Source organism: Cellulosimicrobium composti, assembly GCF_010287905.1.
Lineage (GTDB): Bacteria > Actinomycetota > Actinomycetes > Actinomycetales > Cellulomonadaceae > Cellulosimicrobium > Cellulosimicrobium composti.
In genome coordinates, this window is sequence record NZ_JAAFAN010000007.1 from 1 (window position 1) to 57,074 (window position 57,074).

The following is a 57,074-nucleotide window of genomic DNA, read 5'->3' on the forward strand; positions in this document are numbered from 1 at the left end:
CGGCGGGCCGCGGGGGGTCCTCCGCCCCCCGCGGCGGGGGGGGGGGGGGGGCCCGGGCCCCCCCCCCCCCGGGCCCCCCCGGCCGCCCCCCCCCGCCCCCCGCCCCGCGCCTCCCACCGCACCGAAGGACGTTCTCCGTGACCGCCACCACCGCCCCGCCGCGACGGGGACCCGCCTCGCACGCGCGGGCCGACCGGACCGGCCGACGCCGCAGCCCCGTGACGTGGTTCCGCGGCGGCGGCCTGAGCAACCTCGTGTTCATGCTGCCGCTGATCCTGATCTTCGGCGTCTTCTCGTGGTTCCCGATCGTGCGCGCGGTGATCATGAGCGTCCAGGAGACGAACCTGGTGAGCGACCCGACGTTCGTCGGGCTCGACAACTTCCGCCAGGTGCTCGCCGACCCGCTCCTGGGCAAGGCCGTGAGGAACACGCTGTACTTCGCGTTCCTCGCCCTGCTGTTCGGGTACCCGATCCCGCTCGTCGCGGCCGTGCTCATGCGCGAGGTCCGCCGGGCGCGCGGCCTGTACTCGGCCCTCGCGTACCTGCCGGTCGTCGTGCCGCCGGTCGTGGCCGTGCTGCTGTGGAAGTTCTTCTACAACGGCAGCCCCACGGGCGTGTTCAACACGATCCTCGGCTGGGTGGGCCTCGGCCCGTACCCGTGGCTCCAGGACGCGTCGACCGCGATGCCGTCGCTCGTCCTCGCGGCCACGTGGGCCGGGGCGGGCGGCACGATCATCATCTACCTCGCCGCGCTCACCAGCGTCCCGCCCGAGCTCTACGACGCGTCCGAGGTGGACGGAGCGGGCCTGTGGCGCAAGATCTGGCACGTCACGCTGCCCGCGCTGCGCGGCGTCCTGTTCATCACGCTCATCCTCCAGGTGATCGGCACGGCGCAGGTCTTCCTCGAGCCGTACCTGTTCACCGGCGGCGGGCCGAACAACGCGACGCTCACCGTGCTGCTGCTCATCTACCGCTACGCCTTCCAGAACAGCCTCGGCGGCGACTACGGGGCGGCGACCGCGCTGTCGCTCATGCTCGCGGCCGTCCTCGCGGTGTTCTCGCTCGTCTACTTCCGGCTCACCCGGTCCTGGAGCACGTCATGACTCTCTCGCCCACCGACAACCCGAGCGAGATCGGCGTCGTCTCGCAGGACTCCGCCGCCACGACGGACGTCGCCGACGACGCGGCCGGGACCGCGCGGCGCGCCGCCGAGGCGAGCCGGCGCCGCCGCGAGGCCGAGCGCCGCACCGCCCGCGCACGGCGCCGCAAGGCGCTCGACGGCGTCGAGGACCGCGGTGCGCTCTCCGAGGCCGACTGGCGGCGCCCGTCCGTCCGGTGGGGGATGGGCACGACCCACGTGCTGCTGCTCGTGGTCCTCGTCGTCGCGGGACTCGGCCCCATGCTGCTGCTCGCGAAGTACGCGGTGACCCCGACGCAGGACATCCTGCGCACGCCCATGGCCGTGTTCCCGAACGGCATCGCGTGGGACAACCTCGACCGGGCGTGGAACGACGTGCAGGTGAGCCGGTACTTCCTCAACACGATCTGGCTCGCCGTCGGGTCGTGGGCGTCGCAGATCCTCGTCGCGACGACGGGCGGCTACGCGCTGTCGGTGCTGCGCCCGCGGTACGGGAAGGTCGTGCAGGCGCTCGTGCTGTCGACGATGTTCGTCCCGGCGATCGTGCTGCTCGTCCCGCTGTACCTGACGATCCTCGACCCGCCGCTGCTCGGGCGGTCGCTCATCAACAGCTTCTGGGCCGTGTGGCTGCCGGCGGGCGCGAGCGCGTTCAACGTGCTGCTCGTCCAGCGGTTCTTCGACAGCCTCCCGCGCGAGGTGTTCGAGGCCGCGCGCATGGACGGGGCGGGGCCCTACCGGCTGTTCTGGTCGGTCGTGCTGCCGATGTCGAGGCCGATCGTCGGCGTCGTCTCGGTGTTCGCGGTCATCGCGGCGTGGAAGGACTTCCTCTGGCCGCTCCTCGTGCTCAAGGACCCGGCGATCCAGCCGCTGTCCGTGCGCCTGCCGTCCATCGAGGCGTCGACCGACCTCGGCGTGTTCCTCGCGGCGCTCGCGATCTCCACGCTCATCCCCGTCGGGCTGTTCCTCGTGTTCCAGCGCATGTTCCTCCAGGGCGCGGGCCTCGGGGGTGCGGTCAAGGGCTGACCGGACCTCCCGCCGAGCACGAGGTTGGTGTCGTCATCCGCCCGATGACGACACCAACCTCGTGCTGGACCGCGAGCATGGTCGTGCTCGGCGGTGTCCCGTACCGGGCCCGACCGCCCGACGACGTCGCGCGCGCCGGGCGATCGGGTCGCCTCAGCCGCGGCCCCGGCCCTGCATGGCGCGCAGGACGGCGTCGTGGACGTCGGTGTTGCGCTGCGCCCCGGCGAGGCGCTCGGCCCCCGGTCCCTGCGCGGTGATCGGCGTGGCCTCGCCCGTGTGGCCGCCCGTCGTCCAGTCGACCGTGAAGTGCAGGTCGGAGCCGGCGAGGTCGAACGGGCCGTCCTCGGCCGTGGCGCCCTCGCCGCCCTCGTCCTCGGGGTCGACGTTCTCGATCGCGAGACCGCCGGTCGCGTGGTCGCCCACGACGAGCACGAGCGTGCCGCGGTTCCTCTTCGCGAAGTCGAGCGCGAGCGCGACGGTCTCGTCGAGCGCCTGACCCGCCTGGATCGTGCGCGTCGCGTTGCTGCGGTGCGCGAACTCGTCCACGGCCTCCTCCTCGACGAGCAGGAAGAACCCGTCGCGGTCGCGCGACAGCACGTCGAGCGCCTTCGCCGTCATGTCGACCAGCGGCACCTCGGGCTCGTAGAGGTCGCCCTCGCCCTCGTTGCGCTGCTCGAACATCTCCTCGTTCGCGAACAGGCCGAGCAGCTTGCGCCCGCGCGCGTCCGCGAGACCGTCGGCGTCGCTCACGTACGTGTACCCGAGGTCCTGCGCGCGCTCGACGAGGTTGCCCGCCGTGCCCTTGCTCTCCTCGGTCGGGTCCTTCGCCGGGTTGTCCTCCCACGCGCCCGGCTCGCCCGCCGGGAACCACCAGTCCTCGCCGCCGCCGAGGATGACGTCGGGGCGCGAGCTCTCGAGGAACTGGCGCGCGATCTCGCTCTGGTCGCCGCGGTCGGGCACGTGCGCGCCGAACGCGGCGGGCGTCGCGTCGGTGACCTGCGCCGTCGTGACGAGCCCCGTCGCCTTGCCCAGGCCGCGCGCGGCCTCGAGCAGGGTCGGCACGGGGTTGCCGTCGGCGTCCACGCCGACCGCGCCGTTGTACGTGCGCACGCCGGACGCGAACGCCGTCGCGCCCGCCGCGGAGTCCGTGACGGCCTCCTCCGGGTCCGCCGAGTCGGTCGTGGTCCAGCCCGCGTGCTCGAGCGTGTTCATGGCGAGCTGGCCGTCCTTGCCGACCGTGGCGAGCCGGATGAGCTCGCGGTGCGACAGGCCGAGCCCGTCGCCCTGGATGAAGATGACGTTCCGCGCGCGGTCGTTGCCGTGCCCGTGGCCGCCGCCGCGGTCACCGCCACGGTCGCCCCCGCCGAACGGCAGGAGCATCACGAGCGCCGCGGCGGCCGCGACCCCCGTGGTGCCTGCGCCGAACCGTCCTCGTCGTGCGTGCATGAGCCTCTCCTTCCCACCGGCGTCGCTGCCGGTGACGGCGCGGCCGCCCAGGACGGGGTCGCCGTCGTGCACGGGCCGCGCCCGGCAGCGTCGGTGCCGCCGGAACGTCCCACGCTAGGCAGGGGCCCGGCACTGGCAACCGGGGGTCGGGGGTTCGCGCGCGGGACGTCACCAGCGGTTGTGGACCTCCTCGGCCCAGCCGTCCAGACCGGCGAACCGCACGGGTCTCGCGCCCGTCCCGCCGGGCGGGGTGAACGTGCCCGACCACGTGCCGAAGCACTGGTCCGTCGACGACGACACGACGCCGAGGTTCGTGCGCGTGACCTTCGTGCGGAAGGGCTCGAACGTCGCGTCGAGCCCGCCGCCGGTGACGCGCCACGGCCGGTCCGGGTCCGCGAGGTCGTAGTCCCACACGAGCTCGTCGGGGAGGTGGTGGAGGCGCCCGTCGACGAGGACCGCGTTCTCCGTCGACCCCGTGCCGACCGTCCACCTGCCCCCGACCTGGAGGCCGACGACGTGGCCGTGGCTCTCGCCCGACCCCGCGCCCCAGTTCCAGCGGACGTCGTACGGCCAGCGCCCGCGACCGTGGTCGAGCACGGCCCACGACGACCCGGCGGGCACGTCGACCGTCCGGCCGTCGACCCACAGCGTCCCGCGCGCCGGGCGCGCCACGTCCTTCACCGTGTACTGGAACCGGGTGTCGCTCCACGGCACGACGACGGCGAGCCGCTCGTGCCCGTGCGGGAGCTCGGCGACGACGTCGAACGAGACGTCGCGCGTGCGCGCCCTCAGGCGGGTGCCGCCCTCGACCTCGTCGAGGTCGATCGCGAGGGCCTTCGCGCGGGCGCGCGCCGGTCCGTCGCCGAGGGTGCCGGGAAGTACGACGCCCCGGGACGGCACGACGGTCGCGGCGGCGCCCCACGTGCGCCCCGACGCCCGGTCGAGCACCCACACCTCGTGCACCGCGGCGTAGTCGATCGACGAGACCGTGAGCGCGAGGACGTGGGTCGGCGTCATGACGCCCCAGTACTCCCAGCGCTTGGTCCGCCCGCGGCCCCGCAGACCGCGGCCCACGCCGTCGGTGTCGACGAGCGGCCGGCGCGCCCAGCCGACGGCGCGCCGGTCGAGGCGGCCGTCGGGCAGGGTGAGCGGCACGCGCTCGGTGATCTCCGGGAGCGGCACTGCTCCACCTCCACGCGGTCCGGCTCGGGCGACGTGTGCACGGGCGTCGGTGCCCGGCGCGCCCGAGGAGCGAGCGGCCCGAGTCTAGGCACGCCGCGGCGGGGGAGGAGGTGACACTCTGTCCCGTCAATGTCACGTCCGAGCCGTCCCGTTCCGGACGGGCGAGCCCCGGGCCGGGTGCCATGATCAGGAGCATGCCCCCGTTCTCCCCCCAGGACGTCGCTGCCACCGAGCGGGCCGCCGTGCCCGCCACCCCGGCGGCCGCCGTCGACACCGCGCCCGAGACCCCCGACCTGCGCCCCTACGACGCGCTGCTGCTCTACTCGTTCGGCGGGCCCAACAAGCCCGAGGACGTCGTGCCGTTCCTGCGCAACGTCACCGCGGGCAAGGGCATCCCGGACTCGCGCCTCGAGGAGGTCGGCGAGCACTACTACGGGTTCGGCGGCAAGAGCCCCATCAACGAGCAGAACCTCGCGCTCAAGGCGGCGCTCGAGGCCGAGCTCGCCCGGCGCGGGATCGAGCTGCCCGTCGTGTGGGGCAACCGCAACTGGGAGCCGTACACCGACGACGCGATCACCGAGCTCGAGGCACTGGGCGCGCGCAACGCCGTGGCGCTCGTGACGTCCGCCTACTCGTCGTACTCCGGCTGCCGCCAGTACCGCGAGGATCTCGCCGTGGTGCTCGACCGGCGCGGCCAGCTCGGTCCCGAGGGCTCGACGGGCGTGCAGTTCGACAAGGTGCGCTCGTACTTCAACCACCCGGGCTTCGCGCAGGCGAACGTCGACGCGGTCCTCGACGGCTATGCGGCGCTCGTGGAGAAGGGCGGCGACACGGCCGCCGCACGCCTCGTCTTCGTCACGCACTCCATCCCCGACACCATGGAGGCCGCGTCGCGCATCGCGTACGCGACGTACTCCGAGCAGCACCTCGACCTCGCGCGCGTCGTCGCCGCCGCGGTGTCCGAGCGCCTCGGGCACGAGGTCTCGTGGGACCTCGCGTACTGCTCGCGCTCGGGCCCGCCGAGCCAGCCGTGGCTCGAGCCCGACGTCAACGACCACCTCGAGGCCATCGCGCAGGACGGCGTCCGCGACGTCGTGCTCTCGCCGATCGGGTTCGTCTCGGACCACATGGAGGTCGCGTACGACCTCGACACCGAGGCGGTCCAGACCGCGACGGAGCTCGGGATGACGGCCGTCCGCGCCGGTACCGTGGGCACGCGCGAGCCGTTCGTGCGCGGGCTCGTCGACCTGCTCGTCGAGCGCGCCGCGATCGCGCGCGGCGAGGCCGTCGCCGAGGCCACGGTCGGCGACCTCCCCGCGTTCCGCTCGGTGTGCGCGCCCGGCTGCTGCCTGCGCCGCGACGGCGAGCCGAGCGGCGTGCCCGCGCTGTGCAGCACCGACGTCCACAGCTGACCCGAGAGGAACCCCCGATGAACGACGCCTCGCGCGTGCCCGCGGACCACGACCAGATCAACTCCACCATCCGCTACGCGATGTGGTCCGTGTTCGCGACGGCCGCGCCCCTGCCCGCCGACGCGGACGAGCGGGCGGGCCTCATGAGCGACGCGCTGGCCGCCGTCGGCGGCGGGGACGACCCGGCCGCGACGGAAGGCGACCTCGTGGTGCGCGGCTGGTACGACGTCGCGGGCCTGCGCTCGGACGCCGACCTCATGGTGTGGTGGCACGGACCCACGGTCGAGTCGGTGCAGCGCGCCTACCAGCACCTGCGCGCGAGCGGCCTCGGGGCGCACCTCGAGCCGGTGTGGTCGAACGTGGCGCTGCACCGCCCGGCGGAGTTCAACCGCGGCCACGTGCCCGCGTTCCTCGCGGGCGAGGCGCCGCGCGACTACCTGTCGGTGTACCCGTTCGTGCGGTCGTACGACTGGTACCTGCTGCCCGACGCCGAGCGCCGCACGATGCTGCGCGACCACGGCCTCGCGGCGAGGGACTACCCGGACGTGCGCGCCAACACCGTCGCGTCGTTCGCGCTCGGCGACTACGAGTGGATCCTCGCGTTCGAGGCGGACGAGCTGCACCGCATCGTCGACCTCATGCGCGAGCTGCGCGCGACGGAGGCGCGCCGCCACGTCCGCGAGGAGGTCCCGTTCTTCACCGGGCCGCGCACGACCCTCACCGCCTGGGCGGACCGCCAGCCCCTGGCCTGACCCCGCACCGCCCCGCGCCGCCCGGCGCCCGCGCCGCGGGGCCGGGGGCGCCGGCGGGGGGCGAGGCCGCCGGGGGGGGTCGCCGGGGCGGGGGCGGGCCCGGGCGACGGGGGCGCGGTGGTCGACGGCGCGGTCGGGCCGGCGGCGGTGCGCAGCGCGGCCGGGGCGGCGACGGCGGCCGACACCGCGAGGGCGGCGCCGAGCGCCGCGGCGAGCACCGCGACCGGGACCCCGCGGCGGCGCGCCGTCCCGGGGTCCTCCGCCGCATCGGCGTCGTCGCCACGAGGGGAGGGGTGCGCGTCGTCGTCCACGGTCGCGACGGTACCGGGCGGTCCGGTCCGCGGCCGGGTCGGCGGCAGCCCTCCGCAGGGCCCGCGCGGGCTCTTCACGGGCGGGCGGCGAGCGCGGGCCGGGAGCGCTCCCGAACCGGTCTTTCGGCGCATCGAGGGAGCGTCCGGGCGTCCGACCCGGCGCACTCCATACCAGGACTCCTGGATACCGGCAACATCTGGCATGATCCGGCCATGACTGTGAGGACGGCCGCGGAGCTCGCCGCGGTCGAGGACCCTGCGTGGCCGACGCTCTCCCGCATGCTCGGGCGCGCCGGCGTGGAGGTCGTCCCGCCTCCCGCGTGGTCGCTCGAGGTCCTCTACCGCCTCCAGGTCACGGTCCGCTCCACGCTCGGGGCGCTCGCGCTGCACACGGGCGGGGTGCTCGTCGACGGCGGGTGGCTCCGGATCATCGGCGGGGGCGGCGCCGGGCTGCCCGACCTCGCGACCGTCAACGGGCTGGGCGAGCCCGGTCCCGACAGCGTCGCCCCGGCCGTCCTCGTCGTCGCGTACGACGTGCTCGGCGGCACGTTCGCGATCAACGGCGGCGGGCTGCCGGGACCGCTCGGCAACGTCCACTACTTCGCGCCGGACTCGCTCTCGTGGGTCGACCTCGGGTTCGGCCAGGCCGCGTTCCTCGAATGGGCGGTGAGCGGCGGGACCACCGAGTTCTACGCACCCGTCCGCTGGCCGGGGTGGTACGAGGAGGTCGGCGGCGTCCGTCTCGACGAGGGCCTGAGCCTCTACCCGCCGCTGTGGTCGGAGGAGGGGCGCGACGTCGCGCGGTCGTCGCGCACGACGGTGCCCCTCGGCGAGCTCGTGGACTGGCACTTCGAGATGGCCGAGCGCATGGCGCCCGTCGACGACTACGTGCGCGACGCCGACGAGCACCTCGACGGGTACGGCACGTGGCCCGCCGAGGGCTACCGCCCGTAGGCCGCGGTCACGCGCCGCCCGCGTCGAGCAGGTCCCGCGGCACCGCCCCGAGCTTGTCGGGGTTGCGCACGATGTCGAGCGCGGTGACGCGCCCGGCCGCGACCGTGAACGACATGACCGTGAGCACGCCCGACACGTCGCGCACGAGCAGGCCCGGCGTACCGTTGACGTCCACCACGCGCAGCGTCTCGGGCGGCTTGCGCAGGTAGGTGAGGAGCACGCGGCCCGCGGGCTCCGCGCCGTGGATCGTGCGCCGCAGGGTGCGGACCTTGCCGCCGCCGTCGCCGCGCAGCACGACGTCGGGGTCGAGCAGGCCGAGCAGCGCGGGCAGGTCCTGGCCCGCGCACGCGGCGACGAACGCCTCGACGACCTGCTGCTGCTCGGCGCGCGTCGCCCGGCGGCGCGGGCGCCCGGCCTCGACGTCCTTGCGGGCGCGCGCGGCGAGCTGGCGCACCGCCGCGGGCGAGCGTCCGACGACGTCGCCCACCTCCTCGAACGGGAGCCCGAAGACGTCGTGCAGGACGAACGCGACGCGCTGCGCGGGGGAGAGGCGCTCGAGCACGACGAGGAGCGCCATGCTCACCTCCTCGTCGAGCGTCACGCGGTCCGCCGGGTCGGCCGCGACGGTCGACGTCGCGGCGGTCGCCACGGGGGACGCCGCTCCGGGCGGGGTGACGACGGGCTCGGGGAGCCAGGTCCCGACGTACCGCTCGCGCCGCACGCGCGCGCTGCCGAGCACGTCGAGCGCGAGGCGGCCGACCGTCGTGGTGAGCCACGCTGCGAGGTCGCGGATCGACGCGGGGTCCTGCGTGCGCAGCCGCAGCCATGCGTCCTGGACGCAGTCCTCGGCGTCCGACCACGACCCGGTGGTCGCGTAGGCGAGGCGCAGGAGCCGGGGCCGCTCGGCCTGGAACGCGCGCGCGACCTCCTCCGGCCCGGTCGTCGCGCCCGGCCCGGTCGTCGCGTCCGGCCGGGTCATCGCGCGGACGCGCGCAGCGTGCGCTGCACGGCCAGCCAGTCGCGGAACGTCGTGGTGCCGCGCGCGTCCGGGTGCGGGTCGACGAGCGCGCCCGTGCGCAGCGCGCGCCCCAGCGCCCCGGGCAGCGGGACCCGCAGGGGCAGCGCGCGCGACCCCGTGGCCGCGCGCCACGCGCGCGCGGCGTCGCGCAGGTCGAGCACCTCGGGCCCGGTGACGGACGTGGTGCCGTCTTGCGGCTCGCGCGTCGCGGCGTCCGCGACGGCCGCCGCGGCCTCGGCCGCCGCGACGGGCTGCACGGCGGCGCGCAGGAGCGGCACGACGCCGCGGCTCGCGGCGCCCGCGAGAGTCCCGGCGACGAACTCGTGGAACTGCGTCGCGGCCACGACCGTCCACGGCACGCCGCCCGCCGCGACCGCCTCCTCCTGCTCGACCTTGACGCGGTAGTAGGCCATCGGCACATCGTGGCACCCCACGATCGAGACGACGACGTGGTGGCGCACCCCGGCGTCGCGCTCGGCGGCGAGCAGCCGCTGCGTCCCGCCGACGAGCGTCGCGCGCGCCCGCGCGACGGGCGTGCTGGCATTGCTCGCGTCCACGACGACCTCGATCCCGTCGAGCGCGGCCGCGAGGCCCGTCCCCGTCGTGACGTCCACGGGGTAGTGCTCCGCGTGCCTGCTCAGGGTGCGTACCTCGTGCCCGCGCGCGCTCAGCTCCGCGACCACGTGCCGACCGATCGTCCCCGTCCCACCTGTCACTGCGATCCTCATGCCCGTACGACGAAGCAGGGGCCTCCCGTGTGACATCGCCGCACACCGACGACACTTGTATACAAGTGCGCAAGCGCTGTGGCACGATGGCCGGGTGACGACGACGCCCGACCTGCGCGCCGCCGGGCCGGCGCCCGGCGACGCCGGGCTCACGCGCCGCCAGTCCGGGGCCCGCGCCGTCTACGACCTCCTGCGCGGGCGCATCATCGACGGCACGCTCGCCCCGGACGCGCGCCTCACCGAGCCCGTGCTGTCCGCCGAGCTCGGCGTCTCCCGCACCCCCGTGCGCGAGGCGCTGCGCCTGCTCCAGGCGGAGGCGCTCGTCGTCGAGCTCCCCACCGGGGGAGTGCGCGTCGCGCCGCTCGACGTCGCGGACGCGCGCCGCGTCTACGACGTCCGGGCCCGCCTCGAGGGCCTGCTCGCACGGGACGCGTGCGAGCGCGCGACACCCGACGACGTCGCCCGGCTCGCCCGGCTCGTCGCGCTCATGGACGCCGTGCGCGACCACGAGGACGAGGTGCTGCGCGTCGGCGCCCAGTTCCACGGCGAGATCGAGGCGCTCGCGGACAACCGCTGGGGGTCGGCGCTCCTGCGCCAGATCCGCGGCCACGTCGACCGGTACCGCGCGCTCGCCGCGCGCCGCCGCGTCGGCACGACCGACCACGTGGACGAGCACCGCGCCGTCGCCGACGCGATCGCGAGCCGCGACCCCGGTGCGGCCGAGGCCGCGATGCGCGCCCACATCGAACGCAGCGCCGCCCTCGCCGAGCAGTCGCTGCGCGGCGCCGGGTCGGCGACCGACGACCTCCCCTGACCACCCACCACCGCACGACGGAGACACCGATGCCGTACACCCACCACCTGCGCGTCTACCCCAGCGCGGAGCCGCTCGACCGCGCCGACCAGCTCGCGTGGAAGCTCGCCGAGCTCGCGACCGACCCGGTCGAGGTCACGCCTGAGGTCGTCGACATGGTGATCAACCGCGTCATCGACAACGCGGCCGTCGCCGCCGCCAGCCTCACGCGCGGCCCGGCCGTCGCGGCGCGCGGACAGGCTCTCGCGCACCCGTACACGCCGGGTGCGACGGTGTTCGGCTGCGGGCTCGACACCCGCACGAGCCCCGAGTGGGCGGCGTGGGCGAACGGCGTCGCGGTGCGCGAGCTCGACTTCCACGACACGTTCCTCGCCGCGGAGTACTCGCACCCGGGCGACAACATCCCGCCGATCCTCGCCGTCGCGCAGCACGCCGGGTCCGACGGCGCCGCGGTGGTCCGCGCGATCGCGACCGGGTACGAGGTCCAGGTCGACCTCGTCCGCGCGATCAGCCTCCACCGGCACAAGATCGACCACGTGGCGCACCTCGGGCCGTCGGCCGCCGCGGGCATCGGGACGCTGCTCGGCCTCGACACCGAGACGGTCTTCCAGGCGATCGGCCAGGCCCTGCACACGACGACGGCCACGCGCCAGTCCCGCAAGGGCCAGATCTCCACGTGGAAGGCGCACGCCCCGGCGTTCGCGGGCAAGGTCGCGGTCGAGGCCGTCGACCGCGCGATGCGCGGCCAGACGTCGCCCGAGCCGATCTACGAGGGCGAGGACGGCGTCGTCGCGTGGCTGCTCGACGGCCCGGACGCGTCGTACGACGTCGTGCTCCCGGCACCGGGGGAGCCGAAGACCGCGATCCTCGACACGTACACCAAGGAGCACTCGGCGGAGTACCAGTCGCAGGCGCTCATCGACCTCGCCCGCGCGCTGCACGACGAGCACCCGTGGCTCGCCGACCCCGACAACGTGACGAGCATCGTCATCCACACGAGCCACCACACGCACTACGTCATCGGGTCGGGCGCGAACGACCCGCAGAAGTACGACCCCACGGCGTCGCGCGAGACGCTCGACCACTCGATCCCATACATCTTCGCGGTCGCGCTGCAGGACGGCGGCTGGCACCACGTCGACTCGTACACCCCCGAGCGCGCGGGCCGCCCCGACACGGTCGCGCTGTGGGCGAAGGTCACCACGGCCGAGGACCCCGAGTGGACGCGCCGTTACCACTCGACCGACCCGGCCGAGAAGGCGTTCGGCGGGCGCGTGGAGATCGAGCTCGCCGACGGCGGTCGCCTCGTCCGCGAGATCGCCGTCGCCGACGCGCACCCGCTCGGCGCGCGCCCGTTCGGGCGCGAGCAGTACGTGAAGAAGTTCCGCACGCTCGCCGCGGACGTCCTGGAGGACGCCGAGATCGAGCGCTTCCTCGACCTCGCGCAGCGCCTCCCGTCGCTCACGCCGGCCGAGGTGCGCGAGCTGACGATCGTCGGGCGGCCCGGGCTGCTCGACTCCGTCCCGACGCCGACCGGGCTCTTCGAGCTCGGGCGCGACGACGCCCCCGCCCACGGTGAGTTCGAGGGCGACGGGTTCACCATGCACGAGGCCCGTGAGACGACCGAGGGGGAGGCGCGCTGATGCTGTACAGCCAGGTGACGCCGTCGGACAAGCGGCGCGCGTTCCGCGCGGCGCTCGACGCCGCGGCGACGACGGGGGAGCCGCTGCGGCTCCCGGGCGCGTTCAACCCGCTCTCCGCGCGCCTGATCCAGGACAAGGGCTTCGAGGGCGTGTACGTGTCCGGGGCCGTGCTGTCGGCGGACCTCGGGCTGCCCGACATCGGCCTGACGACCCTCACCGAGGTCGCGGGGCGCTCGCAGCAGATCGCGCGCGTCACCGACCTGCCCGCGCTCGTCGACGCCGACACCGGGTTCGGCGAGCCGATGAACGTCGCGCGCACCGTCCAGGCGCTCGAGGACGCGGGCGTCGCGGGCGCGCACGTCGAGGACCAGGTCAACCCCAAGCGGTGCGGCCACCTCGACGGCAAGGAGGTCGTCGGTCTCGACGAGGCGGCCAAGCGCGTCCGCGCGGCCGCCGACGCGCGCAGGGATCCCGGCTTCCTGATCATGGCGCGCACCGACGTGCGCGGCACGATCCCGGGCGACGCCGGGCTCCGGGCCGCGATCGACCGCGCCAAGGCGCTCGTCGACGCGGGCGCGGACGCGATCTTCCCCGAGGCGATGAAGGACCTGTCGGAGTTCGAGGCCGTCGCGTCCGCCGTCGACGTCCCCGTGCTCGCCAACATGACCGAGTTCGGCAAGTCCGAGCTCTTCACGCGCCGCCAGCTCGGCGACGCCGGCGTCCGCCTGATCATCTACCCCGTGACGCTCCTGCGCGTCGCGATGGGCGCGACCGAGCGGGCGCTCGACGAGATCGCCGAGACCGGCACCCAGGCGGGGCAGGTCGAGGGCATGCAGACGCGGGCACGCCTCTACGAGCTGCTCGACTACGCCGCCTACAACACGTTCGACGAGGGCATCTTCACCTACCGGCCCTGACCACCGACCGGTGCCGCGGCCGCTCCGCCCGGCCGTGGCACCGGCACCCCGCGACCCGTGCTGCACGAAGGAGTGACCGCATGACCACCCCCACCGCCCCGGCCACCGACGCACCCGAGATCCGCAGGGGACTCGCCGGCGTCGTCGTCGACGTCACGTCGATCTCCAAGGTCAACCCCGAGACGAACTCGCTGCTCTACCGCGGCTACCCGGTCCAGGACCTCGCCGCGCGCCGCAGCTTCGAGGAGGTCGCCTACCTCCTGTGGCACGGCGAGCTCCCCACGCCCGAGCAGCTCGCCGAGCAGACCGCCGTCGAGCGCGCCCACCGCGCCCTGCCGGGCAACGTCCGCAACGCGATCCTCGAGCTCCCGACGACGTGCCACCCCATGGACGTGTGCCGCACCGCGATCTCCCAGCTCGGCGCGCACGACCCCGATGCCGAGGACTCCTCGCCCGAGGCCGAGCAGGCGAAGGCGCTGCGCCTGTGGGCCGTGCTGCCCGCCGTCGTCGCGCTCGACCAGCGCCGCCGTCGCGGCCAGCAGATCGTCGACCCGCGCGACGACCTCACCTACGCCGAGAACTTCCTGTGGATGACGTTCGGCGAGGAGCCCGAGCCCGCCGTCGTGCGTGCGTTCGAGGTGTCGATGGTGCTGTACGCCGAGCACTCGTTCAACGCGTCCACGTTCACCGCGCGCGTCATCACGTCCACGCTGTCCGACCTGCACTCCGCGGTGACCGGCGCCGTCGGCGCGCTCAAGGGCCCGCTCCACGGCGGCGCGAACGAAGCCGTCATGGCGACGTTCGCCGAGATCGGCACCGCCGACCGCGCCGCGGCGTGGCTCGACGACGCGCTCGCGCACAAGCGCAAGATCATGGGCTTCGGGCACCGCGTCTACAAGCACGGCGACTCGCGCGTGCCCACGATGCGCGCGACGCTCGACGACCTCGTCGCGCACTACGGCCGCCAGGACCTCCTCGACCTGTACACCGCGCTCGAGGCCGCGATGACCGAGCGCAAGGGCATCCTGCCGAACCTCGACTACCCGGCCGGACCGGCGTACCACCTCATGGGCTTCGACACCCCGATGTTCACGCCGCTGTTCGTCGCGTCGCGCGTCGTCGGCTGGACGGCGCACGTCATGGAGCAGCGCGCAGCCAACGCCCTCATCCGCCCCCTGAGCGAGTACGTGGGCCCGGAGCAGCGCGAGCTCCCCTGACCCGCCGAACATGCGGTTGCCGCCCGTCAGGAGAGTGGGACGGGCGGCAGCCGCATGGTCGGGCACGGGGAGTCAGCCGACGAACGACTCCAGCGCGGCGCGGTCGACGGCCTCGCGGTGGATGAGGGCCTTGACGTCCTCCATGCGGTCCCAGACGTTGACGGCCATGCCGGCCTCGACCCGGCCGTCCTTGACCCAGAACGCCACGAGCTCGCGGTCGGGGAGGGAGCCGGACACGACGACCTCGTCGTACGCGTCCGGGCCCGCGACGAAGCCGAGGTACTCCATGCCGACGTCGTACTGGTCGGAGAAGAAGTAGGGGAGCTCGGGGTAGGGGTCGGTCGCGCCGAGCATCGCGCGCGCAGCGTGCGGGCCCTGGTTGAGCGCGGTCGCCCAGTGCTCGACGCGGACCGACCGCCCGTACCGCGCGGTCGGCACGCTCGCGATGTCGCCGGCGACGAAGACGTCGGGATCGGTCGTCTGGAGCGTCGCGGAGGCGACGACGCCGCCCGTCGTGGAGTCGAGCGCGAGGCCCGCGTCCCGGGCGAGCGCGACGTTCGGGACCGCGCCGACGGCGACGAGCACGAGGTCGGCGTCGACGTGCGTGCCGTCGGCGATGTCGACGCCGGTCGCGCGGCCGCCCTCGCCGGAGATGCCCGTGACCTGGGCGCGGCGGTGCAGGTGGACGCCGTGGTCGGTGTGGACCTGGCCGTAGAGCTCGCCCATCTCCGGCCCGAGCACGCGCTCGAGCGGGTGGGCGCCGAGACCGATCACGGTGACGTCGAGGCCGATCGTGCGGGCCGACGCCGCGATCTCCAGCCCGATCCACCCGTCGCCGACGATCGCCAGCCGACCCTCACCGTCCTCGTGGGCGGCGCGCAGCGCGGCGGCGAGGGACTCGGAGTCGTCGAGCGTGCGGAGCTCGTGCACGCCGTCCAGGTCGACGCCCGGCAGCGGGATGCGCCGGGGGTCGGAGCCGGTGGCGAGCAACAGCCTGTCGTACGGCAGCGACCGGCCGTCGTCGAGCGTCACGCTCCGCGCGCCGAGGTCGAGCGCGGTCGCCTCGGTCCCGGTGAGGAGCTCGACGTCGTGCTCGGCGTACCAGCCCGCGGCGAGAGGGAACACGGAGTCCCGCTCGACCTCGCCGCGCAGGTAGTCCTTCGACAGCGGCGGGCGCTCGTACGGGTGGTGCGGCTCGCGCGCGACGACGGTGAGCCCGCCGTCGTACCCCTCGTCGCGGAGGGTCTCGACCGCCTTCGCGGCGGCGAGGCCGCCTCCGACGACGACGTGGCGTCCGGCGCTCATGACGACCTCCGCGATCCTGGGGAACGGCGATGGGCTCAGTCTCGCGCGTTCGCCCGCGCAGCGCCCGGCGTGCGGTCAGAGGGCGGTCGCGCCCGCCGGCTCGTCGGCCCGCGCGGCGGACCGCACCACCCGGCGGCGCCGGGACGGCACGCCCATCGTCGGGTGGGTTACGGCCCAGACGGCGCTGCGGGTGACGAGCTCCTTGTAGAGCACCGCCACGCGGCCGGAGAGCGCGCGGTCCTTCGACCGGTCGTCCGCCGTGACGAACTGGATCAGCCCGTCCGAGCGCCCGAGCGAGATGCACTGCTGCACGTACCGGATGCCGACGCGCGGGACCTCGCCGCCGCTGAGCCGCGCGGCGACGGCGTCGGCCGCCTGCCAGGCGGTGGGCGTGCCCGAGGCGCACGACATGCGCAGCGGCTTGCCGCCCGGGCCCGTCGCGCTCGCGGCGTCGCCCACGGCGTACACGTCGGGGTGGGACACCGACCGCATCGTGGCGTCCACGACGATCTGGCCGCGGTCCGTCGTCTCGAGCGCGGTGGCGCGGGCGAGCGGGTGGACGGCGAAGCCCGCGGTCCACACGGTGACGTCGGTGGGCAGCACGGTGCCGCCGGCCGTCGTCACGCTGTGGCGCCCCACGGCGGCGACGGACGCGTGCTCGTGGACCGTGATGCCGAGCCGGTCGACGACCGTACGCAGGTGGGCGCGGCCCTTCTCCGAGAGCCAGTCGCCGAGGCAGCCGCGGGCGACCAGCGCGACGTCGAGCCCCGGGTGCGCCTCGGCGACCTCGGTCATCGTCTCCAGGCCCGCCAGCCCACCGCCGACGACGACCACGCGGCTGCCCGGCTCCAGCGCGGCCAGGCGCTCACGCAGGCGCAGGGCGCCCGGACGGCTCGACACGTCGTGCGCGTGCTCCGCGACGCCGGGGACGCCGTCGACGTCCCAGCCGCTCCCGAGCGCGTAGACGAGCGTGTCGTACTCGACGACGTCGCTGCCGGTCCCGTCGGGCGCGGTGGTCGTCACGGTCTTGCGGTCGACGTCCACGTGCGTCACGCGGCCGAGCCGCAGCTCGACGCCGGTGCCGGCGAAGATCTCGTCGAACGGCCGGGGCGTGAGGTCCTGGCCCGCGGCGAGCTGGTGCAGCCGCACGCGCTCGACGAAGTCGGGCTCGGGGTTCACGAGCGTGATGGAGGCGTCCTCGCGGCGCAGCCGCTTGGCGAGACGGCCGGCGGCGACGGTTCCGGTGTAGCCGCCACCGAGGACGACGATGCGGTGCTGCATGGTCCTGCTCCTGTCTGCGAGGGCCCGCGCCGGTCCGGCGCGGTCGTGCCCCTTGAACCGGGCAGCGGGCCGGTTCCTGACAGGGGTGAGGTGTGACGCCGATCACACCCGCTCGGTGGGGAGCGGGCGACCCGTGCCGGACGGGTCAGAGGACGGCGAGCGGCGCGACGCCGCCCCTCGCGGCCGCCCACTGCGCCGTCGCGCGCTGGAGCTTGTCGGGGTTCACCTGGTTGTGGACCGCGGCGATGCCGTCCGCGGTGACCTCGAGGCACGTGATCCCGACGACGCGGCCGTCCGCGACCGCCACGACGGCGGGGCCGCCGTTCGCCGTCGTCGCGTACACCTCGGTCGCCGCGCCGACGTAGTTCCGCGTCGCCCCGCCCGGCTTGAACAGGCCGCGCAGGAACGTCGCGACCGCCGTCGCGCCCAGGAAGCCCTCGGCCCGGGCGGGCACCGTGCCGCCGCCGTCGCCCACGGAGAACGCGTCCTGCGTGAGCAGCCGCACCAGCGGCTCCGTGCGGCCGCTCGTGGCCGCGGCGAGGAACTCCTCGACGATCTGCCGCGCAGCCGCCTCGTCGATGTCGGTGCGCGCCTTGCCCTCCGCGACGCGCTTCTTCGCACGGTGGTACGTCTGCTGGCTCGACGCCTCGGAGACGTCCAGCATCTCCGCGATCTCGCGGTGCGAGTGGTCGAACGCCTCGCGCAGCACGTACACCGCCCGCTCGTGGGGCGACAGCCGCTCCAGCAGCACGAGCACCGCGTACGACACCGACTCGCGCTGCTCCGCCGTGTCCGCCGGACCGAGCATCGGGTCCCCGGCGAGCAGCGGCTCCGGGAGCCACGTCCCCACGTACGTCTCGCGCCGCCGCCGGGCCGACGAGAGCTGGTTGAGGCAGATGTTCGTGAGCACCTTCGTCAGCCACGCCTCCGGCACCTCGATCCGCCCGACGTCGGCGCCCTGCCAGCGCAGGAACGTCTCCTGCACCGCGTCCTCCGCCTCGCCCGCGGAGCCGAGCATGCGGTACGCGATCGCCGTCAGCCGGGGCGCGGCGTCCTGGAACCGGTCCACGTCGACAGCGCTCAGGGGCATGCTCGCGGATACTACTCGCCCGCTCCGACCTGCCTCCGGGCGCTGCCGCTGCACTGGGATCACGAGGGAACGCAAGAGGCCCTCTGGCCGGCGTTGCCGCCGGCCAGAGGGCCTCTCACAAGGGTCGGGGTGACAGGATTTGAACCTGCGACCTCTTCGTCCCGAATCAAGAATGACCTGCGAATACGCACGCTCGACAGCGGGTTTTCGCCCGTGGCTGTTGGCAGGGGTCCGCTGGCGGTCGGTCGCTTCGTGAAGCAGTTAATGAAGCAGGGCCGCCTCGTCGAGTCTCGGTGTCAGCCTTCGCGGACGAACAGCGAATCGCCTCGGTCTTCGTACGAGACCCGAGGCGCTTCCGCAGTCGCTCGCTTCCGTTGAGTGATCACATCGACATGTAGACCTTGCGTGCTTGCGCGGACTCCGGTGTCGACACGTACGCGACCCCGACGTTTAGCCTCTCGATCTCCTGGCTGAGGTCGGCCCCTCGGCGTCCCCGGAGGAAGTTGCTCACCTTCCTCGACGCCGGGTAATTGGTCCTGAAGACGATCTTCGTGCCGGCGTTGCCGAGTACATCGGCGTGGAAATCATCGACGTTCTGGCTCGCAACGATGACGCCCGCCCCGTACTTGCGGCCTTCCTTCATGATCTTTGGGAGCGTGACGTCACGAGCCATGCGATGCGCCTCGTCGAGCACCACGGCGAGCTTCATCGTGCCATCCTGCTCCCACCGGAACATCTCGCGGTAAACCTTTCGCAGGATGAACGAGGCCGCCACCCTCTGGACCTCTTCCGTCAATCTGCTGATATCGACGACCAGGCCGTCCCGGTTGGAATTGAGGATGTCGAATCCTTCGCCATCCCTCGGGCCGAACAGGCCAAAATCGGTAAAGGCCCGCAGGCGTGCGACCGCGTTTCTCCCGGCTTGCTGGGATTCGACGTTGGTCAGCGCCTCGACGAAGTCGTCCATGGTCGGGACCGATTCTGATTGCGTCAGCCCCGACCATCCGTGTTCCGCGTATGCCTGCCGCAGCGCGTTGTAGACGTGGTCACGTTGGATGTCGCCGAGCCCAGCGACGTGCGCCAGGATCTCGGCGATCTCCATCGCGTTAGTGTTGATCGGACGTCCCGGCTGGACGTCGGGCTCGAAGGGGCTAAACGGGAGGCCGACCGCCGCGTCGAGCACCTTTGCGCCTTCGGGCGGGTCGGCAGCCATGTCACCGTGGAAATCGAAAACGAGCGACGGTAGACCGCCCGAGGAGAAGTCACGGATAATCTTCCGCGTCGTCACGGACTTGCCCTGACCCGGAATTCCGAGGATGAATGCGTGCGGGCTACCCTTCGTGCTCACCGTCCATCCGGCCTCCGCGCCTGTCGCGTCCTGGCCGAGCTCCACCCGGACCTCGGTTCCAGAGCGCGTCCCCTCGGAGGCTTGGCCCGCAAACCTGACGGCAGGCTCTTCGGCCTCGGACACAGCCACGGTTCCTGTCGGCTCAGGAAGCGTCCCGTCAGGCTTCGCCGGGTCAGGAGCCGACCCCGCCCCGGCTCCCTCATGCTCGTCGTCGGCTTGCGTCGGGCTCTCGACGCGGGGGACGTCGACTGCAGTACCGACCTGCGCGGCGAGCGTCGTGAAACCGACGCTGGTGAGCGCCCCGCCCGAGATGACGGTCATGGGAGTGTCGTTGTACTTGCGCTTGAACCCGTGGTCTCCCTCCATGCTGATGACGTAGCCCTGGGTGGTGATGACCGCGTTCTCGCGGTTCTCGCTGACCCGGTCGATGTACCGATGGATGTCGGCGATGCGCTCGGCGGCGATAATGCCGTTGGCGTGCGACCGGTCCGCGTAATAGTGGAGAAGGCTCGCGAGCCGGGCGCGCTGGAGATCCGAGTCGACGCGGGGCGGGTCCGAGAAAAATCGAGACGCGAGCAGCCGGCGAGTGTCTTCGACCTGCGCCACGATGCGTTCGGCGAGGTTCTCCGGGAGATGGGCCTCCTTGCGGGCCTTAACCTCCACGCACTCGATCTTGAACGAACGCTGGCCGATCCGGACGAGCAGAAGATCGCACCGCCGGGCTTCTCCTGCGTCGCGCAGGGCAGCACCGAAGATCTCCTGGTGGGCGTCCACCGGCACGACGATCACGTCGTCGAGCTGGCCCCGTGCCTTGAGATACACCATGAGGGCGGCCAGTGAGACCGCTTCACGGGCTTGCGAATTGTCGCGCAGGAGGCGCAACGCGAGTCGTCCTGAGACGAGGGACAATGTTTCGAGAACCTTGCCGACGGACTGGTCCACATTCGCCAGACCGAGCTCTGTCATCGCCCGGTCGAGCAGCATTTCGACCTCCGCGCGATGGGTGGTTGTCACCGTCAGCCGGTCGCCGATGCCTTCGACGAAGTCGGGCGCATAATCAAGGATGTACGGCCTGTCGAGGAGATCGTTCCCGAACAGGTCGGCACCGATGTAGCGGTCCAGGCCGATGACCCAGTCGGCACGCTCGTGCACCTGCCTCACGATCTCCTGGCGGCGCTCGTCCAGGGTGACGGTGACCGTCGGAACGGTGCCGTCCGGCCCGGTCTGCTCACGGGCGATCGCCCGCTGGTGGGTCCGGTGCACGACATGGAGATCGGACTCCGTCCCGCCGGTGGCGGGCCCCAGCGCGGGATAGCTGGCCCAGACCTTCGCGTCGCCGGACGGTTCGACCGCGTCGGTCACGATCGGAACGAGCAGGCCCTCCAGAGCGGGCTTTCGTTCCTGTGCCGTCTGGAAGTCCACCGTGGGCTCGTAGACGTCTTGGACGAACGCGAGATGTGCCCGCGAACGGTCCGTCGCCACGGCATCGAGGGCCCGGACACTCAGCGAGAGGGTCGGGGTGAGGTGGTTACTCTCCCGGCCGGTCTTCCGGCTGCGAAGGGTGGTCTGCAGGTCGACCAGCGACGGCACCGGCTTCACATAGGCCGCGCTGTCCGAATAGGCGACGACCTCGAGCCGGTGCGGCTCGACGTCGTCGTCGCCGCCGGCCCGCTCCGCGCTGACGTCGTGCGCCAGAGCGCCGGCGATGAGCTCTCCCGAACCCGGGTTGACCGCAAGCGCTCGAAGGGCCTCGCCGGGCTGATGTGCAAGCTCATACGCCCGGATACGTTCGGCGACGAGATCCGACGACGCCCGCAGCGTCGACGATGCGCGGTCGAGTCCCAGTACCGTGCACACGGATTCGGCCCCGCTGTCGCGGTCGAGGTCACCAGGCACGAGGTAGAGGCCCGAGCCGAAGGTCAGTTCCTCGGCGTAGACCGCGACGTTCCCGTCGGCGTCGAGGACGGTAAAGGGCAGGTTCGCGGGCACGATCTGGGCCAGGAGGGTGGCATCGAGCGAGGCCGACCGCGCGGCCGCCGACGTGATGTCGACGAGCTCATGCGCCCAGGAACGAAGGAGCTCGTCGTGATCGCCGATCCAGTTGATCCTCAGCGGGTGGATGGGGAGGACCACCGCGGCTTCGACGGTTCGGTTGGCGCGCTTGACCCGGATCGTGACGGTGTCCAGCAGGAGGAGGTCGCGCAAACCGTCGCCGCTCACCTGCTCGAGGGCACGCTTGTACGTGGCCGCGTACGTCTTGGCCAGGGTGCGGACTTCGTCGTCCCACGCCAGCGACTCGCCCGTGTTCCTGGTGCTGTCGGCGCTAATCGCGTCGAACAGCTCCGCACGCGCCTTGGCGAGCGCACGAGGGAGCACCAGAGGCAGCGGATCGGATGCCGTGTTCAGGTCTAGGGGAGCGCCGTAGGCCCCGTCCAGGACATGGTGCTTCGGGGCGGACGGCTCTTTGAGGGCGTCGTGTTGGAGGCGCACCAGGATCTCGCTCACGCGCACCTGAATCGATCGGCGGTTGCCGAGGCGCAGGCCGAAGACCCCTCCTGCGAGGTCCCACATGACGAAGTCTTCGCGGAGGTCGTCCTGACCCGACAGCGCGGCGTGGAGCGCGGCCTCGGGAACGCTCACGGCGGCCCGCCGCAGCAGCTTGGCGTCGGGCGCGTCCTTGATCGCGATCTGGAACCACTGGCTGTCGGCGGTGGCCTCCTCCCCGGTGTCGAGTGCGATCTCTTCCCCGTTGGGACCCAGCGGTGTCACCGACGCGACGAACATGTTCCCCGCGTCGAGATCGTCGGCCGTCGCTTCGACCTTGACCGTCGCACGGCGGAGCTTGCCGTCCGCGTTCTTGACGGTGGCGACGGCAAGCGGCTCCGACTCCGAGTCGCGGAGGTCCTCCGGCTGGCGCACCTCGATACGCCACCGGGCAACGGTGTCGACGACCGCCGGCGACGTCTTCCACACGACGACGAGCGAGCCGCCGCTGTCCTCGGAGACCTCGAGAAGGAGCTGCCCGTCGCTCCCGAGCTTGAGCTTGCTCGAGCGTTCGAGCGTTCCGTCCGGCTTTTGGAACGGGGCGACCTCGAGGGACTGCAGGTCATGGCTGACGGTGTCGGCGAACTTCCAGCCGTCGAAGCTCAGGCCGCGATCGGCGAGTTCCTTGGCCCAGCGGTTCGGAGTGGACAGCTCCGCTCCGAGCTGGTCGAGGAACTGCCGCAGCGGGACGCGCCCGCTCCCTTCCTCGAGCCCGGCATTGGTCAGACGTTCGTCGATCGACGCGGCGGGGCGCGACGGACGGCTGATCGCCTCGACGGCACGGCGGTTACGGTCCAGCCGGGACTCGACGTCCGCCCCCAGGTCGGGGACGAGGCCGACCCGCCAGAGATTCGCGCCGAAGGACTCGAACGTCGGATCGACGGCGAGCTCCGCTAGGAGACGCAGCCAGGCCTCCTTGTTCGTGCCCAACCTCTTTGCCTGCCTGGACGCCAGGTCGCGAATCGCCTCGACCGGAATGGAGTCACGAACTGCCCGCTCGGCTCGGTCGAAGAGGTCGGCCACCGCAATCCGCTCGAACGAGTTGTCGAGCGAGCTCGCAGCGTGGCCCTCCCCGGCGGGAACCAGAAGAAGCAGCGCCCGAAGCTTCCGGTTCCGGAGCTCGATCGCCTTCTCCGGGGCGACCTCGAGATCCGCCAACCGCGGGTCTGACCGCAAAACGAACACGTCGGCCTGGCCATCGAGAAGACCGGCAACGGTCGTGGCCAGGTCCTCCGCGATGCTCAGGTCGACGCCGTCGATCCGCACGCAATGGCCCGGTTCGGAGCCGTCAATGTGGCGGAACAGCTCGGTGGCCAGGCCGTCGACGAGAATCCGGGTGCCGGTTTCGGCGCTCACTGATCGATCTCCTTCGCAGAGACCACGTCTCTGGGTCTCGTCACGTACTGGGCACTGAAGTCATCGGAGAGGCCCTGGAAACAACCCAGGAGCTTGAGGCGCCCGGTGAACGCGGTGAAGTTCTCCTGCGCGCCGGCGCGAGCCGTCGCCGAGTCGAAGTCGGCCGGTGCCCGGTCGATGAGGATCCCGAACCGCGACTCAAGCCGTTCCAGCACGACGCGAATCGGCAGCTTGCCGTGAGTCGTGGTCCCGTCCTGGTCGGTGAAGCAGAGGCACAGGAGTGTCGTCAGCACCTCGTCCGACGGGGCATACCTCCACGTGCTCCGCGCACGCAGAGTCCCGGACAGCATCCCGTACGACTTCGCGATCCCGCCGGTGCTGTAGAACCACTTGACCTGGTTCTCCAGGCCCCGCTTGCGCAGCGCCTCGACGAGGATGGCCGCGAGCCTGTCGGTGTTGCGCAGCCCCTCGGCGGCGATCACGCCCTCGACGAACTCGCGCTCCTCGGTACCCTCGGTCTGCATTTCGCGGATGCTCCCGAGGACCGAGTAGCCGAGGCCGAAGTTGATGCCTTCGTGGTCGTTCAGGCTCGCGGCCCACCGGAGCCGCTCGGCCGCGTCTGCATCCGCCGGCGGTCTGAGACCGGCGGCCTCCGCGGCGCGGTCCAGTTCGCGAACGAGAACACGGTCCCGGAAGAAGGTCCGCATGGTCTCCAGGTCCCGCTGGACGCAGAGCCGCGAAACCTCGTCGGAGGGACTTCCCTTGCGCCGGACGAAGTCGCAGTACATTTCGACGGCCGGCGTGTCATCGGTGCCCCCCGAGAGAAGGGACCGCAGCACGCGGGCCGTGACGAGCGGGAGCTGGAACAGCCTCAGTGCGATGAGGGCGCTGACATGGGTGAATGCTTCCGCCACCGGCATCGCCGGGCCGTACTGCCTCAGGAAGGCCACGAGATCGTGCCCCAGGGGTTCCACCGCGGCCGGTACCGGGAGTGATAGGAACGTGCGATCCGAGTCCTTGGGGTTCTGGCTTCCGCTGAACCCCTCGAGAAAGCGCAGCGCGAGGAGCGTGTCGATGTCCACGATCGACTCGCCGTCGTATCTGGGCGCGTGCCAGGGCATCTCCCCCAGGTCGACGCCGGCACCGAACGTGTCGACGAAAAGCTTCTTCACCCGTGCCGTATCGGCGTCCGCGCCGCCCAGCACCCTCCACACGCTCTGGTAGGTGAGGGCATCTGCCCGGCGGTTTCGGGAGGTCGTCTTGGGCAAGCCGCTCCGGTACGCCGCGATGGTCAGCGGGCGGATGTAACCCATCTGCACAGTGTCGCGCCGGAGTCCCACACGTTCCTCGCGCAGGACCGACGCGCGGATCCACCCGTCGAGAACGTCGAGCCCGTCTCCGGGGTCGGTGCAGGTGATGTTCTCCGACTCCCACAGTTCGTGGAGGTACTTGTCGTACGCCTTCGTGTCGACGCGGGAGCTGGCGTACAGACCGCGTTTGACGGCCATCTCGAGGATCCGCGTCAGCATGCGGTCGATGTCGGTGTCGTTCAGCTCGACCGGGATCACGGTGGGCGTCACGAGGGTGTTGAGCTCCTTAGGGAGGGCGATCTTCACTGTGCAGGCTCCATCTCGATCGCTCCGCTACGGATCCGCGCGACCGTGACCGAACCGGACGAGTCGACGATCTGGGCCGACTGGGACGGGCGGCGCTTCAGCTGGTTCACGAAGCTGTCGATCTCCTGCCGCGTTGCGTCGGCACCGACGTCGTTGACGATCTCGCCGTCCGCGGCCCGGAGGATGATCTCCGCGGTATCGAGGGTCAGGTTGAGCGAGGCGCCCTTGTCATGCCTGAGCAGAAGCTGATCGGGCATCGTCTCGACGAACTCTCCGTCGACGGTCGGAACCTCGACGTGGAACTCATCCTCAGGAACCGTGTGGAGAACGGCCCACGTGGTGCCGTCGGCGCCGCTGCTCATGGCCAGCCCCGGCTCCGCGTACCCAAAGGCTCCGGCGAGGCGGCTAATGCCGAGCAGAATGCGATCCCTGGCCTTCGTCGATCCTCCGTCCCTGAGCATCGCCATGAACTCGTCGAAGTACCGGAAGGTCCGCAAGCCGCCGGCATCGATGTCGTCGCCCGGCACGACGGCGTCGAGGCGGAAGTAGATGGCACGTGCGAGATGCTCGGGGCTCGACACGTAGTCCAGTCGCGAGTCGTCCTTCATTGCCCGGAACGCACGATCCACTGCCGGGGCCGGGACGCTCGACGGATCGAGGCTCGCCCATTCCTGGACGAGGTAGTCCCCTGAGTCTTCGGAGAACGCGAGGTCGAAGGTCGCCGAAGTTTCCCGGTACAGCGGGTTCTGTCCGTCCGTGATCGACCGGTGAACGTCGTGGCAGGTCATGTTCCCAGTGATGAGCCACGAGATGGCGGAGCGGACGTCACGGAAAGTGGCCCGCCGGCGACGACGCAGGTGGCTGATCTGCAAAAGCTCCCCGAATGCCGCGGCCCCCTCGTTCGCGAGAAGGTTGCGATTGGCGAGGATGGGGCAGCTCGTCTGCGCGGAGCACGAGCCGCAGATCTCCCACAGAGGATCGGCCACGATGGTGCCCAGGACCCGAGGCCCCAGGCCGTCGCCCGAACCGGTGTCCGCGAGGGTGCGCCTCTTGAGGTCGATGAGGACGGCCCCGCTCCCGTCGTATGGCTTGCCGTTCATCTGGTCCTCGATCGAGAACCACCAGTGTTCGTAGAGGTCGCTGTTGTCGATGAAGAACTGGTTCAGACGGCCGTCGTTCACGGCGAGCAGCGCCGTGGCGGGCTCCCCCTCCAGCACGGGGAGCAAGGCACGGTTGACGAGCTCGTCGGAGCTCATGTCTCCGTGGGACTCGCTGGCATCGAAGATCGCGTAGAAGCGGTGCCCCTCGAGCTCGAGCGTCCAGCCGGCCTCGTCCGAGTCGATGTCCTGTGCCCCTCGCGCCCGGAGCTCCTCCCCGAGCTTCACGAGCACGGAGGTCTTGCCGTCGCCCGGATTTCCGCTGAGGAGCACGACGTCGAATTCCTTCGCGAGCACCCGCGGCACCAAGCGCACGTCGAGAAGCGTCGCGACGTAGGTCTGGTTGGCGAACGCGTCGTCGAGCCCACGGTTGCCTGCATTCCCACCCGTGGCCGCGCGATAGAGGCGCCGGATCGCGGTGACGCTGGGGTTGATCTGCGGCGCCAGGACGAACTGGACCCCCGGCTCGCCCTCGCCGGCCTCGTCACGATCGGTGCCGAGCGACCTGCCGCCGCGGACGAGCCGCGCCCCGTTCACGAGCGCGCGGAAGGCGCCGGCGGACTCGGGACGCTCGCTGGGCTGTTCGGCGAGGCCCTTGAAGAACACATCGAGGAGGAGAGCGCCCTCTTCTCCCCAGGCATCGCGCTCATCCTCGGTGGGCGGGAGGGAACGGACCTGGTCGCCGTCGACGGTGATGGGATGCCGGCCCAGCATCGCGTACGCCATCGAGGCGGCGAACCCGAAGATGTCCGCGGCGGGCGACACCCTGCCGTCACGCCGGACCTCAGGCGCGGCGAACATCGGGTTCCATCCCGTCGGACGGAGGCCGATCGCCGACGAGAGACCGAAGTCGATCAGCTTCGCGCTGCCGTTGCTCTTCTCGATGATGTTCGAGGGCGTGACGTCACCATGGACACGCTCCTTTCCGTGGATGTACTCCAGAGCGTCGAGGACGTCCAGGGCGGTCGTCCGGATCTCGGCAACGCTCCGGTCGATCCCCGGCTCGGCGAGGCTCTCACCCTCCACGTACTCGGACACGAGGTAGGCGGGCGCCTGGGCGAGCTGAATGTCATAGACGCGCCCGCACTTCTCGTGCACGAGCTCGTCGGCGGCCTTGAACTCGGCCCTCACGTGCTCGGGGACGAGCTCGTGGAACTGCTTCAGTACGCGCGTGAGCTCGGCGTTCCTGTCGTACACCTCCCAGGTCCGCGCGAAGCCCCCGGAGCCGAGGCTGGCGCGGATCTCGTACCGGCCGCGGACGACACCACCGACGCGGAAATCCTCGAGGGAGTCGGCCGTCGGGGGCGGTGGCGGTGGTGACGCGGGCAGCGCGATCTTCTCCGCCATCTCCCCCGCGGTGGGACGGTTCGACGCTGCGCCGTCGAGGCCGGTGATCAGTCCCTCGGACCAGGGATAGATGCCGGTCAGCGCGGTGCGGACGTCGTCCAGCTTCATGTCCGTGACGTCGGTACCGAGCAGCCAGGCCGAGAGAGACAGGACGAGGCTGAAGACGTCCGAGGGGGCCGTAGCGAGCCCAACGTCGCTCGCTGCCTCCGGCGCGCGGTAGCCCTCGCTGATGTCGTAGTCGGCCCACGTGTAGATGGTCTGCTGGCCGGTGAGCTTCGCGAGGTGGAAGTCACTGAACTTGACGAGCCGGTTCTTGCTCAGCCAGATCCTCTGGGGGTGCAGGGCCCTGTGCACGAGACCCGCCTCATGGACGTCCTTGAGCGCCTCGAAGGCACTGCGAACGACCCGGGTGGCGTCCTCGACGCCGATCAGCCTACCGTCGCGGGGGGTCGTGAGGCTCTGAACGTCTCTCCACAGCGTCCAGCTGTTCGCCGGCGGAATAACGGGGACGACGAAGAAGCCATGCGGAGCGCTCTCGAACGGTTGCAGCGCTCGCCATGTTCTCCCCAGGTCCGCGACGGCGTTGATCGCCTTGTACTCGCGCAGGAGGTACTCCCGCGGATCGCCGAGTTGCTTGAGCTGCTCGACCGGGTAGCACTTGAGGATCACCGACTCGCCGGTGATCGGCGCGCGAGCTTCGAACGCCTTCTCGTTCCCCGCGGCCGGAATCTGCCCGATGACCTTGTAGTCCCCGATCCGATCACGCTTCTCGGCAGGGGAAAGGCCGTCGAGATACTGTAGGAGAACGGGCCTCGTCGCGCCGAGCGTAGTGGGTTCTCGCTGCTCGAGGGCAACCATTTCTTCGGCGGCGTATGGCAGCGTCCACACGCGCTCGGACTGGTCGAAGTTTCGCCCGGACAGGACCTTCACGCCGTCGTAGCTCAAGACGACGCCGGCGAGAACGCGCTTGCCTTTGAGAGACTTGTAGCCGTCGACCTTGTCCTTTAGGAGACCGGCGAGTTTTCGGGAGACCGCGGCAATCTGGGAGACAGGCGAGTGCCGGCGATCGCCCTTCACATGCCAGTAGACGTCATCGACAATTATCGTCGGGCCCCAGTGCTTCTCTTCGAGCGTGAAGATGAACTTCTGGCCGACGACGATAAAATCGACGTCGTCCTTGTTCGACCCGGCCAGCTTGCGGCCGACGTAGATGACCCAAGGGTCCGGGAGGTCCGCGGCCAATCGCTCCGCGGTCTTGCGCTCACCCGGACCGACGTACTCACCCATCAAGCGAATCTCAGCCATGATCAGGCCTCCAGCACAAAGTCATCCGGCCACATCCAGCGGTTGAGGGTCTCCATGTCAACGTGGCGAATCCGTTCCAGGTAGGCGTTATCGCGCGAATAGGTAATGACGAGCCGGTCCTTGGCACGGGTCATGCCGACATAGCCGGTACGGCCCTGTTGAACGTCCTCGTCGCTCGAACCGTCCGGCAGGTTCTCCAGACCGACGAGGAAGACGATGTCGAAGTCGATCCCCTTCGCCGAGTGAACCGTCATGACCTTGACGGTCGGATCGCGCAGGTCGAGCTCCCCGGCCTTGTTGGCCCACATGACTTCGAAAGGGATTCCGCGGCGTTTCAGTGCCTCGGCGACCGTGCCGACCAGAAACTTGCGGGTGACCAGGACGCCGATGTTCTGGTACTCGACCTGCTCGTGCTTGACCAGCATCGCGATGTCGTTCGCGACGGCGTCACCTTGGCCGGCCTTGTCGTGCGAATAGATCAGATCGACCGGGGGGCCGTCGAACGCGGTCGCCAGGCCACGGACCACGCTCTGGTCGCTGAGCGCAGACGTGACCTCGAGGATCTGCTTCGTTGACCGGTAGGCCCGGTCGAGCTCGAAGACCTCGAAGTCGTCAAGCCATGACTTGAGCTCGTCGATGCCGCTCTCATAGCGATAGAGCGACTGCTTCGAGTCTCCGGCGAGCAACACTCCGCCCCGTCCCCGGCGCACCGCGGCAATTGCCACCTGGAGCCAGGGAAGCCAGAAGTCCTGGGCTTCGTCCACCATCACGGCGTCGACCGCAGGTGAGAGCCGCAGGGCCGCTACCGCGCGGGCCGCATCGGATGCGGCCCTCGCGGGGTCGCGCATGTCCACGCGGTGGTCCAGGGAGGCCGCGAACCTCGCGAACGTCGAGACCTCGATATTGGGGTAGGGGCTGACGAGATCGCGCAGGTAGGGGACGAGCATGCGGTTGTAGCAGAGGAACTGGATCCGCCAGCCCGGGTTCTCGCGCGCGAGCTTTCGGGCCCGGGCAGCCAAGACGATCGTCTTTCCGCTGCCGGGCGGTCCCTCGACGACACCCACCTCGCTGGTCGCCCCCTCCACGGCCTTCGCCTGGTCGGCATCGAGCCGCAGCCGCGCCTTGACGCGCGCACCCGCGTTGCGGTCGGAGAGATTGTCGCGCCGCGGAATCGGTACCTCGGCAGTCGGCGCGAACGCGGCGCGGATGCCGTCCGCGACCTGGTCGTCGATAGGGCGATGACGCAGCGCCGCCGCCCACGCTCCCGTGCGCGCGTCGGTGACCGACACCGTTCTGCGATCGGTGGCCTGCGCTCGCGCGTCGACGACGCGACGCTCGATCGCAACGCGCCGGATTGCAGGCACCTCCTCGCGGAGAAGTTCGAGCTTTCTATTCAGCTGAACACTGGCGCCGTTGTCGGTCGCGTAGTCGAGGGCCACCACACCCTTGACGGGATGGTGAGCGAGGAGCTGCGGCCGGATCCCGGCGTCGTCCCGGTAGGTCTCGAAGCCCTGTGCGACCAGGGCTTTGGCTGCGGCGTCCATCGCCTCGGTGGAGCTCAACTCACGTCCTTCCAGGGTTGCACGATCATCGTGTCAACAGCCAGTGACTCTACCGGTTTCCGGCGGGGGCATGCACCGTCAGTCCGCAGGGTCGTCATGGGAGTCGCTCGGGAACTGGACGGGCGGTGTCGCGTTTCTGCCGGCGTCTTCGAGATCGTCTTCGCCGATGGTTCTCGAGAGCCGGACCAAGTGCCTTCCGAGCTCGTCGACCCCGTTGACCTTTGGCGCGTGCTTCCGGAATGGGTCGTCGTTGATCTTGCGCTGAACCTTCGTGCCGTGGACTTCACCTGCTCGACCGATTCGCCGAGAAGATCGGCGGCAGCGCGATACCTGTTCTCCGGCGGGCTCCCATCACGGATGAGATAGGCGAACAGGGCTGCCATGCGTGTGCGCTGCACCGGTGTCAGCGAAACCGGTGAGGCGCGGAGCGTCTGGTTCCCGGACGTGCCGTGGGCACGATCGCGCGCCACGGCGAGATCGACCGTGTCCGAGCTTTCCGACAAGGGAGTCAACGTCAGGACGGTACGGATTGGCAGGTCCCATTCGAGGGTCCACTCACCCTTCTGAAGGATGATCATCGAGTTCGGGGCGAATTCGGCCCCTTCGGCGTTCTCGATGTAAGGGCCCCGAACACGGACCGGCGCCTTGGTCCCTCCTACGGTGTTGCCGGAGTTCGCCAGCATCCATCCGATCGGAAAGTGCTTGAGCCGGGCGAGCTCGCGGGGAACGTGGCCGTTCTCCGACGGCGACCGCAGGCCTGCGCGCGGCGAGCGGCCGATGGTCACCTCGCTCTCGGTGTCGATGAGCCAACGTTCGCTCACCACATCGCCGACCTGGAGGACAGCCGTAGCGGACCAACCGCCCTGTGCCATCTTCGCCTCCCGCCTGCCTGACGTCATTGGTCTCCTGATCTCGCGTCGGCTCTCCACTGGCCGGACTCGAGTTCGGGTAACGAGATTCTGCCTCAGGGCTGCACCGTCCTACACCCCTCCCCGACGTCGCCAGCGTTGCCTATCCCGCGCCTTGCTGCTGCCCCCGGGATACCCGGGTACCCGGCTCGGCCTCGTTGTCGTCCGGCGCCCGCACTCTTGTCATGCCGCCGCGAACGACGGCGGATCACGAACGGATAGGAGTGCAGCAAATGTCGACCGACACGAACCCCACCGTCACGCCGGCCTCGGTCGCGAGCAACTTCTCCCTCGAGGAGGAGCTGCGCCGTATCGCTGCGACGCAGGCCGCGACACGCGAGTCTCGTCGCCCGAATTCGCGGCGTGCTCCGAAGGCCGCCAGGCCTTCCTCGGACTCTCGCTGGTGCAGCAAGCGTCGCTACCGCGACAAGGTCCAGGCGACGCACGCCATGCACCACCTGAACCAGGCCAGCACCCGCGAGCGGACCGTCGTCCGGACGTACGAGTGCGAGTACAAGGGCTGGCACCTGACGAGCCAGCACGACACCATCTCGGCGCTGCGCCGCTCGGGCCACACCCCGCGTGCCGCGAGCGTCGCTCTGGTCGACCTCGCCGACCGCCCTCTGACCGCCGCTCCCGCCACTCTGGCACTCGGGCGGGCCGCCTGAACACGTTCCCGTGGGCACGCGATCCTTTGCCAGCACCGGCCTCATGCCACCCGTCCACACCACACCATGGGAGAGAACAGCCTTGAGCAACAACGCCATGAGCCCGTCGGCTCACGAGCACAGCTTGTCCACCGCCAATGTCCAGACCGCCGGCTCCACCCACGAGATCAAGTGCCCCAGCTGCGGGCAGCAGTTCAGCATCGACGAGGCGGGCTACGCCCAGATCGTCGACCAGGTTCGCAACGAGGAGTTCCAGCGCGACCTCGCCGAGCGTCTCGCACTCGCCGCGAAGGAGAAGGAGGCCGCCCTCGAGGTGGCGACCGCCAAGGCTGCCCAGGAGGCCGAAACCGAGCGCGCCAAGCTCGACGCGAGGATCCTAGAGCTCCAGGGTGAGCTTCGGAACGCCTCCGCGCAGAAAAAGCTCGAGGTCGAGCTGGCGAAGGCCGAGAGCGACCGCGAGCGCGGGCGGCTCAAGGCCGAACTGGCCAGGGCCAAGGACCAGCTAGAGACCGCGATGAGGACGCAGCACCTCCAGGCCGACCGCGAGCTCACCGAGGGGCGCGGCGAAGGACGCGGAGATCGCCGAACTCGCGGCTCGGCTGAAGGGCGCCGAGACCGAGAAGACTCTCGAGGTCCAGTCCGCCGTCGCGACGGTCGAGAAGGAGCGCGACGCGCTGAAGCACTCACTCGAGTCGAAGTCGACCGAGATGGAGCTGCACTCGAAGAGCCTGGCCGAGCGGTACGAGGCGGAGATCAAGGTCCGCGAGGATGTCGAGAAGCGAAGGCGGCCACGGTGCGCCCGAAGGCGCTGGCGCGGTAGTTGGCACCGTTGTCGGTGATCACGCGCACGAGCCGGTTGATGCCGTGCGGGGCGAAGAACGCTCTGGCGCGGCAGAAGAACCCGATGGTGGTGGCGGCCTTCTCGTCGGGAAGGTGCTCGGTGTAGGCCAGGCGGGAGAACCCGTCGATGGCGGAGTGCAGGTAGACGTATCCGGCCCGCGTGCCGGCGGTCTTGGCCCGCACGGTGGCCTTGTGCTGGGCCGAGCCGCGCCCGTGAGCTCGCCATCCTCCACCGTCGGGGATGCGCCCGACCTTCTTGACGTCCAGGTTGACCATGTGGCCCGGGTAGCGGGCCGTGATCCGCCCCGCACGCCGGTTGTAGGACCCGCCGGGGTCCAGGTGACGGCGCCGGTTGATCCCGAGGCGCTCGAACCAGCGACCTACCGTTCGGGTCGAGACGCGGTGGCCCTCACCGGCGAGCTCGAGCGCGAGCCTGGTCGCGGACCACTTGTGCTCGCGGCGCAGCTCCTCGATGCGCTCAACGACCTGCGCGGGGGTCTGGGTCGGTGAGGTGTGCGGGACGCTGGCCCGGTCGGGCAGACCGGCCTCGCCGAGCCGGTCGTAGCGGTTCTTCCACTTCGACAAGCAGGCCCGTGAGACACCGGCCGCGACGTGCGCGACCGGGCGCGACCGGCAGCGCTCGATCAGGCGCAGGCGGCCGGGAGGGGTCAGCGGAGCGTTAGCGTGGGTCATGAACGGGTAGGCCACTTCTCGGCAAGACGGTTGGTCGCACTTCCATCCTGCCGCCGGGCCTACCCCTTCCTCACACCCGGCCCCGCGTCACCAACGTCACGACCCGCAACATCTAGGGCTCTGCTTCCTGTCGTTGGCCGCGTTCGGGGCCATGCATCTGCCGATGCCCTACGTCCGACCCGTGGGCGATCTCGACGCTACGCCGCTCCTCCGACAGATCCGGATCAGCCACGCTCCGTCAGCTCCAGGGTCAGGCCCAGCGCGCGGGCGATCTTGCCGATCGTCGCGGTGCTGACGTCGTTGTCCGACTCGACCCGCGCGATGGTCGGGCGGGACAGCCCGGCGCCTGCCCGAGCTCCTCCTGCGACCAGCCGCGCTTCTTGCGGGCCTCGCGGATGATCGCTCCGAACAGCGGGGCCGGCGGCTCCTCGGTGCTCATCAGGCTTCCGCCTCGGGATCGCCCCCGGATCCTCGTTCGCGGTGGTGCTGCTGGTGCAGGGCCTCGGCCGCGATGTTCGAGATCTCCGCGATGAACGCCGGGTCGGTCATGTACGACTGGATCTCCTGCGACTCCTGACAGGTCTTGAGCACCGCGAGGCCGACGGCGTTGCTGAATCCCTGCGAGGCCTTCAGCTGGGCAACCGTGTTGTTCTGCGCCATCGCCACGGCCTCCTCGTTGGCGTCGAGGAACCCCAGAAGGTCGTGATGAAGCCCGCGACGCTGCCGGGGTTCACGTCCACGCCGTTGGCCTTGAACATCTCGTTGACCCGCTCGATGGCCTCGTCCAGCGGACCCTTGACGGGCGTTCCCAACCCTCGGCGCTCGCCCTCGAACTCCGGCAGCCTGATCCCGTCGGTGCTGCCCTCGGTCAGCGAGTGGTCCTCGTTGATCGCCGACGGCACCAGCTTCACTCCAGAGAGCTGGACGCCCTCGAGGTAGCTGTCGTCGTACTCGTTCCCGTCGACGTGCAGGTTGCGCGCGAGCAGCGTCGCCAAGATCGCCCTTCGGTGCAGCTCGGGGTCCTGGTAGTCGACGATCTGGCTGAGGAACTGCCAAGCGTTGCGGTAGCCGAGCACGTCGGCGCGGAACTGCTCGAGCGCCTCGCGCTTGACCTTGTCCTTCGTCAGCCGGGCCTCGCGCCACTGGGCCGTCCAGTTGTTCTTGACCGGGGCGAGCGCCTTCGCGATCGCCTCGCCGCCGGCGTCGGCCAGGAACGCGTCGGCTACGGCGTCCATGTCCGCCTGGCCGTACAGCCCCGCCGTGTCCATGCGCTCGCCGAGCGTGTACAGCGCGTTCGGGTCGACGTCGCCGTCGACGTGGGCGTCGGAGTAGTAAAGCTGGAAGTCCTTCTGGACGCTGGCCGGGGTGTTGCGGAAGTCGACGACCATCGGCGCGGTCTTGCCCGGGTAGATCCGGTTGAGCCGCGACAGCGTCTGCACCGTGGCGACGCCGGTCAGCTTCTTGTCGACGTACATTGCCATGAGCCGCGGTTCGTCGAACCCGGTCTGGAACTTGCTAGCGACGATGAGGACTTTGTAGATCCCCTCCTCGCGGAAGGCCCGGGCCACGTCGCTGTGGCCGTTCACCGAGATCTCGGTGACGTCCTCGCCCGCCTCGTCCTTCAGTGTGCCGGACAACGCAACCAGCGTGCTCATGTCGTCGTAGCCCTGGGAGGCGATGTACTCGTTCATCTTGCGCGACCAGTTCAGCGCCTCCATGCGCGAGCTGGTCACGACCATGGCCTTCGCTTCTCCGCCGAGCATCCCCATCACGTTGCGCCGGAAGTGCTCGACGACGACGCGCACCTTCTGCGCGATGGCGGTCGGGTGGAGCACGGCGAACCGGACGATGGCGGAGACAGCCTCGCCGGTGTTGACCTGGATCTGCTCGTCCTCGCCGCTCTCCAGGGTGTTCTTGACCCGCAGGAACATGTCGTAGGTGGAGTAGTTGGTCAGCACGTCGAGGATGAAGCCCTCCTCGATCGCCTGGGCCATCGTGTAGGTGTCGAACGCCTCCCAGCGCCCGTCGCGCTCGGTGCCGAACAGGCGCAGTGTCTTCGCCTTCGGCGTGGCCGTGAGCGCCACGAACGTGATGTTGCTTGAGTCGGCGATGGCCGAGTCTTTGGCGGTCAGCAGGTCGTCAGCGCTGATCTCCTCGTCCTCGTCCAGCTCGACGTCGGCCAGGAGCTCCTTCAGCTGTCGCGCAGCGGACCCCGACTGCGATGAGTGAGCCTCGTCGGCGACGACGGCCCAATGCCGGCCGCGCAGCTCTTCGGTGTCCTCGATCAGCTTCATGACCTCGGGGAAGGTCTGGAGGGTGCAGGTGACGATGTGGTCGCCCTCCAGCAGCGCCTTCTTGAGCTGCGGGGACTTCGCCTGCGACTTCTTCTCCCCCACGGTCACGACCAGGCCCTGGTTGGACTGCACGAGGTTCATGTCGTGGCGGATGTTCTCGTCGAGGACCTGCCGGTCGGTGACGACGATGACGGAGTCGAACGTCGACTTCGAGTCGGCGTCCATGTGGCGGATCAGGCGGTGGCTCAGCCACGCGATCGTCTTGGTCTTGCCCGAGCCGGCGGACCCGAGTGGCACATGGACCCGCTGTTCCAGATGCCGGGGAACGGCCAGTTACGGCAGGCGGACGATGGCGGGTGACAGACGTAGCATCCGGGGATGAGGGCTCGATCGTCGCGGACGATCGAGCCCTCGTTGCCTGGAGGTGAGGATGCTCCAACTCGCGCCAGCGGTCCGCCGCAGACCGTCAAGACGCGCCGGGGTCCAGGGGCGTAATGAAGCAGTTAATGAAGCACCCCGGTCGCGTGGCGCTCGAGGCAAAGCGAAAGGCCCTCCGACGCCAGCGTTTCCGCTGGTCAGAGGGCCTTTCGGCTGGTCGGGGTGACAGGATTTGAACCTGCGACCTCTTCGTCCCGAACGAAGCGCGCTACCAAGCTGCGCCACACCCCGGTTGCTCCGTCCGCTGGTGGTCGACGAGTAGACCTCGTCTTCCGCGTCGGAAGCCTGCCCAGAATAGCCGACGAAGTGCCGTGCGACGAAACTCGATCCGCGTGACCCCGGCGACACCCGCGTCCGCGGCGCCGATCCGCCCGTCGCGGGCCGTCCGACGCGGGCCGAACGACGCGGGCACGCCGCGAGGCTCAGCACGCCGTGAGCGTGAGCAGCGTGGCCTCGGGCCGGCAGGCGAACCGCACCTGCGCGTACGGCGACGTCCCGGCGCCGGCGGAGACGTGCAGCCACGTCGACGCGTCGCCGCCCGGGGCGTCGGGGCGGGCGCCGGGCCAGCCGTGCAGGCCCTTCGCGCGGCGGCGGTCGATGTCGCAGTTCGTCACGAGCGCGCCGAAGCCGGGCACGCAGAGCTGGCCGCCGTGGGTGTGGCCCGCGAGGACGAGGTCCGCGCCGTCGTCGTGCATGGAGTCCAGCACGCGTCGGTAGGGCGCGTGGGTGACGCCGACGCGGAGCACGGGCTCGTCCGTGGCCGAGCCCGCGGGCTCAGGGGCGGGGAACACGTCCCGGTCGAGGTGCGGGTCGTCCACGCCGACGAGGTCGAGGCGGACACCGCCCACGCGCAGCGCGTCACGACGGTTCGTGAGGTCGACCCACCCGGCGTCGCGCATCGCGGTGGCGAGCTCGCCCGCCGGGAGGAGGCGCGCCTCGCTCGCGAACGGCACGCGGGCGTCCGGCAGGAGGTAGCGCGCGGGGTTCTTGGGCACCGGCGCGTAGTAGTCGTTCGACCCCATGACGAAGGCGCCGGGGACCGCGAGCAGCGGCTCGAGCGCGTGCAGCAGGGGAGCGAGGGAGTCGACGTGCGCGAGGTTGTCCCCGGTGTCGACGACGAGGTCCGGCTCGAGCTCGGCGAGCGAGCGGACCCACTCGATCTTGCGCCGCTGGGACGGGATGAGGTGGAGGTCCGACACGTGCAGCACGCGCAGGTCGTGCGACCCGGGCGGCAGGACCGGGACGGTGGCCTCGCGGACCGTGAAGAGCTTCGTCTCGACGTGCGCGTACGCGACGCCTGCCGCCCCGACCGCGGCGAGCGCGCCGAGGCCGCGCAGGGCCCGGCGCGCGCCCGCGGCGCTCAGCCGTTCCCCCCGGCGCCGAGGGAGTCGAGCCAGTCGGCGAGACCGTCGCGGCCCCCGCCGTCGCCGCGGTCGCCACGGTCGCCGCGACCGCCGCCGTCGGCCTCGTCGTCACCGCCGCCGCCCGGACCACCGCCGCCCGGGCCGCCGTTCTCCCGACCGCCGCCGTCGCCCGGGCCGTCACCACCGCCGTCGCCCGGGTTCTCGGGCGAGCGCGGCGGCGGGGCGGGCGCGTTGACCCGGTTCCAGTCCGGGGCGGCGAAGCCGGGTGCGGGCTTGCCGGCGAGGACCTGGTTCATGTAGTCGCGCCAGGTCGGTGCGGCGAGGCTCGAGCCGTACCAGTACGAGCGGGACGTGCCGTTGATCGTGAAGGGGCGGCCCGTCGTGCGCATGCTCATCTCGACGTCGCTCTCCGCGTTGCCGATCCACACCGCCGTCGACACCTGCGGCGTGTAGCCGATGAACCAGGTGTGCTTGTTGAGGTTCGCCGTGCCCGTCTTGCCGGCCGCGGGACGGCCGTCGGCGAGGCTGTTGCCCCGACCCGAGCCCTGGGTGAGCACCTGCTGCAGCGCGTAGGTGACGGTGTTCGCGATGGCCGGGTCGACGGCGTTCTCCCGGCAGTCCGCGGACGGGACGGGGAGCTCCTGGCCGTCGGCGTCGAGGACCTTCGTGATCGCGATCGGCTTGCAGTACGTGCCGCCCGAGGCGAACGTCGCGTACGCGGCGGCCATGTGCAACGGCGACGAGTTCTGCGTGCCGAGGATCATCGAGGGGTTGATGTGCACGTCGCCCTCGTCCTTGATCATCGACGGCGTGAAGCCCGCCGACTTCGCCGTGTCGGCGACGCCGCACATGTCGAGCTTGCTCGCCATGGTCGTGTACGCGGTGTTGACCGAGTTGTACGTCGCCTTGAGGACCGACATCGAGCCGGTGCCCGGGCCGTCGGAGTTCGCCGGCGTCCACTGCTCGTCGCCGAAGCGGATGCAGCTGCCGTGGAAGTCGCGGCCGAGCGTCCACGTGCGCTTGTTGGCGCTGACCGTCTCGTACAGCGAGTGCCCCTCCTTGAGCCACTGCGTGAGGAGGAACGGCTTCCACGTCGAGCCGGGGGAGAAGCCGCGCGAGCCGCCGTGCGCCTCGTCGGTGCTGTAGTTCACGGCCGTCGTGTTGGGCGCCGGGTCCTGCGTGGCGTCGTACGCGCGGTTCTGCGCCATCGCGAGGATCTTGCCCGTGCCGGGCTCGACGGACACGATCGCGTCCTCGAGCCGGCTCGGGTCGTCGGCCGGGACGGCCGCGGCCGCGTGCTGCTGGGCCGCCGCCTGCATGGCCGGGTCGAGCGTCGTGTAGATGTCGAGGCCGCCGCGGTACAGACGCGCCTCGCGGTCCGCCTTCGTCTCCCCGAACACCGGGTCGGACATGATGATCTTGGTGACGTAGTCGCAGAAGAACGCGGCGCCGCCGGCGGCCTGGCAGCCCGCCTCGAGCGGCTGGATGTTCAGCGTGTCGCCGATCGGCGTCTTCCAGCCCGTGTCGTACTCCTCCTTGGTGATGTACCCCTGCTGGTACATCGTGAGGAGCACGGTGTTGCGGCGCGACTGCGCCAGCTCGGGGTCGACGCTCGGGTCGTACTTGCCCGGGGCCTTGGTGATGCCCGCGATCGTCGCGGCCTGGATGTAGTCGAGCTCGGCCGCGGTCGTGTTGAAGTAGTGCCGCGCCGCGGTCTCGACGCCGTAGACGGAGCGGCCGAACTGCGCGATGTTGAGGTACCCCTGGAGGATCTCCTCCTTCGTCATCTTCTTCTCGAGCGAGATGGCGAGCTTCGCCTCGCGGGCCTTGCGCCCGAGCGTGTCGGCCTTCGCCTCGTGCTGCGCCATGACGTCGTCGTCGCGCACCGCCTGCTCGATGAGCACGTTCTTCACGTACTGCTGCGTGAGCGTCGAGGCGCCCTGCGTGGAGCCGCCCGTGAGGTTGTTGACGAACGCGCGTGGGATGCCCTCGACGTCGACCCCGCCGTGCTCCCAGAAGCGCTTGTCCTCGATCGCGATGACCGCGTTCTTCATCGCGTCGGAGACCTGGTCCAGCGGCACGACGATGCGGTTCTCGGTGTAGAACGTCGCGAGCCGCGTCGTGCCGTCGTTCGCGTAGATGCGCGACTGCTCGGACAGCGGGCCCGGCTCGAGGTCGGCGGGGAGCTCGTCGAACACCTCGACCGCGGTGTCGGTCGCGGTGTTCGCCCCGGCGGCGAACGGCACGAACAGCCCCGCGGCGAGCACGCCGCCCACGCCGGAGACCAGCACGAACGCCAGGAGGAGCGCGACGAGCTGGTACGCGTTGATCTGCCGACCGCGAGGACGCACAGGGGAAGCCATGGTGACAACCCTACGGGAGCGACCCTGGGAGGGGCCCGGGGATGCGCCTCGTGGGGGTGTGCACGTTGTGTGAGCATCCCGAGGCGGCGTGCCACCGGACGGTCCCACCGGCTGCGGCGCGGGGTCCGGCGGCGGACTACGCTCGCCCCATGGCAACCACGTGGGAGTACGCGACCATCCCCCTCATCATCCACAACACCAAGGCCGTCCTCGACCAGTGGGGCGCCGACGGCTGGGAGCTCGTGCAGGTGGTGACCGGGCCCGACGGCAACGGTCTCGTCGCCTACCTGAAGCGCCCGACCGGGGAGAAGTAGTGGGTTCCGGGAGGGTCGCCGCGCGGCTCGCCGAGCTCGGCCTCGAGCTCCCGGCGGTCGCGGCGCCCGTCGCGGCCTACGTGCCCGCGCTGCGGTCGGGCCGGTACGTGCACACGTCGGGCCAGCTCCCGTTCGTCGACGGCGCGCTGCCCGCGACCGGCAAGGTCGGCGAGGGCGAGGGGCTCGTCGCCCCCGACGTCGCGGCGGGCCTCGCGCGGCAGTGCGCGCTCAACGCCCTCGCGGCGGTGCACGACGTCGTCGGCGACCTCGACCAGGTCGCGCGCGTCGTCAAGGTGGTCGGGTTCGTCGCGAGCGACCCGTCGTTCACCGGTCAGCCCGGCGTGATCAACGGCGCGAGCGAGCTGCTCGGCGACGTGCTCGGCGAGGCGGGCGTGCACGCGCGCAGCGCCGTCGGCGTCGCGGTCCTGCCGCTCGACGCCCCCGTCGAGGTGGAGATCGTCGTCGAGCTCGCGTCGTAGCGCGGCCCGTCCCGGACGAGAACGGGGTGGGGGGGGGGGGGGCGCGGGGGGGGGGCCCCCCCCCGCCCGGGGGGGGGGGGGGGGGGGGGGGCGGGGGGCGCGCGCCCCCCCCCCCCCCCCCCCCCCGGGGGGGGGGCCCCCCCCCCCCCCGCCCCCCCCCCCCCCACCCCGTCGTCGTCGAGGCGGTGTCAGCGCGCGCGGCGCTCCAGGCGGTCGAGGTCGAGCAGGACGACCGCGCGGCCCTCGCGGCGGACCCAGCCGCGCGTCGCGAAGTCGGCGAGCGCCTTGTTCACGGTCTCGCGCGACGCGCCGACGAGCTGCGCGAGCTCCTCCTGCGTGAGGTCGTGCGCGACGCGGATGCCCTCCTCGGTCTCCTCGCCGAAGCGGGTCGACAGGTCGAGCAGCGCCTTGGCGACGCGACCGGGCACGTCGGAGAAGACGAGGTCCGCGAGCGTCTCGTTCGTGCGGCGCAGGCGCCGGGCGAGCGCGTTGAGCAGGTGCTTGGCGACGCTCGGGTGCTTCTCGATCCACTCGACGAGCTGGTCGTGGCCGAGCTCGTAGATCACGGAGTCGGCCACGGAGCTCGCGGTCGCGGTGCGGGGGCCAGGGTCGAACAGCGAGAGCTCGCCGAACATCTCGCCCGGGCCGAGGATCGACAGGAGGTTCTCGCGGCCGTCGTTGGAGCGGCGGCCCAGCTTGATCTTGCCGCTCGCGATGACGTAGAGGCGGTCGCCCGGCTCGCCCTCGCGGAACAGCACGTCGCCCCGGGAGAGCTCGATCTGCTGCATCGACTCGAAGAGGGTGCGCGTCTCGTCCGCGTCCATGGTCGCGAACAGGGGGGCGGAGAGCACAACGTCGTCGTCCACGCGGGGTGTCCTATCGTCTCGTCCTCGAAGAATGGTCCAGGACAAGTCTGCCCTACGGCCGCAACTCGGGTGTCGGGGGCGGCCGCTACGGTGGGTCCGTGACCACCACCGAGCCCGCCCGGGCACCGCGGCCCGAGTCGCACCTCGCACTGGTCCGCCGCGCGCGCCGCACCAACCGCGAGCTCGCGGCGACGTACCCGGACGCGCACTGCGAGCTCGACTTCACCACGCCGCTCGAGCTGCTGATCGCGACGGTCCTGTCCGCGCAGACGACGGACAAGCGCGTGAACCTCACGACGCCCGCGCTGTTCGCGCGCTATCCCGACGCCGCGGCGTACGCGGGGGCGGACCGTGCCGAGCTCGAGGAGCTCCTGCGCCCCACGGGCTTCTTCCGCGCGAAGGCGCAGTCCGTGATCGGGATCGGCCAGGCGCTCGTCGAGCGGTTCGACGGCGAGGTGCCGCCGCGGCTGGAGGACCTCGTGACGCTGCCCGGGGTGGGCCGCAAGACGGCGAACGTCGTGCTCGGGAACGCGTTCGGCGTGCCGGGGCTGACCGTGGACACGCACTTCGGCCGCCTCGTGCGCCGTCTCGGCTGGACCACGGAGGAGGACCCGGTCAAGGTCGAGCAGGTCGTCGGCGGCCTGATCGAGAAGTCGGAGTGGACGATGCTCTCGCACCGGCTGATCTTCCACGGGCGCCGCGTGTGCTTCGCGCGCAAGCCTGCGTGCGGCGCGTGCAGCATCGCGCGCTGGTGCCCGTCGTTCGGTGTCGGCGAGGTCGACCCGGTCAAGGCGGCGAAGCTCGTCAAGACGAGCTGACCCCGACCCTCAGCCCTGGACGACCCGGGGGAGCCAGTCGAGCAGGAGGTCCGTCACCGCGTCGGGAGCCTCCTCGGGCAGGAAGTGCCCGGCGTCGTCGATCACCTCGAAGCGGAAGTCGCGCGCGAGCGCGGCGCCGTCGGCGTCGGCGAGATCGCGCCGCAGGAGGCCGTCGCGCCCCGCGTGGACCTGGAGCGCGGGCACGTCGACCGGGCGGCGGAGCGCGGCGAGGTAGCGGCGCCCGTCCGGCCGGGGCGTCGAGCGCACGGCCCAGCGCAAGGACTCCATCGCGGTGTGCGCCGCGAACGGGATCCGCATGACGGTGCGGTAGGTGTCGACGACATCGGGGGCGAAGGGCGTCGCGGCGCCCGTCGCGAGCACCTCGGCCACGAGGTCGCCGCGCACGAGCGCGCGCTCGGGCAGGGTCGGCACCTGGTAGAACGCGAGCTGGCGCGCCGCGGCGGGCGTCAGCAGGCGGCGCGCGGACGTGTGCAGGCGTGCGGGGTGGGGTGCGGAGAACGCGGCCACGCCCGCCGTGACGGCGGGCTGGAGCGCGGCCATCGACCACGCGAGGCTGCCGCCCGTGCCGTGCCCGACGACGACGGCGCGCCCGGACCCAAGCGAGCGGATCACCCCGGCGATGTCGCGCGTGCGCGTGGGGGCGTCGTAGCCGATCGGCGGCTTGTCGGACGCGCCGACGCCGCGCACGTCCATCGCGGCGACCCGGTAGCCGGCCGCGGCGAGCGGCTCGACCTGGTGGCGCCACGCCCACCAGAACTGCGGGAACGAGTGGAGCAGCACGACGAGCGGCGGGCCCGGGTCGCGCACGCCCCGGTCCTCGGGCCCCGCGAGGGCCACGTGGAAGCGCGCGCCGTTGGCCGGGATGAACTCGTGCCGCCACGGCCCGTCGGGCAGGGCGGAGGTGAAGTCGGAGGGGTCGTGCGTCACCCGGACGAACCTACCGGTGTCCCCGTGCTGCCGTCGGCGGACGAGCCTGCCGACCCGGCGTCGGCCTGGGCCGCCTCGTCGGCCGGGCGACGGTCCTTGGGCGGGTCGAAGCGGTACCCGACGTTGCGCACGGTCCCGATGAGCTGCTCGTGCTCGGGCCCGAGCTTCGCGCGCAGGCGGCGCACGTGGACGTCGACCGTGCGGGTGCCGCCGTAGTAGTCGTAGCCCCAGACCTCCTGGAGGAGCTGGGCGCGCGTGAACACGCGGCCCGGGTGCTGGACGAGGTACTTGAGGAGCTCGAACTCCTTGTACGTGAGGTCGATGGGCCGCCCGCGCAGGCGCGCGGTGTAGCCGCTCGCGTCGATCGCGAGCTCGCCGGCCGCGATCTCCTGCGGGCCGTCGTCCGCGGGGCCGCGCGCCGAGCGCTCGACGACGAGCCGCAGGCGGGCCTCGACCTCCGCGGGGCCGGCGCCCTCGAGCAGCAGGTCGTCCGCGCCCCACTCCGCGGTGACGACGGTGAGCCCGCCCTCGGTGAGGACGAGCACGAGCGGGACGGTCAGGCCGGTCGCGTGCAGGAGACGGCACGTGGTGCGGGCCGCGACGAGGTCGCGCCGCGCGTCGAGCAGCACGACGTCGGAGTCCGGCGCGTCGACGAGGGCCGAGGGCTCCATGGGCAGGACCCGGATCCGGTGCGAGAGCAGGCCGAGAGCGGGCAGCACCTCGACGGAACCGCCTGTCGCGGGGGTGAGGATGAGCAGGTCGGCCATCCGGCACCTCCTTCCGGGTCGCGGGGCGCGGGCGGCGCCCGGGGCGTCGACGCGTGGCGACCGGGCCGGACGGGGCCTCTGCGGGGGCTCGCCACGACATCGGCCACGGTCTCGGCCCGTGGATGGTTACCGTATCGCGTGCCGGGCGCGCCGTGGCCGAACGTCTCACGGCCGGCGCGAGGTGGCGCCGCGCGCCGCGCGTCCCACCGCCCTCGGCGGGCCCGCGGACCCTGACCGGGGAGCGGCCCCGCGCGAGACTCTGCGACACTCTGAGGCGTGCTGCACGACCCGACGCCCCACCGCGACCCCCGAACGGGGCGCTGACCGCGTGGACCTCTCGACCCGTGCCGTGGTCACGGCATGCCTCGCGGCGGGCGTCGCCGTCGCCGCCTTCTTCGGACCCCTCGCGCTCGCCGCGGCGTCGGGCGCGCTCGCGCTGGTCGTCGCGATCGGGTGGCCGCGGCTCCTCGACGTGCCCGTCCACGGCGGGACGCGCGTCGTCGTCGCGATCGCCGGTCTCGGTGCCGTCGGTGCGACCGCCGCGACGCACGGCGAGCCCGCGCTGCGCCACCTGCCCGTCGTGCTCGCGCTCGCCGTGGTCCTCGCGTTCGTCGCCGAGCTCCTGCGGCGCGACGGGCGCCCGCGCCTCGTCGAGTCGCTGATCGGCACGGTGAGCGGGATCGTCGTCGCGGTGTCGTGCGCGGGCTGGATCGCGACCGGCCGCACGGACGCCGGCGAGTCCCTCGTCGTCACGTGCGCGGTCGCGCTCGCCGTGGCGTCCGCGGTGTCGGCCCTGCCGCTCGGCGGGTGGACGAACGCCGCGCTCACGCTCGGTCTCGCCGTCGTCGCGGGCGGGGCCGTCGGCTACGTGATGCCGGACCTCGACCTGCTCAGCGGCGTGTGGTCGGGCGTCGTCGCGGGCCTCCTCGTCGCGTCGCTGCACGCGCTGTTCGACCAGCTCCCCGAGCTGCGCGGCCGGCTCGGCGCGTTCTCGGCCACCGCGCTGCCCGTCGCCGTCGGCGGGACGCTGATCTTCGTCGTGGGGCGGGTGATCGTGGGATGACGCGGGTCGCGCTCCCCGCGCTCCTCCTGCTCGCGACGCTGCTCGCGACCGTCGTGCTCGGCGCGTGGTGGCGGCGCCGCCAGGGCGTCGTCCGCTCCGCGCGCGGCGAGCCGGACGACGCCGCGGGCGCCGTCGTCGACTGGGCGGCGCACGGCGTCGACCTCGGCGAGCGCCGCACGTTCGTCCAGTTCTCGGCGGAGCTGTGCGCGCCGTGCCGCGCCACGGCCCGCGTGCTCGGCGAGGTGAGCGCGTCGCACCCCGACGTGACGCATCGTGAGATGGACGTCGACGACCACCTCGACCTGGTGCGAGCATTCGGCATACTGCGCACGCCGACCGTCCTCGTGCTCGACGCGCGGGGCCGTGAGGTCGCCCGCGCGAGCGGGGGGATGAACCGCGCCCAGGCGCTCGCGGCGCTCGCCGTGGGCGAGGGCCCGGAGACGGTCCCGGCGGGCGTGCGCGCCTGACCGCAGCCGTCCCCCGACGGCGCCGACCCGAGGAGACCGCATGAGCGACGAGGCAGGCCGCCCGGAGACCGCCGCCGGACCGGGCGACGCGCCCGCCGGCATCGACCCGCGCGGTCCGCGCGCGGGCGCGGGCATCACGGCGCTCCTGCTCGCGGTCGTCATCCTGCTGTGGACGTCGACCGCCGCGCTCGTGCTCCTCGCGGTCGTCGCCGCGAGCTTCCTGCTCGGTGCCGTGCGCGGCGCCCAGGGCACGTGGCAGGCGTGGGTCTACCGGACGGTCCTCCTCCCGCGCATCGGCCCGACGGCGGAGCGCGAGGACCCGCGCCCGCCGCGCTTCGCGCAGGCCGTGGGCCTCGTCATCACCGGCGCGGGCGTGGTGCTGGGCCTGCTGGGCGTCGCGGCGGCGGTGCCGGTCGCGGCCGTGCTGGCGCTCGTCGCCGCCGTGCTCAACGCCGCGTTCGGGCTGTGCCTCGGCTGCGAGCTCTACCTGCTCCTGCGCCGGGTCGCCCCCGCGCGCTGACGCGCACGGCCGGTCGGCGGTCGGGCAGAGGCGCCCGGTCAGCGAGGGCCGGTCAGTAGACGAGCGCCTGCGCGCCCTCGCGCAGCGCCTCCTCGACGAACACGGCCGCGCCCGCGATCCGCACGCCGGGCAGCACGTCGTCCGCCGTGATGCCGCGCCGTGCGGCGCACTGCGTGCACACCGTGAGCGTCCCGGCCGCGAGCACGGCGTCCAGGAGGTCGGGCAGCGGGGCCGCGTGCTCGAGCTCGAGCTCGGCCGCGCGGCCCGGCACACCGAACCAGGCGGCCTCGCCCGTGAGCCACACGCTCACCTCGACGCCCGCCGCGACCGCGGCCGCCGCGACGGTGAACGCCTGGTTCGCGGCCTCGGGCCGGTCGAGCCCGGACGTCGCCTTGACGACGAGCGAGCGGGGGCGGGCGGTCACGCGGGGGTCCACGACGTCGGTCACGCGCCGAGCGTAGCGCCGCGCGACGGGCGCCCGGCGGCCGCGGCGTGCGCGCCCCGGCCGGCCGGTAGGATCGGCGGCATGAGTCCGCACACTCTCGAGCTGATCTTCCTCGGCCTGCTCATCGCGGCGACCGTCACCATCACGTGGTTCGCGGGGTACGTCGTCTACAAGCTCTACAAGGGCCAGCGCTGACCCCGCGCGGGGCGCTGCCCCGCCCGGGCTCGTCGCGTCGCCCGACTCCGAGAGGTGGTCGCTGATGCCGTTCGAGTTCCCCGAGGGCCTCGCGCCCGAGGTCTACCCGCTCGCCTGGCTCGTCGGGAGCTGGCGCGGCGAGGGGGTCGTCAAGTACCCGGGCGTCGAGGAGACGCCGTTCGTCCACGACGTCGAGTTCGACCACGACGGCGGCCCCTACCTGCGCTACCGCTCGACGTTGCGGGTCCTCGAGGCCGACGTCCCGGAGACCGTCCCCGACGAGGGGGAGTGGCCCGAGCGGGACGCGGCGACGCTGGACGCCGCCGCGGCCGACGCGCCGGTCTGGTCGACCGAGACCGGCTACTGGCGCGTCTCGACGGACCGGCCCGAGGGGCTCGAGGACGACCGTCACCCCCTCGAGGTGCTGATCGCCGACCCCGCAGGCCGCGTGTCGGTGTACCTCGGCGCGGTCGGCAACGGCCGGGTGGACCTCGCGAGCGACCTCATCGCGCGCACGTCCACCGCGTCGGAGGTCACGGCGTCGAAGCGCCTCTACGGGTACGTCGAGGGCCAGCTCCTGTGGGTGTGGGAATTGGCGGCCTTCGGTGAGCCGTTGCAGTCGTACGCGTCCGCGAAGCTGAGCCGGCGCCCGACGGCCTGACGACGGACCGCGCGGGCCGGGAGAGGCCCGCCGGACCCGGACGCGCCGACGAAGGAGGACCACCCGTGACCACCGGTTACACCAGCCCGCTCCTGTCCCGCCACGGCGCCGTCCCCGCGACGGGCCCCGACGAGGGCGTCGCGTGGCACTACGGCGACCCCACGGGCGAGCAGCGCGCCCTGCGGACGGGCGGCGCCGTCGTCGACCAGTCGCACCTCGGCGTCGTGACCGTCACGGGTCCGGACCGCCTGAGCTGGCTGCACTCCATCACGTCGCAGGACCTCACGGCCCTCGCCCCGCGCACGTCGACGGAGCTCCTCGTGCTGTCGCCGCAGGGACACGTCGAGCACGCCGCGGCCGTCGTCGACGACGGCTCGACGACGTGGCTCGTCACCGAGCGCTCGCACGCCGCCGACCTCGCCGCGTGGCTCGACCGCATGAAGTTCATGCTGCGCGTCGAGATCGCCGACGCGACCGACGACTGGGCCGCGCTGGGCGAGCCGGTCGACGCCGAGGGGGCCGAGGGCGAGCCCGTGACGTGGCGCGACCCCTGGCCGCGCGTCACCGGCGGCGGGACGCGCTACGGGCCGCCGGAGGACGAGCACCCCGGGCGCGAGCGCCCGTGGCGCCTCGTGCTCGTGCCGCGCGACCAGCTGGCCGACGCCGTCGCCGCGCGCGAGGGCGCCGGGTGGCGGCTCGTGGGCACGTGGGCGAGCGAGGCCGCGCGCGTGGAGGCGTGGCGCCCGCGCCTCGCGTCCGAGGTCGACCACCGCTCGATCCCGCACGAGACCGACTGGCTGCGCACGGCGGTCCACCTGCACAAGGGCTGCTACCGCGGGCAGGAGACCATCGCGCGCGTGCACAACCTCGGCCGCCCGCCGCGCCGGGTCGTCATGCTGCACCTCGACGGGTCCGGGCACCTGCTGCCGGTGGCCGGCGCCGAGGTGACGCTCGACGGCCGCGCCGTGGGGACCGTGACGTCGGTCGCGCGCCACCACGAGCTCGGGCCGATCGCGCTCGCCGTGCTCAAGCGGAGCGTGCCCGAGGACGCGGAGCTGCTCGTCGACTGCGACGGCGGTGCGATCTCCGCCGCCCAGGAGGTCGTCGTGCCCGGGGAGGGCGTCTCGGCGGACCGTCCCGCGCCGCGGGGCCCCGTCGCCCGGGGCATCACCCCGCGCGGCGAGGGCGCGCCGACGAGCATGCTGTGACGTCCGGGTCGGCGCACGGTCCGGCGGTCGGCCCCGGTGCGGTCGACGTCGCCCGGACGGCGTGGCGCCGGCTGCTGCTGCGTGCGCGCGTGCGCCAGGGCGGCTCTCGTGTGCGCGCCGCGCTCGTCCCCGTCCTCCTGGCGGCCGCCGCGGCCGGCATCGCCTACGGGATCGCGAGGTACGGGCTCGGGCATGCCGCCCCGTTCTTCGCCCCGGTCGCGGCGTGGATCTGCCTGGGGTTCAGCCCCGACCGGCAGCTGCGCCGCGTCGCCGAGGTCGCGGTGGGCGTCGCGATCGGCGTCGGCCTCGGCGACGTCGTCGTCCACGCGATCGGCTCCGGCTGGTGGCAGATCGCCGTCGTCGTCGCGGTCTCCGCGCTCGCGGCGCGGTTCATCGACCGCGGCGCGATGCTCACGACGCAGGCGGGCGTGCAGGCCATCGTCATCGTCGCGCTGCCCGTCGCGCAGTCCGGCGGGCCGCTGGGCCGCTGGACGGACGCGCTCGTGGGCGGCGCGGTCGCGTTCGCGGTCGCGGCCCTCACGCCCGGCGACCCGCGCCGTCGGCCGCGCCTGCTCGGCGCGGAGGCCATGACGGAGCTCGCCGAGGTGCTCGACGTGCTCGCGCGCGGGCTGCGCTCGCGCGAGCGCGGCGACCTCGACGCGGCGCTCGTCAAGGGCCGTGCGTCCGAAGGTGCGCTCGAGGAGTGGCAGTCGTCCGCGTCGTCGGCGCGCGAGCTCGCGCGCGTCAGCGCCGCCGGGCTCCGCCACCGGGAGGAGCTGGGCGTGCTCGAGCGGCAGGCCGTGCTCGCGGACCGCGCGATGCGCAGCGTGCGGGTCCTCGCGCGCCGTTGCGTGCCGGTCGCGACCGGGCCCGAGGAGCGCGACCTGTCCGCGCTCGCCGACCTCGTGGCCCGCCTCGGCGCGGGCGTCCACGTGCTCGCGGAGGCCGTCGGGTCGGGCCGGGACCCGGCCGTCACGCGCGAGGTGCTGCTCGAGGTCGCGCGCGCCGCGGACCCGCACGTGCTCGGCGCCGGCGACTGGCAGGTGCAGTCGCTCGTCCTGCTCGTGCGCTCCCCGGTCGTCGACCTCCTGGAGGCGGCGGGCGCCACGCCGGAGCAGGCGCGCGCCGCGCTCCCCGAGCTCTGACGCGCCCGCGCGGTGCCGCCGCGGACGCCGCGCCCGTCCGGTGCGAAACCGGACGATCTTCACCCTGCACAGCGGCGCCCCGGGCCGGTACGGTCGGGGCATGGAGGTCCCCGTCAGCGCCCTGCGCGCCGAGCTCAAGTCGTGGATCGAGCGGGCCAGGGAGGGCGAGGAGGTCGTCATCACGGAGCGCGGCGTCCCCGTGGCGCGGCTGACGGGCGTCGCGACGGCGGACCTCGTCACCGAGCTCGTGCGTGACGGCGTGCTCGTGCCGCCGGCGGGAGAACGGCCCGTCCACGCGGTCCCCGCCGCCGCGGACGTCGCCCGGGCGAGCGCCCCCGACGGCGCGCGGTCGACCGACGGGTCGCGCGCCTCCCGCGGCGGCGTCGCGGCGCTCGTGCGCCGCATCCGGCGCTGAGGGCCCGCCGATGGCCCTGGTCTACTTCGACGCGAGCGCGCTCGTGAAGCTCTGCGTCCCCGAGGCGGGCTCGGCGCTCGCGAGCCGCCTGTGGAACCGCGCGGACGTCGTCGTGACGAGCCGCGTCGCCGACGTCGAGCTGCGTGCCGCCCTCGCGGCGGGGGCGCGGGCCGGGGTCGTCGACGGCCCCGGTCACGCGCGGGCGCTCGCCACGTGGGACGCGCTGCGCCCCGCGCTGCACGTGGTCGAGGTCTCCGCGGACGTCGTCGACCGCGCGGCCCGCCTCGCCGCGTCCGGCGCGCTGCGGAGCAACGACGCGCTGCACGTGGCGAGCGCGCTCGCCGTCGCGCACGACGACACGCTCGTCGCCGCCTGGGACCCGCACGTGGTGACCGCCGCCCGCGCGGCGGGCCTGCGCGTGGTGCCGTGGCCCCTGGCCAGACCGTAGGCTCGTGCCCGTGGGAATCATCGGGTCGCTGCAGTGGATCGTCTACCTCGCCCTCACGCTCGTCGTGTTCGGCACGCAGCTCTTCGCGCTCGTCGACGCGATCCGCCGTCCGGCGGGGGCGTTCACGGCCGAGGGCAAGCTCACGAAGCCGATCTGGCTCGCGATCCTCGCGGTCGCGGCGGCGCTCGGGTTCCTGTCGCTGCCGATCGGCGGGCCCAACCTCGGGTTCCTCGGCCTCGTCGCCGTCGTCGCGGCGATCGTCTACCTCGTGGACGTGCGCCCGCGCCTGCAGCCGTACGGCAACGGCCGGGGCAACGGGTCGTCCGGCCGCCCGGGCGGCTGGTGAGCGCGCGCGTGACGTCGGTCCGCGAGGGGGTCGAGCGCGGCGCCGAGCCGCTCGCCCAGGTCGTGCGCGGCGACGTCGTCGAGTCGGTCCACACGGGTCACCTCGTGCTCCTCGACGCGGACGGGACCCCCCTCCTCGAGCGCGGCGACCCCGACGCGGTGATCTGGCCGCGGTCGAGCGTCAAGCCGTTCCAGGCGGTCGCGATGCTGCGGCACGGCCTCGTGCTCCCGCCGCGCCTGCTCGCGCTCGCCGCCGCGAGCCACAACGGGGAGCGCGAGCACCTCGCGGGCGTGCGCGAGATCCTCGCGAGCGCGGGCCTCGACGAGTCCGCGCTGCGCAACACCCCGGACATGCCGCTGCACCCGCCCGCCGCGTTCGCGTGGCAGGTCGAGGGGAACGGGCCGTCGTCGATCACGCAGAACTGCTCGGGCAAGCACGCGGCGATGCTCGCGACGTGCGTCGCGGTGGGCTGGGGCACGACCGGCTACCTGGAGGCCGACCACCCGCTGCAGGTCGCGGTCCGCGAGGCCGTCGCGGAGGCGACGGGCCAGGCCGTCGAGCACGTGACGGTCGACGGCTGCGGCGCGCCGCTCTTCTCGACGACCGTGCGCGGGCTGGCCCGCGCGTTCGGCCGGCTCGCCGCGGCGCCCGAGCGCGACCCGCGCTCGCCCGAGGCGCAGGTCGCGCGCGCGATGGCGGCGTTCCCGGAGATGGTCGGCGGCACGGGACGTGACGCGACGCTCGCGATGCGCGCCGTGCCGGGGCTCGTGGCGAAGGACGGCGCCGACGGCGTGTACGGCGCGGGGCTGCCCGACGGCCGGTCGCTCGCGTTCAAGGTGCTCGACGGCGCGTCGCGCCCCCGGCCGCCGGTGCTGGCGGAGGCGCTGCGCCGGCTCGGGGCCCTCGACGTGGACGGGGCCGACGACGTCGCGCTCGCCGCGCTGGGCGACGCCCCGGTGCTGGGCGCGGGTCGGCCCGTCGGGGCGGTGCGCGCGGTGCTGGACGGCGCGGAGGGACACCCGTGAGGGCCGTCGTGCAGCGCGTGACGCGCGCGAGCGTGAGCGTCGTCGGCGAGGACGGCAGCGCGGAGGTCGTCGGTGCGATCGACCGGCCGGGTCTCCTCGCGCTCGTCGGCGTCACGCACGACGACGGCGACGCGCAGGTCGAGACGATCGCACGCAAGATCGCCGAGCTCCGGATCCTCGCGGGGGAGCGGTCGGTCCTGGACGAGGTCGCGCCGGTGCTCGTCGTCAGCCAGTTCACGCTCTACGCGGACACGCGCAAGGGACGGCGGCCGTCGTGGAACGGCGCGGCGCCCGGCCCGGTCGCGGAGCCGCTCGTGGACGCGGTCGTCGCGCGGCTGCGCGAGCGGGGGATCGAGGTCGCCACCGGGCGCTTCGGCGCGCACATGGCGGTCGACCTCGTCAACGACGGCCCGGTCACCCTGATCCTGGAGGCCTGATCGCCCCGAGGTCCGGGTGATCCCGTAGCGAACCCGTAGGTGCCGTACGTACGAAACTCCCCGGACGCGGAGGCTGTCCGGTGGGAGAAGTCTGTGGAGAACGCGTAGGTCCGGACCGGTCGTCGCGCGGTTACGGTCGCTCCCGTCAGCACCGGTCGCACGGCCCCGGACCACGACGTCCGGGCCCCCGCACGCCCGTTGGGGGCGGCGACCGGCCCCTGCCTCACGAGAGGACCTCGATGCACGTTCCTCGCTCCTCCAGCCCGCGGCGCGCACGCCCGACGCGTGCCGCCGCCGCTCTCGCCGCGCTCGCGCTCGTGGCGACCGGGAGCGTCGCCGCCGCGACGACCGCGGCCGCGACCCCCGACGTCGCGACGGCGACCGCCACCGCGTCGCCCAACGGCGACGCGGCGATCAACGGGTACCGCAACGTCGGCTACTTCATGTCCTGGGCGCCGGAGAACTACGGGTACACCGTCAAGGACCTCGTGGTCTCCGGCCAGGCCGAGCAGGTCACCCACGTCAACTACGCCTTCGGCAACATCCACCCGACCGACCTCACGTGCTTCCTCGCCGACGCGCCGAGCACGCCCGAGCCGGGCGGCAACGACGGCGCGGGTGACGCCCAGGCGGACTTCGTGCGCGCCGTGAGCGCCGAGGACTCCGTGGACGGCGTCGCCGACGCGCCCGGCCAGGCGCTCGCCGGGAACTTCAACCAGCTCCGCAAGCTCAAGGAGCAGTACCCGGGCACGAAGGTCCTCATGTCGCTCGGCGGCTGGACGTGGTCGAAGTACTTCTCGAAGGCCGCGGCGACGCCCGAGAGCCGTGAGAGGTTCGTCGCGTCGTGCCTCGACCTCTACATCGACGGCAACCTGCCCGAGATCGACGGTCGCGGCGGCCCCGGCGCTGCCGCGGGCCTGTTCGACGGCATCGACGTGGACTGGGAGTGGCCCGGCGCGCCCGACTGGTCGCAGCACCCGGAGAACCACGTCGACCCGGTCAACGACAAGGCGAACTTCACGGCCCTGCTCGCGGAGTTCCGCAGGCAGCTCGACGAGCGCGGCGCGGCGCAGGGCTAGGACTACCTGCTGTCCGCGTACATCCCGGTCAGCCCGACCGTGGTGGACGCCGGCTGGGACGCCCCGACGATCTTCGACTACCTCGACTACGGCAACATGCAGGGCTACGACCTGCACGGCGGCTGGTCGCCCCACCTCGCGGGGCACCAGGCGAACTTCCACGACACGACGCAGCCGGGCACGATCTCGCTCGAGGACGGCATCGACCTCTACCTGTCGCGGGGCGTTGACCCGGCCCAGCTCACGCTCGGCATCCCGGCGTTCGGCCGCGGCTGGTCCGGCGTCGAGGCCGGCGAGACCGACGGCGCGTGGCAGCCCGCCGCGGGCGTCGCGCCCGGCACGTACGAGGCCGGGAACAAGCAGCACTTCGAGCTCCGCGACCACGGGACCGAGTACTTCGACGAGGCCAGCGGTGCGTCGTGGCGCTACGACGGCGACCAGTGGTGGAGCGTCGACACGCCGCGCGCCGTCGCGCACAAGGCGTCGTGGATCGCCGAGAAGGGGCTCGGCGGCTCGATGTTCTGGGACCTCGCGGGCGACTTCGAGGACGAGCTCGTCGGGACGGCGGCCGGCGTGTACCGCGCCGCGCAGACGGGCCCGGTGGACCCGGACGCGCCGGGCGCGTGCTTCCCGGCCTGGGACCGCGACACGTCGTACCCCGCCGGGCGCGTCGTCTCGCACGAGGGCGTGAACTACCGCGCCGCGTGGTGGGTCCGGACGAACGTCCCCGGGGCCGAGTCCTGGTACCCGTCGTGGCGCGTGGTCGGCACGTGCGCGTGACGTGAGCCGTTCGGCGCGCCCTGGGGGCGCGCGCCGCACGAAGGGCCCGTCGGCCCGGCACCGCCCGCTGGGTGCGCGGTGCCGGGTGGCGGGCCCGTCGTCGTGCTCCGCGTCAGCGCAGCCAGCCGCGCCGCTTGATGTACGCGAGCGGGATGACGGCGGCGACGAGCGTGAGCAGGACGGTCAGCGTGAACCCGTACGGCCGGTCGAGCTCGGGCATGTGCGTGAAGTTCATGCCGTAGAACGACGCGATGAGCGTCGGCGGCAGGAACACGGCCGTGATGATGGTGAAGACCTTGACGATCTGCGCCTGCTTGACGTCGAGCGACGTCATGATCGCCTGCTGGAGGTAGCGCACCTTGTCGTGCTCGAACCCCGCGTGCTGCTTCACGCCGTCGACGTCCGCGACGAGCGTCTCGACGAGGCCCGCGAGCACCGGGTCCGAGTCCGCGATCTCGCTGCGCAGGTGCCGTGCGGCGCGCGCGAGCGAGAGCTGCGACTCCTGCGCGCGCGACACGATCTCCTCGGCCCGGTTCATGCGCGTGATGGTGTCCTGCATGTCCCGCACGCCGATCTCGCGCCCGCGCGCGTCGACCCCGCGCGTCGCCTCGTCGATCTCGTCGCTCATGTCCTCGAGGAGGTCGCTCGCGAGCGCGACGACGCGGTCCGCCGCCTCGTTGAGCGCGTAGAGCAGCGCGTACGCGACGCCGTAGGACGAGCGGATGAGCCACGGCGTGCGCCGCATGCGCGCGATCGCCTTGTCGAACACGGGGTAGTGGCGCTGAGGCTGCGCGGTGACGACGACGTCGGGCGACAGCGCGAGGACGACCTGCTCGTGGACCACGCGGTCGCCGTCGCGCCGCGTCGCGGTCACGGGGAGGTACACGTGCGCGTCGGTCTCCCACACCCGGGCTCCGGCCGCCGCGAAGTCGACGCCGTGCTCGGCGGCGCGGGCCTCGGCCTCGGCGTCGCCCGCCGCGACCTGCACCCAGCGGGAGCGCAGGACGCGGGGGTCGAAGCGCGGGCCCGCGTCGGGGGCGCGCAGGTCGAGGCCACCGCGCGCGGGAGCCGGGAGCGCGCGGGCCTCGGGCATCGTGGCCGTCATCGCGCACCTCCCGCCGTGACGTGCGCGAGCAGCAGCGCGACGCAGATGAACAGGTAGAGCCCGACGGTGAACGAGATCGACTGCCGTTCGAGGTCGGGCCGGCGGGCGCGGCGCCGGTCGTCGCGCGCGGCGCGCACGGAGGGGCGCACGGTCGGGCGCACGGTCGGGCGCGCGGTGCGGGTCGGGGTCGTGGTGGCACGGGGACGCTGGGTCATGAGGGTCGTCCTTTCCTGCGGGCGGACGGCACCGTCGCGGCCAGGGGTGGTGGCGCGGGCGCGTCCGAGGGGAGGGTCCGGCGGCGCGCCGAGCGGCGCGCGCGGAGCGCACTGGCGACCTCCCCGCGCGGGACGACCGATCCGGTCTCGCCGGCCCCGGCGTCAGGCGACGGGACGAGGGCCACGGGGGGTGAGCGCACAGTGCACGGCTCTATGACTGCTGCCGTCGGGCATGGGGCTCACCTCGCTCTCGTGGCGGCGGCGACCCTGCGGGTGCCGCGTCCGGGCCGGGGCGCACGACGACCGTGGCCACGGCGGGGATCGGGGTCAGGCTAGCCCTCGCACGGTGCCGGGGCAAGCGTCCTCGGCGGGTCGTCGTCCCAGGTGGCGGTCGTGTGACGACCGGGAAACGATGGGGTGATCCCTCGTTTACGGAGGGTTGTTAACATTTCATCCGGTCGACGGGCGACGAAGCCCCCGGACGGAGGGTCCCGACATGTCAGAACAGCACGACTACGTGGTTCCCGAGCCCGTCCGTCGCGCGGACACACGGTCCGCGCGGCGGCTCGAGCGGCTGTCCTCCCGCGCGCAGGAGGTCGACCGCGCGATCGCGGCCGTGAGCGAGGGCAAGGGTGCGCTCGTGTGGACCGCGGAGCGCGGCATGGGCGCGAGCGCGACCCTCGAGCTCGTGTGCGAGGCCGTCGCGAACCACGCCTTCGCGCGCCCCGCGCTGATGCTGCGCTGCCGCCCGCCCGTGGGTGCGCCCGCACCGGGCTCGGCGGTCGTCTCGATCGTCTCCCAGGTGTCCCAGCTCGCGGGCGGCGTCGTGCCCGACCGCCTCACGCTCGTGCTCGAGCCGGTCGACCCCGGCTTCGGGTACCTGCCGGAGGCCGCCGCGGTCGCGCTCGCCGAGCTCCTCGTCGAGGCGTCCGACGGCGCCACGGTCGTGCTCGTCGCCGACGACCTCCACCTGCAGGACGACCTCAGCCGGTCCGTCCTCGCGTGCCTCGTCGGGCAGCGGCACGCCCCCGTCGTCCTGCTCGGCACGGCGCCCGCGGGCACGCTCGACCCCACGTCGTGCCCGTTCGAGCTGCGTGCCGTCCCCCCGCTCGCGCCGGCCGACGCCCTGCACCTGCTGCTCGTGGAGCGTCGCCTCGCCGTCGCCCCGCACGTCGCGGCGCGCCTCGCCGAGCTCCTCGGCGGCAATGCCGCGGCCCTCACGCAGACCGCCGCGCTGCTCACGCCCGAGCAGCTCTCGGGCGGGTCGATCCTCCCGGACCCGCTGCCCGTCGTG

General features: G+C 72.5%; 49 protein-coding genes, 1 tRNA gene and 3 pseudogenes (1 of these 53 running past the window's edge). 28 read left to right on the forward strand and 25 right to left on the reverse strand.

Annotation, left to right across the window (positions count from 1 at the left end; genetic code table 11):
- Positions 1-260: 260 nt before the first annotated feature.
- A complete protein-coding gene (locus GYH36_RS03180) occupies positions 261-1,103 on the forward strand; it encodes a carbohydrate ABC transporter permease (RefSeq protein ID WP_115943742.1) in 843 nt (280 codons plus the stop codon).
- Entirely contained in the window at positions 1,100-2,161 is a 1,062-nt protein-coding gene (locus GYH36_RS03185) for a carbohydrate ABC transporter permease (protein ID WP_024839430.1), read from the forward strand. The genes GYH36_RS03180 and GYH36_RS03185 overlap by 4 nt, the downstream gene beginning before the upstream one ends.
- Before the next feature lie 153 nt (positions 2,162-2,314).
- Here GYH36_RS03185 and GYH36_RS03190 read toward each other — a convergent pair whose 3' ends face one another.
- Both GYH36_RS03190 and GYH36_RS03195 read right to left on the reverse strand, forming a co-directional pair.
- Entirely contained in the window at positions 2,315-3,607 is a 1,293-nt protein-coding gene (locus GYH36_RS03190) for an alkaline phosphatase (protein WP_246209151.1), read from the reverse strand.
- A gap of 168 nt (positions 3,608-3,775) precedes the next feature.
- Positions 3,776-4,789: a DUF2804 domain-containing protein gene (locus GYH36_RS03195; protein ID WP_162289085.1), complete on the reverse strand. Its 1,014-nt coding sequence runs from the start codon at positions 4,787-4,789 to the stop codon at positions 3,776-3,778.
- Positions 4,790-4,983: 194 nt separating this feature from the next.
- Between GYH36_RS03195 and GYH36_RS03200 the strand changes: the two genes are divergently transcribed.
- The 3 genes from GYH36_RS03200 to GYH36_RS03210 all read left to right on the forward strand — a co-directional run bounded on the left by GYH36_RS03200 (position 4,984) and on the right by GYH36_RS03210 (position 8,218).
- Positions 4,984-6,201, forward strand: a complete 1,218-nt coding sequence (locus tag GYH36_RS03200) for a ferrochelatase (protein ID WP_024839427.1) — start codon at positions 4,984-4,986, stop codon at positions 6,199-6,201.
- 17 nt (positions 6,202-6,218) lie between these two features.
- Entirely contained in the window at positions 6,219-6,953 is a 735-nt protein-coding gene (hemQ, locus tag GYH36_RS03205; RefSeq protein ID WP_162289086.1) for a hydrogen peroxide-dependent heme synthase, read from the forward strand.
- Between the two features lie 524 nt (positions 6,954-7,477).
- Complete coding sequence (locus tag GYH36_RS03210; RefSeq protein ID WP_155098711.1) at positions 7,478-8,218, forward strand: DUF2625 family protein; 741 nt, start codon at positions 7,478-7,480, stop codon at positions 8,216-8,218.
- A 7-nt stretch (positions 8,219-8,225) separates the two neighbouring features.
- Here GYH36_RS03210 and sigJ (GYH36_RS03215) read toward each other — a convergent pair whose 3' ends face one another.
- Positions 8,226-9,197, reverse strand: coding sequence for an RNA polymerase sigma factor SigJ (gene sigJ, locus GYH36_RS03215; protein ID WP_162289087.1), 972 nt, complete (start codon positions 9,195-9,197; stop codon positions 8,226-8,228).
- Positions 9,194-9,952, reverse strand: a complete 759-nt coding sequence (locus GYH36_RS03220) for an SDR family oxidoreductase (RefSeq protein WP_203231526.1) — start codon at positions 9,950-9,952, stop codon at positions 9,194-9,196. The genes sigJ (GYH36_RS03215) and GYH36_RS03220 overlap by 4 nt, the downstream gene beginning before the upstream one ends.
- Positions 9,953-10,058: 106 nt before the next feature.
- On the opposite strand from GYH36_RS03220, the gene GYH36_RS03225 reads away from it, so the two are divergent.
- The 4 genes and pseudogenes from GYH36_RS03225 (at position 10,059) to GYH36_RS03240 (ending at position 14,555) form a co-directional block, all read left to right on the forward strand.
- Positions 10,059-10,778 (forward strand): GntR family transcriptional regulator, encoded by a 720-nt coding sequence (locus GYH36_RS03225; RefSeq protein WP_024841709.1) that lies wholly within the window; start codon positions 10,059-10,061, stop codon positions 10,776-10,778.
- A 29-nt stretch (positions 10,779-10,807) separates the two neighbouring features.
- A pseudogene (locus GYH36_RS03230) lies at positions 10,808-12,322 on the forward strand (MmgE/PrpD family protein); the annotation flags it as partial.
- 98 nt (positions 12,323-12,420) lie between these two features.
- Positions 12,421-13,338 carry a methylisocitrate lyase gene (gene prpB / locus GYH36_RS03235; RefSeq protein WP_024841711.1) on the forward strand — a complete coding sequence of 306 codons (918 nt, stop codon included), beginning with the start codon at positions 12,421-12,423 and terminating at the stop codon, positions 13,336-13,338.
- Between the two features lie 80 nt (positions 13,339-13,418).
- On the forward strand, positions 13,419-14,555 hold the full coding sequence (locus tag GYH36_RS03240; RefSeq protein ID WP_162289089.1) for a bifunctional 2-methylcitrate synthase/citrate synthase: 1,137 nt from the start codon (positions 13,419-13,421) through the stop codon (positions 14,553-14,555).
- Positions 14,556-14,627: 72 nt separating this feature from the next.
- On the opposite strand, the gene GYH36_RS03245 is transcribed toward GYH36_RS03240, so the two are convergent.
- The 8 genes from GYH36_RS03245 to GYH36_RS03280 all read right to left on the reverse strand — a co-directional run bounded on the left by GYH36_RS03245 (position 14,628) and on the right by GYH36_RS03280 (position 31,365).
- A complete protein-coding gene (locus GYH36_RS03245) occupies positions 14,628-15,860 on the reverse strand; it encodes an NAD(P)/FAD-dependent oxidoreductase (RefSeq protein ID WP_162289090.1) in 1,233 nt (410 codons plus the stop codon).
- A gap of 75 nt (positions 15,861-15,935) precedes the next feature.
- On the reverse strand, positions 15,936-17,141 hold the full coding sequence (locus tag GYH36_RS03250) for an NAD(P)/FAD-dependent oxidoreductase (protein ID WP_162289091.1): 1,206 nt from the start codon (positions 17,139-17,141) through the stop codon (positions 15,936-15,938).
- Positions 17,142-17,286: 145 nt separating this feature from the next.
- Entirely contained in the window at positions 17,287-18,231 is a 945-nt protein-coding gene (gene sigJ, locus GYH36_RS03255) for an RNA polymerase sigma factor SigJ (protein ID WP_162289092.1), read from the reverse strand.
- A gap of 382 nt (positions 18,232-18,613) precedes the next feature.
- Positions 18,614-23,479: a helicase HerA domain-containing protein gene (locus GYH36_RS20220; RefSeq protein ID WP_162289093.1), complete on the reverse strand. Its 4,866-nt coding sequence runs from the start codon at positions 23,477-23,479 to the stop codon at positions 18,614-18,616.
- Positions 23,476-25,095 (reverse strand): methylation-associated defense system protein MAD7, encoded by a 1,620-nt coding sequence (gene mads7, locus GYH36_RS03265; protein ID WP_162289094.1) that lies wholly within the window; start codon positions 25,093-25,095, stop codon positions 23,476-23,478. The genes GYH36_RS20220 and mads7 overlap by 4 nt, the downstream gene beginning before the upstream one ends.
- Positions 25,092-28,886 carry a protein kinase domain-containing protein gene (locus GYH36_RS03270; protein WP_162289095.1) on the reverse strand — a complete coding sequence of 1,265 codons (3,795 nt, stop codon included), beginning with the start codon at positions 28,884-28,886 and terminating at the stop codon, positions 25,092-25,094. Before GYH36_RS03270 ends, mads7 begins: the two co-directional genes overlap by 4 nt.
- Before the next feature lie 20 nt (positions 28,887-28,906).
- A complete protein-coding gene (locus tag GYH36_RS03275) occupies positions 28,907-30,466 on the reverse strand; it encodes a 3'-5' exonuclease (RefSeq protein ID WP_162289096.1) in 1,560 nt (519 codons plus the stop codon).
- Positions 30,463-31,365, reverse strand: coding sequence for a hypothetical protein (locus tag GYH36_RS03280; protein WP_162289097.1), 903 nt, complete (start codon positions 31,363-31,365; stop codon positions 30,463-30,465). Before GYH36_RS03280 ends, GYH36_RS03275 begins: the two co-directional genes overlap by 4 nt.
- Before the next feature lie 242 nt (positions 31,366-31,607).
- Between GYH36_RS03280 and GYH36_RS03285 the strand changes: the two genes are divergently transcribed.
- Positions 31,608-32,042 (forward strand): hypothetical protein, encoded by a 435-nt coding sequence (locus GYH36_RS03285; protein ID WP_162289098.1) that lies wholly within the window; start codon positions 31,608-31,610, stop codon positions 32,040-32,042.
- A gap of 82 nt (positions 32,043-32,124) precedes the next feature.
- Positions 32,125-32,862 carry a hypothetical protein gene (locus GYH36_RS03290; protein ID WP_162289099.1) on the forward strand — a complete coding sequence of 246 codons (738 nt, stop codon included), beginning with the start codon at positions 32,125-32,127 and terminating at the stop codon, positions 32,860-32,862.
- On the opposite strand, the pseudogene GYH36_RS03295 reads toward GYH36_RS03290, so the two are convergent.
- The 7 genes and pseudogenes from GYH36_RS03295 to GYH36_RS03320 form a co-directional block, all read right to left on the reverse strand.
- Positions 32,805-33,575, reverse strand: a pseudogene (locus GYH36_RS03295) (helix-turn-helix domain-containing protein); the annotation flags it as partial. The gene GYH36_RS03290 and the pseudogene GYH36_RS03295 overlap by 58 nt on opposite strands.
- Positions 33,576-33,799: 224 nt before the next feature.
- Complete coding sequence (locus GYH36_RS20225; protein ID WP_312028488.1) at positions 33,800-34,033, reverse strand: helix-turn-helix domain-containing protein; 234 nt, start codon at positions 34,031-34,033, stop codon at positions 33,800-33,802.
- Positions 34,014-34,235: a hypothetical protein gene (locus GYH36_RS19190; RefSeq protein WP_203231527.1), complete on the reverse strand. Its 222-nt coding sequence runs from the start codon at positions 34,233-34,235 to the stop codon at positions 34,014-34,016. The genes GYH36_RS20225 and GYH36_RS19190 overlap by 20 nt, the downstream gene beginning before the upstream one ends.
- Positions 34,205-36,166 (reverse strand): type I restriction enzyme subunit R domain-containing protein, encoded by a 1,962-nt coding sequence (locus GYH36_RS03305; protein WP_203231528.1) that lies wholly within the window; start codon positions 36,164-36,166, stop codon positions 34,205-34,207. The genes GYH36_RS19190 and GYH36_RS03305 overlap by 31 nt, the downstream gene beginning before the upstream one ends.
- Before the next feature lie 295 nt (positions 36,167-36,461).
- Positions 36,462-36,538, reverse strand: a tRNA-Pro gene (locus GYH36_RS03310).
- Between the two features lie 191 nt (positions 36,539-36,729).
- Positions 36,730-37,671, reverse strand: coding sequence for a metallophosphoesterase (locus GYH36_RS03315; RefSeq protein ID WP_162289130.1), 942 nt, complete (start codon positions 37,669-37,671; stop codon positions 36,730-36,732).
- On the reverse strand, positions 37,668-40,034 hold the full coding sequence (locus GYH36_RS03320) for a transglycosylase domain-containing protein (protein ID WP_162289100.1): 2,367 nt from the start codon (positions 40,032-40,034) through the stop codon (positions 37,668-37,670). Before GYH36_RS03320 ends, GYH36_RS03315 begins: the two co-directional genes overlap by 4 nt.
- A gap of 149 nt (positions 40,035-40,183) precedes the next feature.
- Between GYH36_RS03320 and sp36 the strand changes: the two genes are divergently transcribed.
- Positions 40,184-40,348, forward strand: coding sequence for a Sp36 family protein (gene sp36, locus GYH36_RS03325; protein WP_115943240.1), 165 nt, complete (start codon positions 40,184-40,186; stop codon positions 40,346-40,348).
- Positions 40,348-40,827 carry a RidA family protein gene (locus GYH36_RS03330; RefSeq protein ID WP_162289101.1) on the forward strand — a complete coding sequence of 160 codons (480 nt, stop codon included), beginning with the start codon at positions 40,348-40,350 and terminating at the stop codon, positions 40,825-40,827. Before sp36 ends, GYH36_RS03330 begins: the two co-directional genes overlap by 1 nt.
- Before the next feature lie 188 nt (positions 40,828-41,015).
- Here the strand turns inward: GYH36_RS03330 and GYH36_RS03340 are convergent, their stop codons facing one another.
- Positions 41,016-41,693, reverse strand: coding sequence for a Crp/Fnr family transcriptional regulator (locus GYH36_RS03340; RefSeq protein WP_162289102.1), 678 nt, complete (start codon positions 41,691-41,693; stop codon positions 41,016-41,018).
- A 98-nt stretch (positions 41,694-41,791) separates the two neighbouring features.
- Here GYH36_RS03340 and nth point away from each other — a divergent pair, with 98 nt between their 5' ends.
- Positions 41,792-42,511 carry an endonuclease III gene (gene nth, locus GYH36_RS03345; protein ID WP_034605630.1) on the forward strand — a complete coding sequence of 240 codons (720 nt, stop codon included), beginning with the start codon at positions 41,792-41,794 and terminating at the stop codon, positions 42,509-42,511.
- A 9-nt stretch (positions 42,512-42,520) separates the two neighbouring features.
- Here nth and GYH36_RS19195 read toward each other — a convergent pair whose 3' ends face one another.
- Together GYH36_RS19195 and GYH36_RS19200 are read right to left on the reverse strand one after the other, a co-directional pair.
- On the reverse strand, positions 42,521-43,459 hold the full coding sequence (locus GYH36_RS19195) for an alpha/beta fold hydrolase (RefSeq protein ID WP_024842261.1): 939 nt from the start codon (positions 43,457-43,459) through the stop codon (positions 42,521-42,523).
- Entirely contained in the window at positions 43,456-44,226 is a 771-nt protein-coding gene (locus tag GYH36_RS19200; protein ID WP_246209152.1) for a winged helix-turn-helix transcriptional regulator, read from the reverse strand. The genes GYH36_RS19195 and GYH36_RS19200 overlap by 4 nt, the downstream gene beginning before the upstream one ends.
- Before the next feature lie 328 nt (positions 44,227-44,554).
- Between GYH36_RS19200 and GYH36_RS03355 the strand changes: the two genes are divergently transcribed.
- From GYH36_RS03355 to GYH36_RS03365, 3 genes are read left to right on the forward strand one after another with little or no spacing between them, the layout of a single operon-like run.
- The gene (locus GYH36_RS03355; protein WP_115943236.1) at positions 44,555-45,289 is read left to right on the forward strand and encodes a hypothetical protein; all 735 of its coding nucleotides are present in this window, start codon (positions 44,555-44,557) and stop codon (positions 45,287-45,289) included.
- Positions 45,286-45,756: a thioredoxin family protein gene (locus tag GYH36_RS03360; RefSeq protein WP_024842264.1), complete on the forward strand. Its 471-nt coding sequence runs from the start codon at positions 45,286-45,288 to the stop codon at positions 45,754-45,756. Before GYH36_RS03355 ends, GYH36_RS03360 begins: the two co-directional genes overlap by 4 nt.
- A gap of 40 nt (positions 45,757-45,796) precedes the next feature.
- Positions 45,797-46,276, forward strand: coding sequence for a DUF4395 domain-containing protein (locus GYH36_RS03365; protein ID WP_162289103.1), 480 nt, complete (start codon positions 45,797-45,799; stop codon positions 46,274-46,276).
- Between the two features lie 52 nt (positions 46,277-46,328).
- Here the strand turns inward: GYH36_RS03365 and GYH36_RS03370 are convergent, their stop codons facing one another.
- Positions 46,329-46,724 carry a DsrE family protein gene (locus GYH36_RS03370; protein ID WP_231492940.1) on the reverse strand — a complete coding sequence of 132 codons (396 nt, stop codon included), beginning with the start codon at positions 46,722-46,724 and terminating at the stop codon, positions 46,329-46,331.
- A gap of 256 nt (positions 46,725-46,980) precedes the next feature.
- On the opposite strand from GYH36_RS03370, the gene GYH36_RS03375 reads away from it, so the two are divergent.
- From GYH36_RS03375 to GYH36_RS20440, 10 genes and pseudogenes are all read left to right on the forward strand, one after another.
- Positions 46,981-47,577, forward strand: coding sequence for a heme-binding beta-barrel domain-containing protein (locus GYH36_RS03375; RefSeq protein ID WP_024842267.1), 597 nt, complete (start codon positions 46,981-46,983; stop codon positions 47,575-47,577).
- A 65-nt stretch (positions 47,578-47,642) separates the two neighbouring features.
- Positions 47,643-48,785, forward strand: coding sequence for a CAF17-like 4Fe-4S cluster assembly/insertion protein YgfZ (gene ygfZ / locus GYH36_RS03380; RefSeq protein ID WP_162289104.1), 1,143 nt, complete (start codon positions 47,643-47,645; stop codon positions 48,783-48,785).
- Positions 48,782-49,930, forward strand: a complete 1,149-nt coding sequence (locus GYH36_RS03385) for an FUSC family protein (protein WP_162289105.1) — start codon at positions 48,782-48,784, stop codon at positions 49,928-49,930. Before ygfZ ends, GYH36_RS03385 begins: the two co-directional genes overlap by 4 nt.
- A 100-nt stretch (positions 49,931-50,030) precedes the next feature.
- Positions 50,031-50,345, forward strand: a complete 315-nt coding sequence (locus GYH36_RS03390; protein ID WP_155098725.1) for a type II toxin-antitoxin system Phd/YefM family antitoxin — start codon at positions 50,031-50,033, stop codon at positions 50,343-50,345.
- A 10-nt stretch (positions 50,346-50,355) separates the two neighbouring features.
- Positions 50,356-50,793: a type II toxin-antitoxin system VapC family toxin gene (locus tag GYH36_RS03395; RefSeq protein WP_115943234.1), complete on the forward strand. Its 438-nt coding sequence runs from the start codon at positions 50,356-50,358 to the stop codon at positions 50,791-50,793.
- Positions 50,794-50,803: 10 nt separating this feature from the next.
- Complete coding sequence (locus GYH36_RS03400; protein ID WP_312028484.1) at positions 50,804-51,139, forward strand: DUF2516 family protein; 336 nt, start codon at positions 50,804-50,806, stop codon at positions 51,137-51,139.
- 8 nt (positions 51,140-51,147) lie between these two features.
- Positions 51,148-52,164: an asparaginase gene (locus GYH36_RS03405; RefSeq protein WP_162289106.1), complete on the forward strand. Its 1,017-nt coding sequence runs from the start codon at positions 51,148-51,150 to the stop codon at positions 52,162-52,164.
- Positions 52,161-52,601 carry a D-aminoacyl-tRNA deacylase gene (dtd, locus tag GYH36_RS03410; RefSeq protein ID WP_162289107.1) on the forward strand — a complete coding sequence of 147 codons (441 nt, stop codon included), beginning with the start codon at positions 52,161-52,163 and terminating at the stop codon, positions 52,599-52,601. Before GYH36_RS03405 ends, dtd begins: the two co-directional genes overlap by 4 nt.
- A 239-nt stretch (positions 52,602-52,840) precedes the next feature.
- Positions 52,841-54,208 (forward strand): annotated as a pseudogene (locus GYH36_RS19520) (glycoside hydrolase family 18 protein); the annotation flags it as partial.
- Positions 54,197-54,460 (forward strand): carbohydrate-binding protein, encoded by a 264-nt coding sequence (locus GYH36_RS20440; RefSeq protein ID WP_376739801.1) that lies wholly within the window; start codon positions 54,197-54,199, stop codon positions 54,458-54,460. The pseudogene GYH36_RS19520 and the gene GYH36_RS20440, both read left to right, overlap by 12 nt.
- 112 nt (positions 54,461-54,572) lie before the next feature.
- On the opposite strand, the gene GYH36_RS03420 is transcribed toward GYH36_RS20440, so the two are convergent.
- Positions 54,573-55,565 carry a CorA family divalent cation transporter gene (locus GYH36_RS03420; RefSeq protein WP_162289108.1) on the reverse strand — a complete coding sequence of 331 codons (993 nt, stop codon included), beginning with the start codon at positions 55,563-55,565 and terminating at the stop codon, positions 54,573-54,575.
- Entirely contained in the window at positions 55,562-55,780 is a 219-nt protein-coding gene (locus tag GYH36_RS03425) for a hypothetical protein (protein ID WP_024842277.1), read from the reverse strand. Before GYH36_RS03425 ends, GYH36_RS03420 begins: the two co-directional genes overlap by 4 nt.
- A gap of 496 nt (positions 55,781-56,276) precedes the next feature.
- Here GYH36_RS03425 and GYH36_RS03430 point away from each other — a divergent pair, with 496 nt between their 5' ends.
- On the forward strand, positions 56,277-57,074 hold the 5' end (the start) of the coding sequence (locus tag GYH36_RS03430) for a helix-turn-helix transcriptional regulator (protein WP_162289109.1). The gene runs 2,253 nt beyond the window's last position; only the first 798 of its 3,051 coding nucleotides appear in the window; the start codon lies at positions 56,277-56,279; the stop codon falls past the right edge of the window.

Coding starts and splice junctions, on each gene's coding strand:
- GYH36_RS03185 (WP_024839430.1), top strand. CDS start 1,100: ATGACTCTCTCGCCCACCGACAACCCGAGCGAGATCGGCGTCGTCTCG.
- GYH36_RS03250 (WP_162289091.1), bottom strand. CDS start 17,141: ATGCAGCACCGCATCGTCGTCCTCGGTGGCGGCTACACCGGAACCGTC.
- GYH36_RS03285 (WP_162289098.1), top strand. CDS start 31,608: ATGTCGACCGACACGAACCCCACCGTCACGCCGGCCTCGGTCGCGAGC.
- GYH36_RS03180 (WP_115943742.1), top strand. CDS start 261: ATGCTGCCGCTGATCCTGATCTTCGGCGTCTTCTCGTGGTTCCCGATC.
- GYH36_RS03280 (WP_162289097.1), bottom strand. CDS start 31,365: ATGACGTCAGGCAGGCGGGAGGCGAAGATGGCACAGGGCGGTTGGTCC.
- prpB (WP_024841711.1), top strand. CDS start 12,421: ATGCTGTACAGCCAGGTGACGCCGTCGGACAAGCGGCGCGCGTTCCGC.
- GYH36_RS03420 (WP_162289108.1), bottom strand. CDS start 55,565: ATGACGGCCACGATGCCCGAGGCCCGCGCGCTCCCGGCTCCCGCGCGC.
- GYH36_RS03245 (WP_162289090.1), bottom strand. CDS start 15,860: ATGAGCGCCGGACGCCACGTCGTCGTCGGAGGCGGCCTCGCCGCCGCG.
- GYH36_RS19190 (WP_203231527.1), bottom strand. CDS start 34,235: ATGGCGCAGAACAACACGGTTGCCCAGCTGAAGGCCTCGCAGGGATTC.
- GYH36_RS03270 (WP_162289095.1), bottom strand. CDS start 28,886: ATGGGTGAGTACGTCGGTCCGGGTGAGCGCAAGACCGCGGAGCGATTG.
- sigJ (WP_162289092.1), bottom strand. CDS start 18,231: ATGCCCCTGAGCGCTGTCGACGTGGACCGGTTCCAGGACGCCGCGCCC.
- GYH36_RS20440 (WP_376739801.1), top strand. CDS start 54,197: ATGTTCTGGGACCTCGCGGGCGACTTCGAGGACGAGCTCGTCGGGACG.
- GYH36_RS03390 (WP_155098725.1), top strand. CDS start 50,031: ATGGAGGTCCCCGTCAGCGCCCTGCGCGCCGAGCTCAAGTCGTGGATC.
- sigJ (WP_162289087.1), bottom strand. CDS start 9,197: ATGACCCGGCCGGACGCGACGACCGGGCCGGGCGCGACGACCGGGCCG.
- hemQ (WP_162289086.1), top strand. CDS start 6,219: ATGAACGACGCCTCGCGCGTGCCCGCGGACCACGACCAGATCAACTCC.
- GYH36_RS03360 (WP_024842264.1), top strand. CDS start 45,286: ATGACGCGGGTCGCGCTCCCCGCGCTCCTCCTGCTCGCGACGCTGCTC.
- GYH36_RS03200 (WP_024839427.1), top strand. CDS start 4,984: ATGCCCCCGTTCTCCCCCCAGGACGTCGCTGCCACCGAGCGGGCCGCC.
- GYH36_RS03395 (WP_115943234.1), top strand. CDS start 50,356: ATGGCCCTGGTCTACTTCGACGCGAGCGCGCTCGTGAAGCTCTGCGTC.
- GYH36_RS03425 (WP_024842277.1), bottom strand. CDS start 55,780: ATGACCCAGCGTCCCCGTGCCACCACGACCCCGACCCGCACCGCGCGC.
- GYH36_RS03320 (WP_162289100.1), bottom strand. CDS start 40,034: ATGGCTTCCCCTGTGCGTCCTCGCGGTCGGCAGATCAACGCGTACCAG.
- GYH36_RS03240 (WP_162289089.1), top strand. CDS start 13,419: ATGACCACCCCCACCGCCCCGGCCACCGACGCACCCGAGATCCGCAGG.
- GYH36_RS19200 (WP_246209152.1), bottom strand. CDS start 44,226: ATGGCCGACCTGCTCATCCTCACCCCCGCGACAGGCGGTTCCGTCGAG.
- GYH36_RS03190 (WP_246209151.1), bottom strand. CDS start 3,607: ATGCACGCACGACGAGGACGGTTCGGCGCAGGCACCACGGGGGTCGCG.
- GYH36_RS03375 (WP_024842267.1), top strand. CDS start 46,981: ATGCCGTTCGAGTTCCCCGAGGGCCTCGCGCCCGAGGTCTACCCGCTC.
- GYH36_RS03210 (WP_155098711.1), top strand. CDS start 7,478: ATGACTGTGAGGACGGCCGCGGAGCTCGCCGCGGTCGAGGACCCTGCG.
- GYH36_RS03365 (WP_162289103.1), top strand. CDS start 45,797: ATGAGCGACGAGGCAGGCCGCCCGGAGACCGCCGCCGGACCGGGCGAC.
- sp36 (WP_115943240.1), top strand. CDS start 40,184: ATGGCAACCACGTGGGAGTACGCGACCATCCCCCTCATCATCCACAAC.